Source organism: Kitasatospora sp. NPDC059722 (genome assembly GCF_042733235.1).
Classification (GTDB): Bacteria; Actinomycetota; Actinomycetes; order Streptomycetales; family Streptomycetaceae; genus Kitasatospora.
In genome coordinates, this window is sequence record NZ_JBHWGD010000026.1 from 38,040 (window position 1) to 83,209 (window position 45,170).

At 73.2% G+C, this 45,170-nt stretch carries 38 protein-coding genes, 1 pseudogene and 1 riboswitch; of the genes and pseudogenes, 31 read left to right on the forward strand and 8 right to left on the reverse strand.

The annotated features are described in order from the left end of the window. Window positions 1-92: 92 nt before the first annotated feature. Window positions 93-1,535 carry an SPFH domain-containing protein gene (locus ACFV4F_RS18630; protein WP_380439678.1) on the reverse strand — a complete coding sequence of 481 codons (1,443 nt, stop codon included), beginning with the start codon at window positions 1,533-1,535 and terminating at the stop codon, window positions 93-95. Between the two features lie 174 nt (window positions 1,536-1,709). Further along, window positions 1,710-1,910 (reverse strand): hypothetical protein, encoded by a 201-nt coding sequence (locus ACFV4F_RS18635; RefSeq protein WP_380503716.1) that lies wholly within the window; start codon window positions 1,908-1,910, stop codon window positions 1,710-1,712. A 97-nt stretch (window positions 1,911-2,007) separates the two neighbouring features. Continuing rightward, window positions 2,008-2,143: riboswitch (TPP riboswitch) on the forward strand. Between ACFV4F_RS18635 and thiC the strand changes: the two genes are divergently transcribed. Then, complete coding sequence (gene thiC / locus ACFV4F_RS18640) at window positions 2,138-3,952, forward strand: phosphomethylpyrimidine synthase ThiC (protein WP_380439674.1); 1,815 nt, start codon at window positions 2,138-2,140, stop codon at window positions 3,950-3,952. Its footprint overlaps the riboswitch before it by 6 nt. Window positions 3,953-4,118: 166 nt before the next feature. Continuing rightward, window positions 4,119-4,334 (forward strand): hypothetical protein, encoded by a 216-nt coding sequence (locus ACFV4F_RS18645; protein ID WP_359964259.1) that lies wholly within the window; start codon window positions 4,119-4,121, stop codon window positions 4,332-4,334. Between the two features lie 55 nt (window positions 4,335-4,389). Here the strand turns inward: ACFV4F_RS18645 and ACFV4F_RS18650 are convergent, their stop codons facing one another. The 3 genes from ACFV4F_RS18650 to ACFV4F_RS18660 all read right to left on the reverse strand — a co-directional run bounded on the left by ACFV4F_RS18650 (window position 4,390) and on the right by ACFV4F_RS18660 (window position 8,000). Next, on the reverse strand, window positions 4,390-5,211 hold the full coding sequence (locus ACFV4F_RS18650; protein ID WP_380503719.1) for a hypothetical protein: 822 nt from the start codon (window positions 5,209-5,211) through the stop codon (window positions 4,390-4,392). 242 nt (window positions 5,212-5,453) lie between these two features. Further along, window positions 5,454-6,728 (reverse strand): metallophosphoesterase, encoded by a 1,275-nt coding sequence (locus ACFV4F_RS18655; protein WP_380439670.1) that lies wholly within the window; start codon window positions 6,726-6,728, stop codon window positions 5,454-5,456. 114 nt (window positions 6,729-6,842) lie between these two features. Beyond that, window positions 6,843-8,000, reverse strand: coding sequence for a LacI family DNA-binding transcriptional regulator (locus ACFV4F_RS18660; protein WP_078859964.1), 1,158 nt, complete (start codon window positions 7,998-8,000; stop codon window positions 6,843-6,845). Between the two features lie 348 nt (window positions 8,001-8,348). Between ACFV4F_RS18660 and hisC the strand changes: the two genes are divergently transcribed. The 24 genes from hisC to ACFV4F_RS18780 all read left to right on the forward strand — a co-directional run bounded on the left by hisC (window position 8,349) and on the right by ACFV4F_RS18780 (window position 39,672). Next, window positions 8,349-9,425, forward strand: coding sequence for a histidinol-phosphate transaminase (gene hisC / locus ACFV4F_RS18665; protein ID WP_380439666.1), 1,077 nt, complete (start codon window positions 8,349-8,351; stop codon window positions 9,423-9,425). 326 nt (window positions 9,426-9,751) lie between these two features. After that, window positions 9,752-11,176: an efflux RND transporter periplasmic adaptor subunit gene (locus ACFV4F_RS18670; RefSeq protein WP_380503722.1), complete on the forward strand. Its 1,425-nt coding sequence runs from the start codon at window positions 9,752-9,754 to the stop codon at window positions 11,174-11,176. A 2-nt stretch (window positions 11,177-11,178) separates the two neighbouring features. Beyond that, window positions 11,179-11,997, forward strand: coding sequence for an ABC transporter ATP-binding protein (locus ACFV4F_RS18675; protein ID WP_380439662.1), 819 nt, complete (start codon window positions 11,179-11,181; stop codon window positions 11,995-11,997). After that, window positions 11,994-13,205 carry an ABC transporter permease gene (locus tag ACFV4F_RS18680; protein ID WP_380439660.1) on the forward strand — a complete coding sequence of 404 codons (1,212 nt, stop codon included), beginning with the start codon at window positions 11,994-11,996 and terminating at the stop codon, window positions 13,203-13,205. The genes ACFV4F_RS18675 and ACFV4F_RS18680 overlap by 4 nt, the downstream gene beginning before the upstream one ends. Before the next feature lie 9 nt (window positions 13,206-13,214). Continuing rightward, on the forward strand, window positions 13,215-13,841 hold the full coding sequence (locus ACFV4F_RS18685; protein WP_380503725.1) for a DUF5666 domain-containing protein: 627 nt from the start codon (window positions 13,215-13,217) through the stop codon (window positions 13,839-13,841). 227 nt (window positions 13,842-14,068) lie between these two features. Then, a complete protein-coding gene (locus tag ACFV4F_RS18690; RefSeq protein WP_380439654.1) occupies window positions 14,069-14,896 on the forward strand; it encodes a response regulator transcription factor in 828 nt (275 codons plus the stop codon). Window positions 14,897-14,912: 16 nt separating this feature from the next. Further along, the gene (locus ACFV4F_RS18695) at window positions 14,913-16,445 is read left to right on the forward strand and encodes a sensor histidine kinase (RefSeq protein WP_380497481.1); all 1,533 of its coding nucleotides are present in this window, start codon (window positions 14,913-14,915) and stop codon (window positions 16,443-16,445) included. A 66-nt stretch (window positions 16,446-16,511) separates the two neighbouring features. Further along, a complete protein-coding gene (locus ACFV4F_RS18700; protein WP_380439650.1) occupies window positions 16,512-16,784 on the forward strand; it encodes a hypothetical protein in 273 nt (90 codons plus the stop codon). Beyond that, window positions 16,777-18,138 carry an oxygenase MpaB family protein gene (locus tag ACFV4F_RS18705; protein ID WP_380503729.1) on the forward strand — a complete coding sequence of 454 codons (1,362 nt, stop codon included), beginning with the start codon at window positions 16,777-16,779 and terminating at the stop codon, window positions 18,136-18,138. Before ACFV4F_RS18700 ends, ACFV4F_RS18705 begins: the two co-directional genes overlap by 8 nt. A gap of 356 nt (window positions 18,139-18,494) precedes the next feature. Beyond that, a complete protein-coding gene (locus ACFV4F_RS18710) occupies window positions 18,495-20,057 on the forward strand; it encodes a cytochrome ubiquinol oxidase subunit I (RefSeq protein WP_380439646.1) in 1,563 nt (520 codons plus the stop codon). A 19-nt stretch (window positions 20,058-20,076) separates the two neighbouring features. Next, on the forward strand, window positions 20,077-21,078 hold the full coding sequence (gene cydB, locus ACFV4F_RS18715; RefSeq protein ID WP_380503732.1) for a cytochrome d ubiquinol oxidase subunit II: 1,002 nt from the start codon (window positions 20,077-20,079) through the stop codon (window positions 21,076-21,078). A 1-nt stretch (window position 21,079) separates the two neighbouring features. Continuing rightward, window positions 21,080-24,574 carry a thiol reductant ABC exporter subunit CydD gene (gene cydD, locus ACFV4F_RS18720; RefSeq protein ID WP_380503735.1) on the forward strand — a complete coding sequence of 1,165 codons (3,495 nt, stop codon included), beginning with the start codon at window positions 21,080-21,082 and terminating at the stop codon, window positions 24,572-24,574. 54 nt (window positions 24,575-24,628) lie between these two features. After that, the gene (locus ACFV4F_RS18725; protein ID WP_380439639.1) at window positions 24,629-26,437 is read left to right on the forward strand and encodes a GAF domain-containing protein; all 1,809 of its coding nucleotides are present in this window, start codon (window positions 24,629-24,631) and stop codon (window positions 26,435-26,437) included. Between the two features lie 191 nt (window positions 26,438-26,628). Continuing rightward, window positions 26,629-27,150, forward strand: coding sequence for a hypothetical protein (locus tag ACFV4F_RS18730; RefSeq protein ID WP_380503738.1), 522 nt, complete (start codon window positions 26,629-26,631; stop codon window positions 27,148-27,150). Next, the gene (locus ACFV4F_RS18735) at window positions 27,140-27,544 is read left to right on the forward strand and encodes a hypothetical protein (protein WP_380439635.1); all 405 of its coding nucleotides are present in this window, start codon (window positions 27,140-27,142) and stop codon (window positions 27,542-27,544) included. The genes ACFV4F_RS18730 and ACFV4F_RS18735 overlap by 11 nt, the downstream gene beginning before the upstream one ends. 320 nt (window positions 27,545-27,864) lie before the next feature. Continuing rightward, a complete protein-coding gene (locus ACFV4F_RS18740; protein ID WP_380439633.1) occupies window positions 27,865-28,917 on the forward strand; it encodes a PstS family phosphate ABC transporter substrate-binding protein in 1,053 nt (350 codons plus the stop codon). 72 nt (window positions 28,918-28,989) lie between these two features. Further along, window positions 28,990-30,024, forward strand: a complete 1,035-nt coding sequence (locus ACFV4F_RS18745) for a hypothetical protein (protein WP_380503741.1) — start codon at window positions 28,990-28,992, stop codon at window positions 30,022-30,024. Between the two features lie 49 nt (window positions 30,025-30,073). Next, complete coding sequence (locus ACFV4F_RS18750; RefSeq protein ID WP_380503744.1) at window positions 30,074-30,673, forward strand: hypothetical protein; 600 nt, start codon at window positions 30,074-30,076, stop codon at window positions 30,671-30,673. 241 nt (window positions 30,674-30,914) lie between these two features. After that, on the forward strand, window positions 30,915-33,527 hold the full coding sequence (locus ACFV4F_RS18755) for a hypothetical protein (RefSeq protein ID WP_380503747.1): 2,613 nt from the start codon (window positions 30,915-30,917) through the stop codon (window positions 33,525-33,527). A gap of 159 nt (window positions 33,528-33,686) precedes the next feature. Next, the gene (gene pstC / locus ACFV4F_RS18760) at window positions 33,687-34,718 is read left to right on the forward strand and encodes a phosphate ABC transporter permease subunit PstC (RefSeq protein WP_380498824.1); all 1,032 of its coding nucleotides are present in this window, start codon (window positions 33,687-33,689) and stop codon (window positions 34,716-34,718) included. Between the two features lie 28 nt (window positions 34,719-34,746). Beyond that, the gene (pstA, locus tag ACFV4F_RS18765; protein WP_380498823.1) at window positions 34,747-35,967 is read left to right on the forward strand and encodes a phosphate ABC transporter permease PstA; all 1,221 of its coding nucleotides are present in this window, start codon (window positions 34,747-34,749) and stop codon (window positions 35,965-35,967) included. A gap of 38 nt (window positions 35,968-36,005) precedes the next feature. Beyond that, on the forward strand, window positions 36,006-37,817 hold the full coding sequence (locus tag ACFV4F_RS18770; RefSeq protein WP_380503750.1) for a substrate-binding domain-containing protein: 1,812 nt from the start codon (window positions 36,006-36,008) through the stop codon (window positions 37,815-37,817). Continuing rightward, complete coding sequence (locus tag ACFV4F_RS18775; protein ID WP_380503753.1) at window positions 37,814-38,713, forward strand: sortase; 900 nt, start codon at window positions 37,814-37,816, stop codon at window positions 38,711-38,713. The genes ACFV4F_RS18770 and ACFV4F_RS18775 overlap by 4 nt, the downstream gene beginning before the upstream one ends. A 23-nt stretch (window positions 38,714-38,736) precedes the next feature. After that, window positions 38,737-39,672 (forward strand): phosphate ABC transporter ATP-binding protein, encoded by a 936-nt coding sequence (locus ACFV4F_RS18780; protein WP_380503756.1) that lies wholly within the window; start codon window positions 38,737-38,739, stop codon window positions 39,670-39,672. Here the strand turns inward: ACFV4F_RS18780 and ACFV4F_RS18785 are convergent. Beyond that, window positions 39,648-40,529, reverse strand: coding sequence for an HAD family hydrolase (locus ACFV4F_RS18785; RefSeq protein ID WP_380439616.1), 882 nt, complete (start codon window positions 40,527-40,529; stop codon window positions 39,648-39,650). The two genes, ACFV4F_RS18780 and ACFV4F_RS18785, sit on opposite strands and share 25 nt — an antisense overlap. A gap of 160 nt (window positions 40,530-40,689) precedes the next feature. Between ACFV4F_RS18785 and ACFV4F_RS18790 the strand changes: the two genes are divergently transcribed. Next, window positions 40,690-40,884: a hypothetical protein gene (locus ACFV4F_RS18790; protein ID WP_380503759.1), complete on the forward strand. Its 195-nt coding sequence runs from the start codon at window positions 40,690-40,692 to the stop codon at window positions 40,882-40,884. A 24-nt stretch (window positions 40,885-40,908) separates the two neighbouring features. Here ACFV4F_RS18790 and ACFV4F_RS18795 read toward each other — a convergent pair whose 3' ends face one another. After that, complete coding sequence (locus ACFV4F_RS18795) at window positions 40,909-41,802, reverse strand: LLM class flavin-dependent oxidoreductase (protein WP_380503762.1); 894 nt, start codon at window positions 41,800-41,802, stop codon at window positions 40,909-40,911. Window positions 41,803-41,963: 161 nt separating this feature from the next. Between ACFV4F_RS18795 and ACFV4F_RS18800 the strand changes: the two genes are divergently transcribed. Beyond that, a complete protein-coding gene (locus ACFV4F_RS18800) occupies window positions 41,964-42,572 on the forward strand; it encodes a hypothetical protein (protein WP_380503765.1) in 609 nt (202 codons plus the stop codon). A 162-nt stretch (window positions 42,573-42,734) separates the two neighbouring features. Here ACFV4F_RS18800 and ACFV4F_RS18805 read toward each other — a convergent pair whose 3' ends face one another. Next, window positions 42,735-43,007, reverse strand: coding sequence for a hypothetical protein (locus tag ACFV4F_RS18805; RefSeq protein WP_380503768.1), 273 nt, complete (start codon window positions 43,005-43,007; stop codon window positions 42,735-42,737). Between ACFV4F_RS18805 and ACFV4F_RS18810 the strand changes: the two genes are divergently transcribed. The 3 genes and pseudogenes from ACFV4F_RS18810 to ACFV4F_RS18820 form a co-directional block, all read left to right on the forward strand. Further along, window positions 42,974-43,828 carry a hypothetical protein gene (locus ACFV4F_RS18810; protein ID WP_380503770.1) on the forward strand — a complete coding sequence of 285 codons (855 nt, stop codon included), beginning with the start codon at window positions 42,974-42,976 and terminating at the stop codon, window positions 43,826-43,828. The genes ACFV4F_RS18805 and ACFV4F_RS18810 overlap by 34 nt on opposite strands. 52 nt (window positions 43,829-43,880) lie before the next feature. Then, window positions 43,881-44,777, forward strand: coding sequence for a hypothetical protein (locus ACFV4F_RS18815; protein WP_380503773.1), 897 nt, complete (start codon window positions 43,881-43,883; stop codon window positions 44,775-44,777). After that, window positions 44,774-45,170: pseudogene (locus ACFV4F_RS18820) on the forward strand (hypothetical protein); the annotation flags it as partial. The gene ACFV4F_RS18815 and the pseudogene ACFV4F_RS18820, both read left to right, overlap by 4 nt.

The following is a 45,170-nucleotide window of genomic DNA, read 5'->3' on the forward strand; positions in this document are numbered from 1 at the left end:
GGGCCCGCCCCCCCATGGGGGGGGGGCGGGGGCCCGCCCCCCGGTGGGGGGGGGGCGGGGCCTCGGCCGTCGCGGTGCGGGACCGCGCCGGGTCACTCCTCGATGCGGACCTGCTGCACCACCGGCGCCTTGGCGTCGGCCGGCGCGTCGGCCGGGGCCTCCTTCATGGTGCTCAGCAGCTGGCGGGCCAGGCCGAGGCCGGTGCCGCCCATGGTGAGCGCCTTCGCGAACATCTCGCCCATGCCGTCCGCGCCGTTGAGCAGCACCATGTGCTCGACGTTGCCGAAGGACTCGGCCGCGGCCCGGACGATCTCCGGCCACTTCTCCGCCAACTCCTGCGCCACGACGGCGTCCTGGTTCTCGGCGAGGGCCGCGGCGCGGGCCCGGATGCCCTCGGCGTTGGCCAGCCCGAGCGCCCGGGCCGCCTCGGCGTCCGCCAGACCGCGGGCCTCGACGGCCGCGGCCTCCGCCTGACCGGTGGCCCTGGTCGCCTCGGCGGCGGCCAGGCCGCGCAGCTTGGTGGCCTCCGCCTCGGCCGCCGCGGCGATCTTCACCTGGCTGGCGTCGGCCGCCGCCCGCAGCTCGGTCTCCCGGGCGTGCGCCTGGGCCGAGGAGATCCGGGCGTCGCGGTCGGCGTCGGCCTTGGTGCGGGTCTCGTACGCCTTGGCGTCGGCCGGCTTGCGGACGTCGATCTGGAGCTGCTGCTCCTTGCGCTGGGCCTCCAGCTCGGCGACCTTCGTCTCCTGGACGACGACCTCCTGGCGGGCGGCCGCCTCGGCGAGCGGTCCGGCCTGCCGGGCGCGGGCGCTCGCGGTGTCCATCTCGGCCTGGTAGGAGGCCTGCTGGATCTCGCTGTTGCGGGTGGCCTCGGCCTTGCGGGCGAACGCCTCCTGCTCCGCCTCGGTGGCCTCGCGGTCGGCGGCGGCGGCCGCGATGCGGGCGTCGCGCTGGACGGCCGCGGCGTGCGGGGCGGCGAGGTTGCGGATGTACCCGGTCGGGTCCAGGATCTCCTGGATCTGCAGCGAGTCGATGATCAGACCGAGCTTCTCCATCTCGGCGCCCGAGGCGGCCCGGGTCTCGCCGGTCAGCCGATCGCGGTCGCGGATCATGTCCTCGACCGTCAGCCCGCCGACGATGGAGCGCAGGTGACCGGCGAACACGTTGTGCACCCGCTGGCCCATCATCTTCTGCTGGTCCAGGAAACGCCGGGCGGCGTTGGCGATCGACACCGAGTCGTCGCCGACCTTGAAGATGACGACACCCTTGACGTGCACCGGGATGCCCTGCTGCGTCACGCACTCGACGTCCAGCTCGGCCTCGTTGAGGTCCAGCGACAGGCGGCGCACCGCCTGCATGCCCGGGACGACGAAGGTGCCCCGCCCGGTGACGATCCGGAAGCCCAGGCCGTCCCCGTGCTTCGACCCGGAGATGATCAGTGCCTCGTTCGGCTCGGCGACCCGCCACATGAGCTTGAACAGGATGATCACAACGATGATGGAGGCCACCACGGCCCCCGCGACGACGCCGATAACCATCGGCCGACTCCCCCTTCAAGGCACACCGCTCCGTGGCTGCGCGTGGTTGTGCAGGAGTGCGCGGACGCGGTGGCAGCGGAGATTCTGCGCCTGTTCGTGCGCGTGCGCCAGTAGGTGACGTCGTGACTTCGTCCCGGTCCTGTCACGGGCCCCGTGACGAGGGAGGATCGTCCGTCAGAGCGGCGACACGAACACCGTGCGCGGCGCCTGGTACTCGACCACGATCACCTGCGCGCCCGTCGGCAGCGGATCCCCCGGCACCGCCAGGTACGCCAGGAACGCCTCCGTCCCCTGCCGCTCGGGCACGTGCACCAGCACCTCCCCGACCAGGCCCGCGCCGACCTTCCCCGTGACCCGTCCCGTCAGTCCGATCATGGGCTTCAGTCTGCGCCCGCCGCCCGCCCACCGGAAGCCCTCTGGACCTGCGGCGATCCTCTCGCTACGGTGTTGGGCGTCATGTGCAGGCAACACCGCCTGCGGACGCGGGAGCTCGGAGCACCGGGCTGAGAGGGCGCTGAACGGTCCGTCGACGGACGGCCGGGACGCTGCGCCGACCGCAGGAACCTGGACCGGGTAATGCCGGCGTAGGGAGTGAAGGTCAGATGACCACGTTCGACGCACAGCCGCAGTCTGCCCAGAGCGCCCCCAGCAGCGAGCGCACCGGCTACCCGACCCCGGCCTGGCGCAAGGCCCACCGCGAGGGATCCCGCCCCGATCTGCGGGTCCCGTTCCGCGAGGTGGTGCTCACCAACGGCAAGACCGTTCCGCTGTACGACACCTCCGGCCCGTACACCGACCCCGCCTACGAGCCCGACGTGCGCCGCGGCCTGCCCGCCCTGCGCGACGCGTGGATCCGCCAGCGCGGCGACGTCGAGGAGTACGACGGCCGCGAGGCCCGCCCCGAGGACGACGGCATCAAGCACACCTCGCCGCGCGGCGGGAACCTGCGCAACCTCGACGCCGTCTTCCCCGGCCGCCCCCGCCGCCCGCTGCGCGGCCGCGGCGGCGCCGCCGTGACCCAACTCGCCTACGCCAAGCGCGGGATCGTCACGCCGGAGATGGAGTTCGTCGCCCTGCGCGAGGGCCTGGCCCCCGAGTTCGTGCGCGACGAGGTGGCCCGCGGCCGGGCCGTCATCCCGGTGAACGTGAACCACCCCGAGGTGGAGCCGGCGATCATCGGCACCAACTTCCTGGTGAAGATCAACGCCAACATCGGCAACTCCGCCGTCACCTCCTCGATCGAGGAGGAGGTGGAGAAGATGACCTGGGCCACCCGTTGGGGCGCCGACACCGTCATGGACCTCTCCACCGGCCGCAACATCCACACCACCCGCGAGTGGATCCTGCGCAACTCCCCCGTGCCGATCGGCACCGTGCCGCTGTACCAGGCCCTGGAGAAGGTCGACGGCAGGGCCGAGGAGCTGAGCTGGGAGGTCTACCGGGACACCATCATCGAGCAGTGCGAGCAGGGCGTCGACTACATGACCGTCCACGCCGGCGTGCTGCTGCGGTACGTCCCGCTGACCGCCCGCCGCAAGACCGGCATCGTCTCGCGCGGCGGATCGATCATGGCCGCGTGGTGCCTCGCGCACCACAAGGAGAACTTCCTCTACACGAACTTCGAGGAGCTCTGCGACATCCTCGCCGCCTACGACGTCACCTTCTCGCTCGGTGACGGCCTGCGGCCCGGCTCCATCGCCGACGCCAACGACGAGGCGCAGTTCGCCGAGTTGCAGACCCTCGGCGAGCTCGGCCGGATCGCCCGCGAGCGCGACGTCCAGGTGATGATCGAGGGCCCGGGCCACGTCCCGATGCACAAGATCAAGGAGAACATGGATCTCCAGAAGGAGATCTGCGACGAGGCGCCGTTCTACACGCTCGGCCCCCTCACCACGGACGTCGCCCCCGGCTACGACCACATCACCTCCGGCATCGGCGCCGCGATGATCGCCTGGTGGGGCACCGCGATGCTCTGCTACGTGACGCCCAAGGAGCACCTGGGCCTGCCCAACCGGGACGACGTCAAGACCGGCGTGATCACCTACAAGATCGCCGCCCACGCCGCCGACCTCGCCAAGGGCCACCCCGGCGCCCAGGCCTGGGACGACGCCCTCTCCGACGCCCGCTTCGAGTTCCGCTGGGAGGACCAGTTCAACCTGGCCCTCGACCCGGAGACCGCGCGCGACTTCCACGACGAGACCCTCCCCGCCGAGCCGGCCAAGACCGCGCACTTCTGCTCGATGTGCGGCCCGAAGTTCTGCTCGATGAAGATCTCGCAGAAGATCCGCGACGAGCACGGCGACGGCTCCACGGCCGTCGGCACCGAGTTCGACGCCGAGGCGCTGGCCGGCATGCAGGCCATGTCCGAGGAGTTCAAGGCCCACGGCAACAAGGTCTACCTGCCGATGGCGGACTGACCGCCGCCGCCCCAGAGCCGGCCCGCGTTCCTCCGGGGGGAGAGCGCGGGCCGTTTTCCTTTCCACCCGGCGGCCTCGGACGGGTTCCGGCCTTTGCCGCCACGCCGTCGTGCGTCCGGGGGAAATCGGAGGCACCCTGGGGGGAAGGCCGACCAAGGAGGCAGCGATGGGCAGCCCGATCAAGGGGACCGATCCGAGCGACGAGACGAACCGGGACGCCAAGGCGTCCCCGCGGCAGCTGTACAGCGGTGGCGAGCGGCCCTTCGACCCCGAGGACCTGGTCATGGCGTCCGGGCAGGACGTCACGCCCGAGCGCCTCGCGTGGGCCAGGCGGCAGATCGACGAGAAGGGCGCGGCGGCGCTCGAACGCTACCTGCCGTAGCAGCCGCTCCGGGGTCCTGCGCGCTGCCCCGGGCGTGGCCCGGGGCAGCGGTGCGTCAGCCGACCTCGTCGGGGCCGGTGAAGCCCGGCGGGGTGTAGCCGGGGGTGCTGAAGTCGGGCGGGGTGAAGGCGGCGGGGCGGGAGGCGCGGCCCTCGGGGTCGGTGAGGCCGTCGGGGCCCGGGCCGGTGAAGCCCGGCGGGGTGTAGCCGGGGCTGGTGAAGTCCGGGCGCTGGGCGGGGACGGCCGGGAGGCCGGCGTGCAGGTAGGGGAGGAGGCCGCGGTCGCGCAGGGCGGTGCGCCAGGCGCGGCGGGCGGCGGCGAGCTCGGCGGCGAGGTCGGGGTCGGTGCCCGCGGGGGCGCCGGAGCCGTCGCGTAACGCGGTGAGGACGAGCCCGACGAGGCCGACGGTCATCGCGACGATCCCGGCCGCGAGCGCGATCCAGCCCGCGGTGAGCAGGGAGCGGGCGAGGACGAGCCCGGGGTCGGCGGCGCGCAGGGCGTACCCGAGGAGCAGCAGGACCAGCGCCGCGGCCCAGGCCAGGATCGGGGTGAGCACGGTGAGGACCGGGAAGAGCCCGGCGCCGCCGTCGGCGGAGCGCAGCTGGGAGAGCAGGCCGGGGGCGGCCGGCTCGGCGCCCTCGGCGGGCGGGGGCGTGCTGCGCAGGCTCTCGCGCAGCCCGGTGTAGTGCTCGTACTCGGTGGCGGCCGCGGCGGCGATGGCGTCGGCGTCGCGCAGGGCGCGGGCGCGCAGCTGGTCGGCGGTGAGTGCGCCGGGCGCGCGGAGGGCGGTGCGGACGGTGCCGTCGCGGAGGGCTTCGGCGAGGAGGCGCTCGTACTCCGGGCGGTCCTCGGCGAGCAGCGGCGGGGGGTTGGTCATGGGGACCCCGTTCATGCGGACCCCGGTTCGCTCCGCCTCGCGGGCTGGGTGGGCCCGCAGGGGCGCCGAATCGGGCGCGGAGGCGGGCCGCCGGACGGGCGGCCGCTCGTGGTGTGCCTCATGGTAGGGGCGGGTGCGCCCGCGCTGACAGTCCGATTCCGGAATTTCGCGCCCCGGGCCGCGCGCGTGCGACGGCCCGGGCGCCGGGAACACCCGTGCGACGGGTGGGCCGGCGGGTGACGTCAGTTGACGGGCAGTCGGGCGATGAGCAGGCGCCCTTCCATGGTGACGCCGCCGTCCATGGCGACCGCGAGGTCGTCGGCGTACACGTACGGCCCGGGGATGTGCGGCGGGGCGCCGTCGTCGGCGTGCACAGCGCCGGTGAGGTACGGGATCGGGCTGTGGCCGTGCACGATCCGGCTGCCGCCGTAGGTGTCGAGGAGCTCGTGGACGGCCGTCGGGCCGGCGTCGCCGCGGAAGGCGAAGCGCTTGGTGAAGCGGCGGAAGCAGTCCCACCACTCGTCCACGCCCTCGTCGGCGAGCAGGCTGTGCACCGCGTCGTTGACGTCGGGGATGGACTCGCCGTACTCCAGGTAGGCGGTGGTGTCGGAGTGCAGCAGCAGGTGGCCGTCCTCGATGGCGATGGCGGGCAGCCGGGAGAGCCAGCTGATGTGGTGCGCCTGGAGCCGGTCGAGGTCGTGCTGCTGGCCGCCGTTGAGCCGCCAGGCGGCGAGGAAGGAGGCGGTGCCGGCGGTGGACTGGACGGGTTCGTCCCCGTACCTGGCGGCGCCGAGGAAGAGCAGTTCGTGATTGCCCATCAGGGCCCGGCAGTAGCCGCCCGCGGCGGCGGCCTCGGCGGCGAGCTGCATGACGAGGTCGATGACGCCGATGCCGTCGGGGCCGCGGTCGGTGAAGTCGCCGAGGAACCAGATCCGGGAGCGGCCGGCGCACCAGTGGCCGTCGGCGTCGATGATGCCCTGGTGGCGGAGTTCGGCGACGAGTTCTTCCAGGTAGCCGTGGACGTCACCGACGACGTAGAGCGGGCCGGGCGGCTCGTCCGGGCCGGGGGCCGGGTACGGGTAGCTGGGCACGGGCTCGGGCAGCGGCGGGCCGAGCTCGATGGTCGGCGGGTCGTCGCGGCCGGGGAACTGGTCGGCCGGCCGGTCGGGGTGTCCGTCGGCCAGGGGGTCGGGCACCGCGTCGGGGAACTGGAGGGCCGGCGAGGGCCGGTCGGGCAGGGTCGGCTCGTAGCCGGGGTGGTCCTGGTGGTTGAACGCCGGCGCCTGCCCGGGGGCGTGCATCGTGTGTCCGTGCGCCTGGCTGTCGGCGGGCCAGTGCTGTTCGAGGTAGCGGGCGCCGCCGTAGCCGCTGTAGGTCTCCGCTTCGTACGGCGTCCCGGCGTAGCCGGCGGGTTCGGGCTCGTAGTAGGTGCCGTACGGCAGCACGTCGAGGTCCGGCTGGTGGCGGGGGCCTGAGGAGGGGTGTTCAGGCCCGGGGAAGCGGTCCTCGGGTGTCATTCGCCCATCATAGGAAGACCACTCTCCCGGCGTCGTCACCTGGTGGGTATCCAATCCTCCGGAGCGTCAGCCGGGCCGTCCCGCAAGGTCCGTTTTGTCCCGGCTCGGTATGGTCTAGACCTCGCCCGGGGGTCGGGGAGGACTGACGGTGGTGCGCGGACTGCGGCGCTGCGAGGAGGCCCGGACGATCAGCTCGGTGGGCATCAGGGTGCCGGGCGGCGGGCCGGTTCCGGCGGTGCGGAAGCGGGGCGGGAAGAGCCGGGCGATGTCGACGCCCGTCCCGGAGTCGACGCCCTCGATGGCGTCGATGAGGAGGTTGACGACGGTCGTGCCGATCCGGCGGGGCTTCAGTGAGAGCGTGGTGATCGGGGGCTCGGTGGCGGCGTAGACGTCGCTCTCGCTGCAGCAGACCAGCAGGAGGTCGTCGGGCACCCGCAGCCCGTAGCGGCGGGCGGCGGCGAGCAGGTCGGTGCCGTTGGGGTCGAACAGGCCGTAGACGGCGTCGGGGCGGTCGGGGCGGGCGAGCAGCCGGTCGGCGGCGACGGCGCCGGCGGCCGGGTCGTGGGCGGGGTAGGCCTCGTACACCGGCTCCTGGCCGACCTTGGCGCACCAGCCGAGGTAGGCCTCGGTGGAGAGCCGGGTGTAGGTGTCGGTGCTGGTCCCGGTGAGCAGGCCGATCCGGCGGGCGCCGGCTTCGGAGAGGTGGTCGAGGATGCCGAGCACGGCGGCCTCGTGGTCGTTGTCGACCCAGGCGGTGACCGGGCAGTTGCCGGGCTTGCCGTCGCTGACCACCGGGACGCCGGACCGGTAGAGCTCGCTGACCAGCGGGTCCTGGTCGGGCGGGTCGATCACCACGGTGCCGTCCAGGGCGATGTTGCCCCAGACGTCGTGCCGGGAGGACGCGGGCAGCACCACCAGCGCGTAGCCGCGGCCGAGGGCGGCGCTGGTGGCGGCGCGGGCCATCTCGGCGAAGTACGCGAACTCCGTGAAGGTGAACGGCTCCTCGCCGTAGGTCGTGACGGTCAGCCCGATCAGGCCGGACCGTCCGGTGCGCAGGGTGCGGGCGGCCGCGGAGGGGCGGTAGCCGAGGCGCTCGGCGACCTCGCGCACCCGGCTGCGGGTCTCGTCGGGCAGGCGGCCCTTTCCGTTCAGCGCGTCGGAGACGGTGGTGATCGACACTCCGGCGGCTGCTGCCACATCCCGGATGCCGGCCCGCTCCAGACGCCGTGAGGTGGTGGGTCGCCGACCGCTCTGGTTGGCTGCTGCTGTCATGGCGGACCGATCGTATGGCTCCTGACAAGGTCCTGTGACCGGCGCATCGGGAGCCTTTGGAGATACGTTTCTCCACGAGTGAGCCGGGGCGCGCCCCTTCGATACCGGCCCAAAACCTGGCGTCTTACCTCTGACATGTGCCAAAGGAACCCGGCAGAATGGCTGATCTGCACCGGTGGGCCGACCGGCCAACTCACTCCTACGGGTGAGCGCGGTCGGTATGGTGCAAGGCACCCGACCGGGGTGGTCCGGGCGTGTGCACCGGAGGACCCGCACCGGAGGACGCACACCCGGACATCGCGCGTCCACCCGACGCGGAGATCGAGAAGATCGAGAAGGAGCAGGACCGTGAGCGACACGTCAGCGCAGGGCCCGCGGCTGCGGCCGACCCTGGACGGCATCCCCACCTACAAGCCCGGCAAGCCGGCCGGCGCCGACGCCTACAAGCTGTCCTCCAACGAGAACCCGTACGGGCCGCTGCCCGGCGTCCTGGCCGCGGCGGTCGAGGCGGCCGGGTCGTTCAACCGCTACCCGGACATGGCGGTCAACGAGCTCACCGAGGAGCTGGCCAAGCGCTTCGGCGTGCCGGCCGAGCACATCGCCACCGGCACCGGCTCGGTCGGCGTCGCCCAGTCGCTGATCCTCGCCACGGCGGGCCCGGGCGACGAGGTGATCTTCGCCTGGCGCTCCTTCGAGGCGTACCCGATCATCACCCAGGTCGCCGGCGCCACCCCCGTCCCGGTCCCGATCACCGCCGGCGGCGACCACGACCTGGACGCGATGCTCGCCGCGATCACGCCGAACACCCGGCTGATCTTCGTGTGCAACCCGAACAACCCGACCGGCAACGTGATCCACCGCGCCGAGCTGGAGCGCTTCATCGACGCGGTGCCCGGCGACGTGCTGGTCGTCGTCGACGAGGCCTACATCGAGTTCATCCGCGACCCCGAGGTGCCCAACGGCATCGACCTCTACCGGGACCGCCCGAACGTCTGCGTCCTGCGCACCTTCTCCAAGGCGTACGGCCTCGCGGGCCTGCGCGTCGGCTTCGCGATCGCCCACGAGCCGGTGGCGACCGCGCTGCGCAAGACCGCCGTCCCGTTCGGCGTGAACCAGCTCGCGCAGGACGCCGCCGTCGCCTCGCTGCACGCCGAGGACGCACTCAAGGTGCGGGTGGACGCGCTCGTGGAGGAGCGCGCCCGGGTGGTGGCCGGACTGCGCGCCCAGGGCTGGGACCTCCCGGACTCGCAGGCCAACTTCGTGTGGCTGCCGCTCGGCGCGCGCTCGGCGGACTTCGCCGCCGCGGCCGCCGCGGCCGGCGTGATCGTCCGGCCGTTCCCCGAGGGCGTGCGGGTGTCGATCGGCGAGGCCGAGGGCAACACGATCTTCCTCGCGGTGGCCGAGGAGTTCCGCAAGACGCTCTGACGTCCGCGTCCGTACGCAGGGGCGTTCCGCACGCGCGGTGCGCCCCTGCGGCGTTCGGGAGGCGTTCCGGAGGTGCTCACGACGTGCTCGCGGGGTGCTCCGGGCGCTTTCGGGAGGCCCGGATGCCGCCGGCGTGGTGCCGGGCGCTGCCGGATGCCTGGGGATCGCTGGGAGCGGGCTGGGAGTTCGGCCAACGGCCGGCCACGCGGCGGCCAAGCGGCCCGCGCGAACGGGCCGGTGCGAGCGGAATGTCCGGATCCACCCGTTCAGCCTTCTCCCAGCCCGCGCCCAGGCCGACGCAAGAGCGCCCGGCGAAGCTGTCCGCCATGAAGGTGCTCCCACGACGGCGAGGCGCCGTCCTCGTCAACTCCGCCCTGGGCGTGGCCCTGCTGGCCTGCGCCGCGCTGGCGTACACCACGGTGAACAGCGGGCCGAGCGCGGCCGCCGGACAGCCGAAGGCCCGGACCGCGACGGTGGCCAAGGGGACGGTCCTGGCCACCGTGTCCGGAACCGGCACGCTGGTGTCGCCCACCGACGCCGCCCAGGACTTCACCACCGGTGGCCGGCTCACGGCCGTCAAGGTCGCGGTCGGGGACACCGTGAAGAAGGGCCAGGTGCTGGCCACCGTCGACACCACCGCCGCCCAGCAGCAGGTGGACGCGGCCAACGCGGCGCTCACCACGGCCGACGCCAACCTCACCAAGGCCCAGGCCGGTGTCACCACCACGACCGTCGAGCCGCTGCCCCAGACCGGCGCTCCCGCCGCCCCGAGCCCCAGCCCCAGCGCCGGTGCCGGGGGCGGCGGCCGCGGAACGGGCGGGAACACCGCGCCCGTTCCGCAGACCACCACCGTCACCACCACCAAGGTGGACGACGCGGCCGTCGCCTCGGCCGAGCAGCAGGTCGCCACCGCGCAGACCAACGTGGCCAACGCCCAGGCGGCGCTGGCCGGCACGACCCTCACCGCGTCGGTGGACGGCACCGTCGCGTCCGTCTCCGCCAAGGTCGGCGACACCGTCGGCGGGGGATCGTCCGCCACCACCTCGGGATCGACCAAGTCGACCGGGACGAGCGCGAGTTCGGGCAGCGGCACGCCGAGCGGCTTCATCGTCCTGACCAACCCCACCGGGATGCAGGTCACCGCCAACTTCTCCGAGCTCGACTCGCTCAAGCTCAAGAAGGGCGAGGCGGCCACCGTCGCGCTGAACGCGCAGTCCGACACCAAGCTCAACGCAACCGTCCTGTCGGTCAGTTCGCTGCCCAGCAGCAGTGGCGGCGGCAGCGCGGGCTCGTCGGCCGTCCAGTACGCGGCGACGCTCCAGATCAGCGGCGACACCAGCACCCTGCGCACCGGCCTCAGTGCGACTGTCTCGGTGGTCACCGGTGAGGCCGACAACGCGCTCTCGCTGCCCACCTCCGCGCTCGCCGGCACCGGCAGCAGCCGGACGGCGAACGTGGTGCAGCCGGACGGCTCCACCCAGCGGATGAGCGTCACGGTCGGCGTCGAGGGCGACAGCACCGTGCAGGTACTCACCGGGCTCAAGGAGGGCGACAAGGTCGAACTCCCCACCACCAGCGCGGGGAACGGCTTCCCGAACGGCTCCTTCCCGGGGCAGGGCGGCCAGGGCGGTCGCGGCGGTGCGGCCGGCTTCGGTGGTGGTGGTGGCGGCTTCGGTGGCGGTGGCGGCGGCATCCCCGGCGGCGGCGGTGGCGGCAACGCCGGCGGCGCGGGCCGCGGCGGCAAGGGCTGAGCATGCGTCACGTCATCGACAAGCGGGTGCCCGCGGGCCCCCCGCCACCCGTCATCCGGATCCGCCGGCTCACCAAGGCCTACGGCCACGGCGACGCCACCGTGCACGCGCTGCGCGGCCCGGCCGACCCGGCCACCGGCACGCCGCTCGGCGTCGCGCTGGACATCGACCAGGGCGACTACGTCGCGGTCATGGGCAGTTCCGGCTCCGGCAAGTCGACCCTCATGAACATCCTCGGCTGCCTCGACGTCCCCACCGCCGGCAGCTACCAGCTGGACGGCATCGACGTCGGGCACCTCGACGAGGGGCAGCTCTCGCTCGTCCGCAACCGCAAGATCGGCTTCATCTTCCAGTCGTTCAACCTGGTGCCGCGCACCACCGCCCTCGCCCAGGTCGAGCTGCCGCTCGCCTACGCGGGCGTGCGCGCCGCCGAACGGCGCCGCCGGGCGATGGCCGCGCTGTCGCTGGTCGGGCTCGCCGAGCGGGCCGGCCACCGGCCCAACGAGCTCTCCGGCGGCCAGCAGCAGCGCGTCGCCGTGGCCCGGGCACTGGTCACCGCACCCGCGATGCTGCTCGCCGACGAACCGACCGGCAACCTGGACAGCCGTGCCACCGAGGACGTGCTGGCCATCATCGACCGGCTCAACGCCACCGGCCGCACCGTCGTCCTGATCACCCACGAGGACGAGGTCGCCCGGCACGCCAAGCGGGTGCTGCGGCTCGTCGACGGCCAGATCGTCAGCGACGTCCGGCAGGCCCGCGTGGACGGTCCGCCGCCGCTGTTCGACGGCCCTCCGCTCGTCGTGGGGGTGCCGGCGTGATCCTCTGGCAGATGCTCCGCTTCGCGGTCGGCGGCCTCGCCGCCAACAAGGTGCGCTCGGCGCTGACCATGCTCGGCGTGCTGATCGGCGTCGCCTCGGTGATCCTGCTGCTGGCCGTCGGCAACGGCTCGTCGGTCGCGGTCAAGGACTCGATCACCTCGCTCGGCACCAACTCCCTCACCGTCAGCTCCGGTTCGGCGAACGGCGGCTCGCGCGCCACCTCGTCGGTCAAGAAGCTGACCGTCGCCGACGCCAAGGCGCTCGCGACGGAGGCGGACCCGGCCGCGGTCAAGTCCGTCGCGCCCGTCGTCACCACCAGCGCCACCGCGCTGTACGGGAACGTCTCGTACAGCCCCGGCTCGGTCGTCGGCACCTACCCGGCGTACTTCGAGACCTCCAACCAGAAGGTCGCGCACGGCGAGTACTTCACCGACGACGACGTCCTCGGCTCGCGCAAGGTCGCGGTGCTCGGCGCCACCACCGCCAAGCAGCTCTTCGACACCGAGGACCCGGTCGGCAAGAAGATCACCGTCGGCGGCACGCCCTTCACGGTGGTCGGCGTGCTCCAGGCCAAGGGCGGCAGCGGCTTCACCGACCCGGACGACGTCCTGATCGCGCCGCTGCCCACCGTGCAGAACGCCTTCACCGGCTTCGGCCCGGTCAACCAGATCCTCGTCCAGGCCGCCTCGGCGGACAGCACGACGGCGGCCCAGTCCGAGATCACCCGGGTGCTGCTCGCCGCCCACGCGATCACCGACCCGGCCAAGGCCGACTTCCGGATCACCAACCAGGCCTCGCTGCTCACCGCCCGCGAGAGCACGACCAAGACGTTCACCGTGCTGCTCGGCGCGGTGGCCGCGATCTCGCTGCTGGTCGGCGGGATCGGGATCACCAACATCATGCTGGTGACGGTGACCGAGCGGACCAGGGAGATCGGCATCCGCAAGGCGCTCGGCGCCCCCCGCGCGGTGATCCTCGGGCAGTTCCTCACCGAGTCCACGCTGCTGTCGGTGATCGGCGCCGGGCTGGGGGTCGCGGCCGGGATCGCCGGCTCGCACTTCAGCATCGTCGGCATCAAGCCGGTGGTGATCCCCGAGTCGGTGCTCGGCGCGTTCGGCATCGCCGTCGCCATCGGGCTCTTCTTCGGCAGCTACCCCGCCAACCGGGCCGCCTCGCTGCGGCCGATCGACGCCCTCCGGCACGAGTAGGACACGACCATGACCGAGATCAACGACCCGGCCGAACAGGTCGCCCTCCTCGCCACCCCGCCGGACGCCCGGGACGTCGCCGGCGAGCTCGCGGCGCCGCCGCGCCGGCCGCTGCCCTGGCTCTCGCTGCTCCTCGCGGGCGGCGTGATCGCCACGGCCGCGTTCGCGGGCGGGGTCTGGTACCAGCAGAACAACGGGACGACCTCCGCCGCGCCCCGGGCCTCGGCCGCCGGCGCCTCGCAGCGTGCCGCGGCGGGCGGGCAGGGCGGCTACGGCGGCCAGGGCGGCACCGGCTCCCGCAGGGGCGGTGGCCAGGGCGGCCAGGGGCAGGGCGGACAGCCCGGCTTCACGCGCGGCACGGTGAAGGCGGTGGACGGCACGACCGTCTACCTGACCGACGCCAACGGCAACACCGTCAAGGTCACCACCGGCGACGCGACGAAGGTCCAGCTCAACAAGGACGGCAAGGTCGCGGACCTGCAGCCCGGCCAGAGCGTGACCGTCGTCGGCACCCCCGACGCCAACGGTGGCTACACCGCCAGCCAGCTCGTCGAAGGCGCCGCGGGCGCGGGCGGCGGCTTCGGCGGTGGCGGTTTCGGCGGCGGTGGCGGCAACCGCACCCCGTCCGGCGGCTGACCCCGCCCGCCGCGAGGCCCTCGCCCGTCATCGGGCGGGGGCCTTCGCGCGTTCCACCTCGGCTCGCGGTCGACGGCCGAGCGTCGCGTTCCCGGCCGGCGGCGTTTGCGTACTCGCCGGTACGCACACCACCCAGCCCTTCGTCGTAGGCCTGTCGGCCAAAAACCGACCGATAAGGTGTTAATCCAACATTCATCCATGCCGCATAGCCTCCGGGGGCTAGCCTCATGCTGAACGCCATCGTCCGACCGGGAGGCGAAACCCCCGTGCAAGGCACTGTGACCACGCCAGGCGGCTCCGCCGTGGCCGGCGGGCCGGGTGAGGCCTTCCTCCTCGTCGTCGACGACGAGCCCAACATCCGCGAACTGCTCTCCGCCTCCCTGCGGTTCTCCGGTTTTCGGGTCGCCTCCGCCGCGACCGGCACCGAGGCCCTGCGGCTGATCGCCCACGAGCGCCCCGACCTCGTCGTCCTCGACGTCATGCTCCCCGACCTCGACGGCTTCACCGTCGTCGAGAAGCTGCGCGAGCAGACCAGCCGCGGCCAGATCGCCGGGCCCGCCCACGGCCACCCCGGCGACCACCTCCCGGTGCTCTTCCTCACCGCCAAGGACGGCGTCGGCGACAAGGTCCAGGGCCTCGCCGCGGGCGCCGACGACTACGTCACCAAGCCGTTCAGCCTCGAAGAGCTGATCGCCCGGATCCGCGCCATCCTGCGCCGGGCCGGCGGCCCCGCCGAGGACGGCCGGCTGATCGTCGCCGACCTCAGCCTCGACCCCGTCGCCCACGAGGTCACCCGCGGCGGCATCCCGGTCTCGCTCTCCCCGACCGAGTTCAAGCTGCTGCACTACCTGATGGCCAACGTCGGCCGGGTCGTCTCCAAGGCCCAGATCCTCGACCACGTGTGGGCCTACGACTTCGGCGGCGACCTCTCCATCGTCGAGTCCTACATCTCCTACCTGCGCCGCAAGCTCGACTCCGGCCCCGCCCACGGCCCCAAGCTGATCCACACCGTGCGCGGCATCGGCTATGCCCTGCGCCGGCCCCCGCAGGGCTGACCGGACCCGCCCGACCGTGCCGATCCGTCCCGTGCTGCCCCGCTTCACCTCCCGGCTCTCGCTGCGTGCCCGGCTGCTCGTGCTCGTGCTCGCCCTCGTCACCACCGGTCTCGTGGTCAGCGACACCATCGTGCTCGGCACCGTCCGGGTGCAGCTGGTCGAGCAGCTCGACCAGCAGCTCCAGCGCTTCGGGCTGCCGATGTCCCACCGGTCGCCGGGCAAGCTCAGCCCGCCCGACGCCGGGGGGCGGCTGCCCGTCAACGGGCGGCGCGGGCAGGGCCTGCCCAGCCAGTACCTGGTGCAGTACCTCACCTCCGACGGCAAGGTGCAGGGCGTCATGCGCCAGCCGGTCTCCGACAGCGACCCGGCGCCCCAGTTGGCCGGCCTCGACCCGGCCGCCACCGCCCCCGACGTGCCCTTCGACCTGCCAGACCAGCGCGGTCACCGCAGCTGGCGGGTGCTCGTCCTGCCGCTCCAGCCGGCCAAGACGCCCGGCGCCGGGACGGTCGCCAGCCCCTACGCGTCGCCGCTCGTCACCCCGACCTACCTGATGGTGGCCGTCTCCCGCGAGGACATCGACGCGACCATCGGCAAGCTCCGCACCTCCTTCCTCGCCATCGGCGGCGCCGTGTTCGTCATCATCGCCGCCCTCGGCTTCTTCGCCGTCCGCACCGGGCTGCGCCCGTTGCGGCGCATCGAGGCCGGCGCGGCCCGGATCGCCGCCGGCGAGCTCTCCCACCGCATGCCCGGACCCTCCCGCCGCACCGAGGTCGGGCGGCTGTCCATCGCGCTCAACGGGATGCTCACCCAGATCGAGGCCGCGTTCGCCGCGCGCGCCGAATCCGAGGCCCGCATGCGGCGGTTCATCGCCGACGCCTCGCACGAACTGCGCACCCCGCTGGCCGGCATCCGCGGCTTCACCGAGCTGTACCGGATGGGCGCGCTGCCCACCGAGGAGGACGTGCGGCGCACCATGACCCGGATCGAGAGCGAGGCCGTGCGCATGGGCGCCCTCGTCGAGGACCTCCTGGTGCTCGCCCGGCTCGACGAGGAACGCCCGCTCGACCTCGCCCCGATGGACCTGCGCACCCTCGCCGCCGACGCCCTGCACGACCTCACCGCCCTCGACCCGACCCGCCCGGTCGCCCTCACCGGCCCGGCCGGGACGGGTGCCCCCGGCGCGGCCCCCGTCCTCGGCGACGAGGCGCGGCTGCGCCAGGTCGTCACCAACCTGGTCGGCAACGCCGTCAAGCACACGCCACCCGGCACCCCCGTCCGGATAGGCGTCGGCGGCGGCCCGGGCGGCGTCTGCCTCCTGGAGGTCGCCGACGCCGGCCCGGGCCTGACCGAGGACCAGGCCCTCCAGGTCTTCGAGCGCTTCTACCGCGTCGACGCCTCCCGCAGCCGCCACGACGGCGGCGGCGCCGGCCTCGGCCTCGCCATCGCCACCGCCCTCACCCACGCCCACGGCGGCACCCTGACCCTCGAAACCTCCCCGGGCGCCGGCGCCACCTTCCGCGTCGAACTCCCGACGACCACGGCCTCCTGACCCCGATCGGGTGAATACGACCCGATCACCCGATCGGCGGGCAGGATCCGTGCCACGGTTCGGACCATGAACCCCGAGGCCGAGGAAAGCGTGATGAGCCCCGAAGAACGGCTCTGGGACGTCTGGAAACGCTTCAGAGTCCCGGAGCACGTCAGGGCCGAGATCATCGACGATGACGACCACGGCGGCGCGGTGACGATCCTCACCGACCCGGATGTCGAACGCCGGGCCTACAACCGTTCCGCGCGGGTCCCGTACGGCAAGGAAGCCGTGATCGAGGAGGGCCCGGCCAAGGGGTTCGTCATCGGGCCGGAGATCACCGGGGAGCGGCGTGGCTGAGGCGGGGGTGTCGTTCCGGCGGGACTTGGCCGAGTGGCGGGTGGGGCTGGTCGCGTGGCGGCTGCTGGTGTTGCAGGCGGCGCATCCGGTGGTCGGGGCGGGGATGGACGAGCACTCGACGTACCACGCGCATCCGTGGCGGCGGGTGGAGCACACGCTGGGGAGCGGGCGGCGGCTGTTCTACCAGGACGCCGACGCGCTCCGGCGCGAGGTCGCGCGGCTGGAGCGGGCGCACAAGCGGATCCGCGGGACGGACGCGGACGGGCGTGCGTACGACGCGAAGGACGCGGCGACCAGGGCGTGGGTGCTGCTGACGCTCTTCGAATCGGTCGTCACCATGCGGGAGTTGGGCGGAGATCCGTACGACCGTGGCGAACTCGACCAGGTGTATCGCGAGTTCGTCGAAGTCGTTGCCGCCTTCGGGCTTCCGGCGGGTGAACTCCCGCAGTCGGCAGCCGACTTGCCCGGATACTTCGTCAAAGTCGCCAGAGAGCGGCTGGAGTTCACCGAGTCGGCGCGCTACCTGCTGTTCGACATCCTGCGCGAGGCGCCCCGGCCGCGCCGGCTCCGGTTCCTCGGGGACGCGGGCTGGCGTGCCGTGCGGGCGGTGGTGGCCCGGGTGGTGACGGCGCTGACGATCGCCGACCTGCCGCCCGTCGTCCGGGAGCGCTTCGGCCTGGTCCGCACCCGCCGTGCCGCCCTGCTGTCCCGGCTGCTGCACCACGGCGCCGGGGGCGTCCTGCGCCGGCTGCCGGACCACCTGCGCTACCGCTCGCCGGAGCAGCGCCCGCCGTCCCGCTGGCGCCCGACGCGGCGGGACACCCGTCGGCCCCGGCTGGACCGGTTCTTCCGCGAGGTGCTCGACCAGACCGGCGACGGCCGGCTCACGGTGCACGACCTGCGGGCGATGGCCCACAACGTGTGCTGGCAGCTGGAGCTCGACGACGCCGGCGAGGCCGCCGTCCACACGGCCTTCGAGGGCTGGTGGGAGCAGCTGCGCGAGAGCATGGACGCCGACGGCGACGGTGAGGTGAGCCGGGAGGAGTTCGTCGCCGCCACCATCGCCGGCTGCGACCGCGACCCGGCCTACCTGGAGGCCGGCCTGCTGCCCGCGCTGCGCGCCGTCTTCACCGCCGCCGACACCGACGGAAACGGTCACCTGGACGCCGACGAGTACCGCGCCGTCTTCGGCGGCCCGCGCGTCCACCCGGCCGAACTCTCCCACGGCTTCCGCCAGCTGGACACCGACGGGGACGGCCGGATCACCCTGGACGAGTTCCTGCGCGGCTTCACCGCCTTCTTCACGGCCCGCGCCCCCTCCACCCCCGGCACCTGGCTGCTCGGCCGTCCGTAGCGTCGGGAGGTAGGGCGCCCCGGAGTTCCGGGGCGCCCTTTCACGCTGTCCGCCCCGGGGCCGGTGGGGCGGCCGTGTCAAGTGCCGGGGCGTCCAAGACGATCACCGGATCCGCCCGGGCGTTCGTTGTCGCTGCCGCTCGGGGCTCCGCAGACTGTGCGCACCGCCTTGCAGGCCTTCGCCCTGGTCAAACCCAACCCCGCGTGAGGACCCCCCGTAAGGATGATGGATACTGGCCCTTGTGAACGTGTTCACGTTCACAAGCGGACAAGCTTGCGTGGTTAGGCAGCGGTCTACGGCTAAAGAAGAAGTTTGTCCTGAATGTGCCCGAAAGGGCAGGTTGGAGAGAGGGCGACGTGGAACTGGCAATCGCTCACGAAACCATCGCCAGATGGCAATTCGGCATCACCACCGTCTACCACTTCCTCTTCGTCCCGCTCACCATCAGCCTGGCCGCCGTCGTGGCCGGACTGGAGACCGCCTGGGTGCGGACGAACAAGGAGAAGTACTTCCACGCCACGAAGTTCTGGGGGAAGCTCTTCCTGATCAACATCGCGATGGGCGTGGTCACCGGCATCGTCCAGGAGTTCCAGTTCGGGATGAACTGGTCGGACTACTCCCGGTTCGTGGGCGACGTCTTCGGGGCCCCGCTCGCGATGGAGGCGCTGATCGCCTTCTTCTTCGAGTCCACGTTCATCGGCCTGTGGATCTTCGGCTGGGACAAGCTGCCGAAGAAGATCCACTGCGCGTGCATGTGGATGGTCGCCCTCGGCACCGTGCTCTCCGCCTACTTCATCCTCGCCGCCAACTCCTGGATGCAGCACCCGGTCGGCTACGCGATCGACCCGGTCACCGGCAAGGCGCAGCTCACCGACATCACCGAGGTGCTGTTCCAGAACACCACCCTCACCGTCGTCGCGCACACCCTGACCGCCGCCTTCCTCACCGGCGCGGCCTTCATGGTCGGCATCGCCTCCTTCCACCTCTGGAAGGCCAAGCGGCTGTTTGAGAAGAGTGGAGGGGCGGAGACCGCCGACCCCAAGAAGACCGCCGTGATGCGCACGTCGCTGCGGCTCGGCCTGGTGCTGGCCGTCGTCTTCGGCCTGGGCACCGCGATCAGCGGCGACTCGCTGGGCAAGGTGATGTTCGAGCAGCAGCCGATGAAGATGGCCGCCGCCGAGGCGCTGTGGGACACCCAGTCGCCGGCGCCGTTCTCGGTCTTCGCGATCGGTGACGTCAGCAAGGGCCACAACTCGGTCGAGCTGGAGATCCCGGGGATACTCTCCTTCCTCGCGCACAGCGACTTCAGCTCCTCCGTCCCCGGCATCAACGACACCGCGGCCGCCGAGGCCGCCAAGTACGGCGGCGATCCGAAGGACTACATCCCGAGCATCTTCATGACCTTCTGGGGCTTCCGCCTCATGATCGGCTTCGGGATGACCTCCTTCGCGGCCGGTCTGGTCGGACTCTGGACCACCCGGCGCAAGCTCTTCCTGCACCCCGAATTCCGCACCGGCGACACCGAGGTGCCGCGGCTGATGCTCACCCCGAAGCGCGAACTGGGCCCGCTGCTGACCAAGTGGAGCTGGCGGATCGGCATCCTGACCATGGGCTTCCCGCTGATCGCCAACAGCTTCGGCTGGATCTTCACCGAGATGGGCCGCCAGCCCTGGGCCGTGTTCGGCCTGATGACCACGGCCAGTGCGGTCTCCCCCAACGTGGGCGTCGGCACCCAGATCGGGGCCCTGGTCACCTTCACCACGCTGTACGCGATCCTTGCCGTCATCGAGGTCCGGCTGCTGGTCAAGTACGCCAAGGCCGGTCCGGTGGTGTCCGAGCAGCCGCCGACCGTGGACCCGTCCCTGCGCGGACCGTCCGCGGACGAGGACGCCGACAAGCCGCTCGCGTTCGCCTACTGAGCACCACAGGGGATCTGACATGCAACTCCACGACGTCTGGTTCGTCCTGATCGCCGTCCTGTGGATCGGCTACTTCTTCCTGGAGGGCTTCGACTTCGGGATCGGCGTGCTCACCAAGCCGCTGGCCAGGACCACCGCCGAGCGGCGGGTGCTGATCAACACGATCGGCCCGGTGTGGGACGGCAACGAGGTCTGGCTGCTGACCGCCGGCGGCGCGACCTTCGCGGCCTTCCCCGACTGGTACGCGACGCTGTTCAGCGGCTTCTACCTCCCGCTGCTGGCCATCCTGGTCTGCCTGATCGTGCGCGGCGTGGCCTTCGAGTACCGGGCCAAGCGCGACGGCGAGCGCTGGCAGCGGAACTGGGAGGAGGCCATCTTCTGGACCTCGCTGATCCCGGCCTTCCTGTGGGGCGTGGCCTTCGCCAACATCGTGCGCGGCGTGGACATCGACGCGCAGAAGAACTACGTCGGCACCCTCTGGGACCTCCTCAACCCGTACGCGCTGCTCGGCGGCCTGGTGACGCTCGGCCTCTTCACCTTCCACGGCGCGGTGTTCGCCGCGCTGAAGACGGTCGGCGAGATCCGGCTGCGGGCGCGCCGGGCCGCGCTCCTGGCCGGGACGGTGACGGCGGTGCTGGCCCTCGCCTTCCTTTCCTGGACCCAGGCCGACAGCGGCAACGGCCGGAGCCTGGTGGCCCTGGTGGTCGCCGTGGCGGCCCTGGCCGGCTCCCTGGTCGCCAACCAACGCGGCCGCGAGGGCTGGGCGTTCATCCTCTCGGGGGCGACGATCGTGGCGGCGGTGGCGATGCTGTTCCTGGCGCTCTTCCCGAACGTCATGCCGTCGACGCTGCACCCCGAGTGGAGCCTGACCGTCACCAACGCCGCGTCCTCGCCGTACACGCTGAAGCTGATGACGATCGTCGCGGCCGTGTTCACCCCGCTCGTGCTGCTCTACCAGGGCTGGACGTACTGGGTGTTCCGCAAGCGCATCGGCGTCCAGCACATCCCGGCCGGGCACTGACATGAAGCCGGTCGACCCGCGACTGCTCGGGCACGCCCGCACCACCCGGGCCTTCCTCGCCGGATCCGTGCTCCTCGGCGCGGCGGGCGCCGTCCTGGTGGTCGCGCAGGCGAGCCTGCTCGCCGAGATCGTCGTGCGCGGCTTCCGGCACGGGGCGGCGCCCGGCGAGCTCACCACCCCGCTGGTGCTGCTCGCGCTGACCGCCGTCGGGCGGGGGCTGGTCGGCTGGCTCACCGAGCTCACCGCGCACCGGTCCGTCGCCCGGGTGAAGTCCACCCTGCGGCGCCGGCTGCTCGACCACGCCACCGCGCTCGGTCCGGCCTACCTGGCGGGCCGCCGCACCGGCGAGCTCACCACCCTCGCGACCCGCGGCGTCGACGCCCTCGACGACTACTTCGCGCGCTACCTCCCGCAGTTGGCGCTCGCGGTGGCCGTGCCGGCGATCGTGCTGCTGCGGATCGCGGGGGCCGACCTCACCTCGGCCGCGATCATCGCCGGGACGCTGCCGCTGATCCCGCTGTTCATGGTGCTGATCGGGATGGCCACCCAGTCCCGGATGGACCGGCAGTGGCAGACCCTGGCCCGGCTCTCGCACCACTTCCTCGACGTGGTGGCCGGCCTGCCCACCCTCAAGGTGTTCAACCGGGCGCGGGCACAGGCCGCCACGATCGCCCGCATCACCGCCGACTACCGCCGGGCGACCCTGCGCACCCTGCGGATCGCGTTCATCTCCTCGTTCGCGCTGGAACTGCTCTCCACGCTGTCGGTCGCGCTGGTCGCGGTGTCCATCGGGTTCCGGCTGGTGGACGGCACGCTCGACCTGGAGACCGGGCTGCTGGTCCTCATCCTCGCCCCCGAGGTGTACTTCCCGATCCGCCAGGTCGGCGCGCTCTACCACTCCAGCGTGGAGGGGCTGACGGCGGCGGACGAGATCTTCGAGGTGCTGGAGACGCCGCTGCCCGCCGCCGGGGTCGTCCCGGCCCCCGCGCTCGCCGGCGCGACGGTGACGGCGGACGGCCTGGTCGTGCGGCACCCCGGGCGGACGGAGCCCGCGCTGGACGGCGCCGGGCTGACGCTGCGTCCGGGCGCCACCGTCGCCCTGACCGGACCGAGCGGGGCCGGCAAGTCCACCCTGGTGTCCGTCCTGCTCGGCCTGACCGCGCCGGACGCCGGCACCGTCCGGATCACCGCCGCCGACGGCCGCGCGTACGACCTGGCCGAGCTCGACCCGGCCACCTGGCGGCGGCAGATCGCCTGGGTGCCGCAGCACCCGCACCTGTTCGCCGGGACGGTCGCCGAGAACCTGCGCCTGCACCGGCCGCAGGCGAGCGACGACGAGCTGTGGACGGCGCTGCGCTCCGCCCACGCGCTGGACTTCGTGACGGACCTGGACGCCGTCCTCGGCGAGGACGGCGCCGGGCTCTCCGCCGGGCAGCGGCAGCGGATCGCGCTCGCCCGCGTGCTGCTCGCCGACGACCGCCCGCTGGTGCTGCTCGACGAGCCGACCGCCAACCTGGACGGCGCCTCCGAGGCGGCCGTCGTGGAGGCCGTCCGGGCGCTCGCCGAGGACCCGGCGCGCACGGTCCTGGTGGTCGCCCACCGGCCGGCGCTGCTGGCCGTCGCGGACGAGCGGGTGCGGCTGGCGGGCGCCGCCGCTCCGGCCGCCGCCGCGGTCGAGCTCCTGCCCCACAGCGGACGCCCGGTGGCCGCGACCGCCGTCGAGGACGAGACCCCGGCCGGCACCGCCGCGCCCCGGCTCGCGCTGTCGATCCTGCTCGGCGCGCTCGCCCTCGGCTGCGCCGTCGCCCTCATGGCCACGTCGGGCTACCTCATCTCGTACGCCTCCGAGATGCCGCCGGTGCTCTACCTGATGATGGCCGTCACCTCCGTCCGCGCGTTCGGCATCGGCCGCAGCGTCTTCCGGTACGCCGAACGGCTCGTCTCGCACGACGCCGTGCTGCGCACCCTCGGCACGCTGCGCGCCGCCGTCTACCGGCGGCTCACCGCGCTCGCCCCGGCCGCACTGCCCGCGTTCCGGCGCGGCGACCTGCTCTCCCGGCTGGTCGCCGACGTCGACGCGATCCAGGACCACTACCTGCGCTGGCGGCTGCCGGCCGCCGTCGCCGGCGTCGTGTCGCTCGCCGCGGCCGTCGCGATGGGCGCCTTCCTGCCCGCCGCCGGTGTCGTCCTCGGCGTCGGGCTGCTGCTCGCGGGCGCCGTGGTGCCCGCGCTGGCCGCCCGCTGGTCGGCCGGTGCCGAGCGGCGGCAGGCCCCGGCGCGGGGACGGCTCACCACCGCCGTCGTCGACGCCTTCTCCGGCACCGCCGAACTCACCGTCGCCGGTGCGCTGCCCGGCCGGCTCGCCGCCGTCCGCAGCGCCGACGCGGCGCTGACCGGGCTGGCCGCCCGCTCGGCCGCCACCACCGCGCTCGGCACCGGGCTGATCACGCTGCTCGCCGGGCTGACGGTGACCGCCGCCGCGGCCGTCGGCCTGCGCGGTGTGCACACCGGGGCGCTGGCGCCGGTCTGCCTGGCCGTCGTCGTGCTCACCCCGCTCGCCGCGTTCGAGGCCGTCACCGGGATGCCGCTCGCCGTCCAGGCCCGCCAGCGCAGCCGCGCCGCGCGGGCCCGGCTGGACGAAGTGCTGGACGCGGAGCCCGCGGTCACCGAGCCGGTCGAGGCGGCGGCGCTGCCCGCGCAGCCGCTGCCGATCGCCGTGCGCGGCCTGGCGGTCCGCTACCCCGGACGGGCCGAGGACGCCCTGTCCGGGGTGGACCTCGATCTCGCGCCCGGGCGCCGGATCGCCGTCGTCGGCCCGTCCGGCTCCGGCAAGACCACGCTCGCCCAGGCGCTGCTGCGCTTCCTGGAGCCGGCTGCGGGCGGCGTCACCTTCGCCGCCGGCCGTCCACAGGCTGTGGACAGCCGTGCGCTCCCGGGCGACGACGTCCGCCGGGTGATCGGCCTCTGCGCGCAGGACGCCCACGTCTTCGACAGCTCGCTCCGGGAGAACCTGCGCCTCGCCCGGCCGGGCGCCGACGAGGACGAACTGCGCGCCGCCCTGGCCGGCGCCCGGCTGCTCGACTGGACGGACGGCCTGCCGGACGGCCTCGACACCATGGTCGGCGAGCACGGCGCCCGCCTCTCCGGCGGCCAGCGCCGGCGCCTCGCGCTCGCCCGGGCCCTGCTCGCCGACTTCCCGGTGCTCGTCCTCGACGAGCCCGCCGAACACCTCGACCTGCCCACCGCCGACGCGCTCACCGCCGACCTGCTCGCCGCCACCGCCGGCCGCACCACCGTCCTGATCACCCACCGGCTGGCCGGGCTGGACGACGACACCGTGGACGAGGTGCTGGTGCTGGACGGCGGCCGGGTGGCCGAGCGGGGCCGCTGGTCGGAGCTGCTCGCGGACGGCGACGGGCGGCTGCACGCGATGTGGCGGCGGGAGCGGGAGGCGGACGGCCTGCTGGAGGCGGACGGCCCGCTGGTGGCCCGGTAGCCGCTCCGTCGCGCCGTCCTTCGGATGAAAACCGTACAAACTAGGCTCATCTTCATGGACCCCACGCCAGACCTCCCCGCCGCCGCCCCGGAGCCCACCCCCCACCGGGTGCCCGAGATCGCCTCGCTCGGCCTGGACACCCTGGTCACCGAGGTCGCGGAACGCCTCCAGTCGGCCGCCGCCGTCACCGACCGGATGCAGCGGCTGCTGGAGGCCGTCGTCTCCATCGGCGCCGGACTCGACCTGCACGCCACCCTGCACCGCATCGCCACCGGCGCCGCCGAACTCGTCGACGCCCGGTACGCGGCCCTCGGCGTGATCGCCCCCGGCGGGCACGGCCTGGCCGACTTCATCCACGTCGGCATCGACGACGCGACCGCCGCCGAGATCGGCGAACTGCCCGCCGGGCGCGGCATCCTCGGCGCGCTCATCGACCGCCCCGAACCGCTGCGCCTGGCCGACCTCGGCAGCGACCCGCGCTCCTCCGGGTTCCCGCCGCACCACCCGCAGATGAAGACCTTCCTCGGCGAGCCGATCCGGGTCCGCGACGAGGTGTTCGGCAACCTCTACCTGACGGAGAAGAAGGGCGGCGGCGCCTTCACCCCCGAGGACGAGCAGGTGGTGAACGCGCTCGCCGCCGCGGCCGGCGTCGCCATCGAGAACTCCCGCCTGTACGAGGAGGGCCGGCGCCGCGAGCGCTGGATCGCCGGCGCCGCCGCCGTCACCACGGCGCTGCTCTCCACCGACGAGGCCGAGGTCGCGCTGACCGTCGCCGCCGAGCAGGTGCGGGAGCTGGCGGACGCCTCGCTCGGCATGATCCTGCTGCCGACCGCCGCCGACGGCGAGGACGTCTCCCAGATGCGCGTCGCCCACGCGTCCGGCGAGGCGGCCGAGTTCGTCCGCGGCGAGCTGCTGCCCAAGGACAGCTTCGCCACCCGGCTGCTCGCCGGCGAGAGCGTGTACCTCGACGACATGTCGAGCGACCCGACCGTGGTCATCCGGCTCGCCCGCAGCTTCGGCCCGTCCATGGCCGTCCCGATGGTCGCCGCCGGCCGGGTCCTCGGCGGGCTCTGCGTCTGGCGTGCGCGCGGCGCGCTGCCCTTCACCGACAGCGAGAAGCAGCTCGCCGAGACCTTCGCCTCGCAGGCCGCGCTCGCCCTGCGGCTCGCCGAGGGTCAGCGCGACCAGCAGCGCCTCGCCGTCTTCCAGGACCGCGACCGGATCGCCCGCGACCTGCACGACCTGGTGATCCAGCGGCTGTTCGCCACCGGGATGATCCTGGAGAGCGCCGCCCGCCGCTCCGTCGTGCCCGAGGTGAAGGTCGGCATCGGCAAGGCCGTCGACGAACTCGACGCCACCATCCAGGAGGTCCGCACCACCATCTACGCGCTCCAGCACGACAACCACGGCGACGTCCCCGACACCCTGCGCACCCGGGTCCTGCGCGAGGCCAGCCAGGCCGCGGCGGCGCTCGGCTTCAAGCCCGCGGTGAGCTTCGTCGGGCCGGTGGAGAGCCTCGTCGGCGACAAGACCGGGCGTCAACTGCTGGCCGCACTGCGGGAGATGCTCTCCAACACGGCCCGCCACGCCCGGGCCTCCCGGGTCGGCGTGGAGATCGACGCCACCGTCCACCTCGACGACGCCGGGCACCCGGTCGGCGGCGACCCGGAGTCGCTCGACCGCGGCGGCCGGCCCGGCGTGCTGCTCACCGTCACCGACGACGGCGTCGGCATCCCCGCGGGCGGCCGGCGCAGCGGCCTGCTCAACCTCACCCGCCGCGCCGAGGCCCTCGGTGGCGACGCGTGGCACGAGGGCGGCCCGTACGGGAAGGGCACGAGGGTCTGCTGGACGTCCCGGCTCTGAGCGTCGAAGCGGGCCCGGAACACGAACGGTTCGGGGACGACGGGGGGAGGCCCGGTGGTGGATTGGTGAAAGCTGAACAAGGGAGAACTTCCCGACCAACGGCGTAAGTTGTCGGCGTCCGCCCCTTCCGGCGTGTCCGTGTGCACACATAGCTTTGCTCCGTCTCGGAGGGGAACCGGACGGGGGGAGCAGTGGACGCGTCGGGCCGTGGTCACGCCGCAGCAGGACCAGCGAGCCGAGGGGGGTTCCGCACCGAGCGGGCGCCGGACGGGCGCTACCGCTGGCAGCTCAAGGCGCCGAACGGGCGGGTGGTCGCCATCACCCCGGCCGCGTTCGAGACGGTCGGCGAGGCCGAGCGCGGCTTCGACGGGCTGCGCGCCGGCGCCGCCGAACTCACCGCGCGCATCACCCACGTCCGGGACGGCATCGGATGGATCTGGGTCGTCCCCGGCTCCCGCAGCCTCCCCGAGGTGCGCTCCAGCCGGGCCTACGAGCGGTACGCCACCTGCCAGAACGCGTTCCGCCGCTTCGTCGTGCTGCTCACCAAGCAGCCGGCGCGCGAGTTTTCGGCGCGCGAGCTGTCGGCGCGCGAGCTGTCGGCGCGCGAGTTGCCCGGGCGTGAGCCGCCCACAGGGGAACTGCCTGGGCGTGAACTGCCTGGGCGTGAACTGCCGGGGCGGACCGCGTCGCTGAGACGCACCGATGGCCGCTGAGCGGCGCGGTCCCCGGCTGCTCGTCGTGCCGGCGGCCGACCGCTGCGTCGGCTGGGCGCTGCGCGCGGCCAACGGGCGGCCGCTCGGCGTGGGCGTCCGGACGTACCGCAACGAGGACGAACTCGCCGACGCCGTAAGAGAACTGCTGATCGAGAGAGCGGTGCTGCGGTGCTCCGTCGGACAGTCCGAGGGGCGCCAGTGGGTCTGGGCCGCCTACCTGCCGGTGCGCACCACCCGGCCGGGGGCGGCCGATTCCGTTCCGGTGGCGCGCAGCGCGCGCGGGTACCTGCGGCGCGACCAGTGCCAGGCGGGGATCGACGGGTTCCTGGCCGGACTCCACCGGCTGGGGCAGGAGGTGCGGCGGTCGGGGCCGGACGGCATCTGGTCGCTGTAGCGCGCCGTCCGTCCGTGCTGTTCCGGTGAAGCGCAGGTATCCGGCAACCCCCCGAGCCGCCACCTGGAGAAGAACGTCCAGGCCCGCTGAGCTGCTTGTTTCCGCACTGTTGCGGACCGGCTGACCAGTCGCTAAACCTCGCCGAACCGACGAATCGACATTCCGGGGCCGGTCTCGACCACCCTTCCGGCGCAACCGCCCCGGCGGACAGGATCTGCACTGCCGGACGGGCCGCAGCGGAGGCGGCCACCGGCCCCGAACTCCCCCCGGGAGTGCGGGATTCACGCGATGGACGTCTCTCCCACCGGAGGAAGAGGAACATGCGTAAGACCGCTGCCAAGCTGCTCACCGCCGCCGCCCTGGCGACCTCGGTCGCCACCGTCTTCAGCGGCACCGCGGTGGCCGACCCGGCCGCCGGTGTCACCCCGGCCGCCCAGGACATCGTGGGTGCCGGCTCGGACACCACCCAGGCCGTGCTGAACCAGCTCTCCACCGCCTACAACGCGACGCTGACGGACCCGAACGCGCCGCGGCTGTACAGCTGGGACGCGATCGGCTCCTCGCCGATCACCCCCAAGACCGGTGCCGGCACGATCACCCGCCCGAACGGCTCCGGCGCCGGCATCAACGCGCTGAACGCCAACACCAGCACGACCCTCGACTTCGCCCGCTCCTCGCGCGGCCCGGTCAGCGGCTCGACCGGCGACCCGGCCACCGACGACTTCGTCGCGATGGCCAAGGACGCGGTGGCCTGGGCGGCCCCGAACAACGGCCACGCCCCGGCGAACCTGACCACGCAGAACCTCAAGGACATCTACACCTGCAACGTCACCAACTGGACCCAGATCGACCCCACGCTGACCAACGCGACCATCAAGCCGTTCCTGCCGCAGAAGGACTCCGGCACCCGGGCCTTCTTCCTGAAGGCGATCGGCAGCGGCACCTCGGTCACCCCGGGCAGCTGCGTCATCCAGGGCACCCAGGAGAACCAGGGCAGCGACCCGGCCCTCGCCGACCTCGACGCCGTGGTCCCCTACTCCGTGGCCCACTACATCGGCCAGGTCTACTTCAACCAGGGCAGCGGCGCCGACGTCCAGGGCCCGCTGACCATCCGTTCGGTCGACGGCACCGCGCCGGTCGACGTCCCGAACCAGAAGATCAGCGACGCCTTCGCCGCCTCCTCCTACGCGCGCGTGGTCTACAACGTCATCCGTGACGCCGAGTGGACCGGCTCGGACGCGCACGCCACCGCGCTGCAGAACATCTTCGGCAACGGCGGCTTCATCTGCAGCAGCGCCGGTGCGACCGTCCTGCAGAGCTACGGCTTCCTGCCGCTGCAGGGCTTCGACTGCGGCAGCTCCATCCACTCCTGACCAACCCCGCACCATCCGGCGGCCACGGGCTTCGCGCCCGTGGCCGCCGCCCCTGATGAGAGGGACGGGACCATGCGCAGGACTCCGGCTCCGCTGTTCACGGCGGCCGTCGTCGCGGCACTCGCCGCGGGCGTCAGCGCCCCGGCCGCCGCCGATCCAGCGCCCGGGGTGATCCCGGGCGCCCAGGACATCGTGTGTACGGCGCCGCAGGGCGCGTCCGACGTGCTGAACCAGCTCAGCGGCGACTACAACGCCTCGCTGACCGACCCCGGCGCTCCACGCTGGTACGTCTGGGGCCCGCAGGGACCGTCGCCGATCACGGCGAAGGCGGGAGCGAACCCGATCACCCGGCCGAGCAACACCACCGGGGGACTGAGAGCTCTCGACTTGCCGGGCAGCGGCGTCGACTGCGCCGGCGCCGCCCGCGACCCGCAGAGCGGCGACCAGGTGAGCGACGACTTCGTGACTTTCGCCAAGGAAGCGGTCGCGGTGGCGGGCGGTTCCCGGGTGCCGGCGAACCTGACGACGCAGAACCTCAGGGACCTCTACACCTGCAACGTCACCAACTGGCATCAGATCGACCCGGCGTACTCCGACTCCATGGCCAAGCCCTTCCTCCCGGCGTACGACTCCAACGTCAGGGCCTTCTTCCTGAAGACCATCGGTGGCGGCAGCCCGGTCATCCCGGGCAGCTGCGTCATCCAGGGCACCCAGGAGAACCAGGGATCCGACCCGGCGCTGAGCGATCCCGACGCGATCGTCCCGTACTCGGTCAGCCACTACATCTGGCAAGTGCTCTACGGCCGCGGCGGCGGCTCGGACGTTCCCGGCCCGTTGACCCTGCGCAGCATCGACGGTGTCGCGCCCGTCGACACGGCGAACCGGAGGATCGGCGACGCGTTCGCCGGGACCGTCTACAGCCACATCCTCTACAACGTCGTCCGGGACGCCGACTGGACCGCGACCGACGCGCACGCCACCGCGCTGCAGAACATCTTCGGCCCCACCGGCTGGATCTGCACCAGCCCGACGGCGGCCGGCGACCTGCAGAGCTTCGGCCTCCTGCCGCTGCAGGGCTTCGACTGCGGCGCTGTCATCCACTCCTGACCGGCTCCTCTCCGCACCAGTGGAACCCACCTCTCCCAAGGAGTTCACCATGTCAAGAACCCGTGTCCGGCTCGCCGCCACCGGTGCCGCCGTCGTCCTCGCCGTGACCGGCCTGAGCGGCGCCGCCGCGGCCGACACCACCGTCACGACCACGCCGCCCACCGGGCAGGCCGTCATCACCTCGGACCTGACGTTCCTCCAGAGCGCGGTGACCAACGGCATCGTGATCGTCCCGCTCCCGCCGGCGACCCCGGCCTACGCCGACACCACCGGCCTCACCACGACCCTCCCGGTCTCGGGCGGCGTCGCGAACATCCCGGCGTTCAACGGTGACATCCAGTTCGGCGGCGACCTGCTGTTCGTCAACATCGCCACGGGCAAGACCGTGATCTTCAAGCAGCTCGACCTCGTGATCAACAAGGGCAAGTTCTTCGCCGTGCCGGACGGCGCGACGGCCCCGGTGGCCCTGCTGGACCCGGCGGGCCGGGTCTCGGTCGGCCGCAACGGCACCGCCCAGACGCTCGACACCACCGGTCTGAAGGTGGACGCGGCCGCCGCGCAGTACCTCGACACCAACCTCGGCACGACCTTCTTCACGGCCGGCCAGTCGATCGGTTCGCTCGCGGTGACCTACACGCCCGGCAGCTGACGTCTCGGCCCGGTGGACGCCACCGGGGCAGCTCGGCGGGTCCGCGCTCCGGCGCGGGCCCGCCCGCCTTGGGGGCGGCCAACTCCGTTACGGGGGAGTCGCGTTGTGGCCTCGTACATCTGGCCGACCGGATCCGGCCATGTCCGGCTGGCCGAATGGTACGCACCGGAGCCATCCGGCCCAGCGCCATCGACGCCCCGCGCCGCCCACCGGCGGCTCGCACCCACCGGAGGTCCCCGCCATGAGAATCCGCGAACCCGACCCGGGAGACCGAGGGTGGTGGCGCCGGCGACTGCCGGCCCTGGCGCTCGTCTGGGCCGTGGTGGCGGCACTCGCGGTGGTCCCGGTGGGCCTGGGGGCGGTGCCCGAGGCGCGGGCGGACTCCGCGAAGACGGTGCAGGGACCGAAGGTCTGGATCCCGGAGAAGAAGGGGTACGGGCCCGAGGGGAGCGTGACGGTCTCCCAGACGGAGAACCTGACCAACCAGGTGCTACAGGTCTCCTGGAGCGGGTTCACGCCGACCCGGTCCGTCACCGGCAAGCCGGTGATCAAGGCGATCAAGGATTCCGAGGACATCGCCTACGCGGTGCGGATCTACGAGTGCAAGGGCGAGAACCCCCTCATCACGGACTGCTACGGAAGCACGCTCTACGGAGGGGAGGCTTCGCTCGGCTTCGAGCAGAAGGCGCGTCCTTCGGGTCTGGAAGCGCCCGAACTCCGGTCCAACATGGTGATCGCCGCGACCGGCCAGGACGGCTCCGGCGCGGCCTCCATCGAGGTCTGGAACAAGCAGCAGAGCGTCGGACTCGGGTGTGACGCGGCGAACCCCTGCTCCCTCGTGGTCGAGCCGAACTACGGCGGCGACCCGATCGACTACTACAAGCTCCGCAAGGGCCAGGCCGACTGCGAAGACCACCGGATGGACGTCGGCTCGCAGATCTTCAAGGCCGCGACGGACTCCACCCTGCGCCCCGGCATGGAGAACTGGAAGACCAGGAACCGCAGCAGCGAGCAGTGCGCCTGGGGCCATCACGTGGTCGTCCCCCTGCACTTCGCCCCCACCCCGGACGACTGCGCGGCGGCCGCCGCCGACCTCCGGGCCCAGGGCCTGGAGATGGCGAACCGCGCCATGCAGCAGTGGCGGTCCGGTCTGTGCCTCGGCAGCTCCCCGCTGACCGTCCAGTACGCCTCGGCCGGCGGTGAACCGCAGGCGCGGACGGCGTTCTTCGGCGGGACCACCGACGTCGCGCTCACGGCCAGGCCGGACCAGTCGCCGCCGGCCCGGCCGTACGTCTACGCGCCCCTGACCACGACCGGCATCTCCGTGGTGTTCGCGATCGACGACAGGACGACCGGGCGCCAGATCCGCGACCTGCGGCTGAACGCCCGGCTGCTGGCCAAGCTCCTGACCCAGTCCTACGACTCGCCGGGCGATCCGATCAAGTCGGTGGCGGGCAACCCGACGTGCCTGTTCACGGACCCGGAGTTCATCAAGCTGAACCCGCAGACGGAAGCGAACGGAATCCACTGGCCGACCAGCTGCGGCGGGATCCTGACCGTCTTCCCGTCCGTCGCCGGCGGTACCACCGACCTCACCTACCAGGTGACCGCGTGGATCGCGAGCGACCCCGAGGCGGCCCGTTTCCTCGACGGCGAGCCCGATCCGTGGGGCATGCGGATCGACACCTTCTACCTGCGGCCGCAGTTCCCCGGGTACCCCGTCGAGGCCTTCCAGCCGCAGGACTTCACCGGCCCGGGCGTGTCGACCACCACCGTGGACCTCGCCCACTGGAAGCAGTACGAGTGGAACCCCTCCCTGCTCGGCCTGAGCCGGGTGGCCCGCAACATCCTGGAGGGCAAGCCGACCTGCCAGCAGCCGAACTCCGAATCGGACGGCCGGCACCTGGACTGCCCCGTCCAGGCCCCGGGTGAACGGGCCCTGCTCGCCATCATGGACGCAGGCCAGGCCAAGGCGTTCTCGATGCCCGAGGCGGCCCTGCTCAACCCGGCGGGCGCCTTCGTCGCCCCCGAGCGGTCCGGCTTCCAGGCCGCCGTCGCCGGCATGACGGTCGATGCCGCCACCGGCGTGCAGCAGCTGCCCTACGGCGCCGCGGACACCGCGTACTCGCGGGACCAGAAGGCCTACCCGCTGACCACCGTGCAGTACGCGATGGTCCCGACGAGCGGCGTGCCGGAGGCCAAGGCCGGTGCGATCGCGAACTTCCTCAAGTCGGTCACCAACGGCGGCCAGGTGTACGGCATCGAGCCCGGCCAGCTCGCCCCGGGCTTCCTCGCCCTGACCGCCGCCCAGCGCGCCCAGGCCCAGGACGCGGCCGCGCACGTGGCCGCGCAGGACGGCAAGCTGCCCGGGAACCAGGCCGCCCCGCCGAACCCGCCGGCCGGCGCGGGCGGCACCTCCGGGGGCGGCGCCACCTCCGCCCCGGCGGGCGGCAGCGGAGGCTCCACCCCGGTGAGCGACAACGGCTCGGCGGGCGGCACCGCCCCCGACGGCACCGGGACGGGCTCCGGCCGGAACGGCACCGCCACCGACGGGTCCACCGCGGCCGGTACGGGCGCCGGTGCGCCCGCTGCCGCGGCACCGCCGGCCGCGGGTGCCAAGCCCACTGGGACGCCGACCGCCAAGGGCCCGCTGTCCGCCGCCCCGGTGGCGGCCGGCACCCCGCTGGCCGACCGATCGGGCCTGGCGCGGCTGCTGCTGCCCGTCGCCCTGATCGCCGGCCTGGTGCTGGTGGTCGGCGGGCCGGCCGCGCTGCTCCTCGGCGGCACCCCGGCCGGCGACAAGGCGGTGGCCGCAGTGCGCCGGGGCTGGTCGCGGCTGCGCCGCAGGCCCTGACGCCGACGCGGCGAACGACTCGGCGGGGCCGCCGTCCCGGCCCCGCCGAGCCCCTTCCGGCGGGCGCACGCTCCCTGCCCGTTCCCCCACAGCCGTTCCATGCAGCCGTCCCCACACAGCCGTTCCCCCGCAGCCGCCCCCGAGCACGGAGAGCAGACCATGACAGCCGCCGCCGAGCCCGCGGCACCGTACGCCGGGGCACCGGGCCAGCCCGACCGCGGGCCGGACGAGGACGTCCCGCGCATCATCACCGCCCCCGCGACCGCCGGCGACCGGGTGTTCCGCGGCGTGCTGCGGCTCGCCGGGCTCTCGGTCTTCGCGATCATGGGGCTGATCGCCTTCTTCCTCGTGCTGCGCGGCGCCGACGCGCTGCGCATCGTCGGCTGGTCCTTCCTGACCGAGCGGAAGTGGCAGACCGGCGCGCACAGCTTCGGCATCGCGGCGGTGCTCCCGGACGGTCTGCTGATCGCCGTCATCGCGCTGACGATCGCCGTCCCGGTGGCGCTCGGCACCGCGATCTTCATCTCCGAGTACGCGCCCCTGCGGCTGCGCGCACTGCTGATCACCCTGGTCGACCTGATGGCGGCCATCCCCAGCATCGTCTACGGCCTCTGGGGGCTGTTCTTCCTCCAGCCGCGCATCCTCGGCCTGGTGCGCTGGATGGCCAACCACCTCGGTGACGTGCTCCCGTTCCTGAAGGTGCGCACCGGCGACGTCGGACCGTCCTACACCTCCTCGACCTTCATCGCGGGCGTGGTGGTGTCGCTGATGATCATTCCGATCGTCACCTCGCTCTCCCGCGAGGTGTTCTCCCAGGCACCGCAGGGCGAGCGGGAGGGCGCCTACGCGCTGGGCTCGACGCGCTGGGGGATGGTCCGGACCGTGGTGCTGCCGTTCGGACGCGGCGGTGTGATCGGCGCGGTGATGCTGGGCTTCGGCCGCGCGATGGGCGAGACGATCGCCGTCGCGCTGATCATCTCGCCGAGCTTCCAGACCATCACGCACGTCCTGGAGAACGGCGCCAACTCGATCCCGGCGCTGATCGCACTGCGGTTCGGCGAGTCGGACTCGCTGTCGCTCTCCGCGCTGATGGCGGCCGGTCTGGTGCTGTTCGCGCTCACCCTGCTGGTCAACGTGGCGGCCGGCTTCGTGATCAACCGGTCCCGTTCCGGCTCCGCGACGGCGGACTGACCATGACGAACCCCGAAGGGACGATCCGATGACCACGCTCGACCTGCCGCCGGTCGCGGCGTCCGGGCCCGCAGCCGCTCCCGCGCCCGACGGACGGCCGCGACCCGAGAAGCGGGTGAAGCTCGGCGGCATCACCCGGGACGACGTCTTCACCCTGGCCGGCGCGTCGGCCGGCTCGCTGGGCCTGGACTGGATGCTGTACGAGCGGGTCCTGCCGTTCAGCGGCGTGCTCGGCTTCCTGATCTGCTGGTACGTGCTCTTCCTGGCCGGCTACTACGCGCTCGGCCGTCTCCAGTGGGGTCCGATGATGGTGCGCGACCGCTTGGTGGCGGTGGTCGCCTGGAGCGCCGGGCTGCTCATCGTCGGACTGATCGCCGACCAGATCGGCTACGTGACGAGCCGTGGGATGGACGCGGCGCAGCACCTCAACTTCTTCACCGAGTCGATGGAGAGCACCGGCCCGCTCAGCCCGATCACCTCCGGCGGTGCGCTCAACGCGATCGTCGGATCGCTCGAACAGCTGGGCCTGGCGACGTTGTTCGCGGTGCCGCTGGGGATCGGCGCGGCCGTCTTCATGTCCGAGGTCGGCGGCCGGATGGCCCGGCCCGTACGGACGCTGGTCGAGGCGATGACGGCGCTGCCGTCGATCGTCGCCGGCCTGTTCGTCTTCGGCGTCGTGATCCTCACCTTCGGGTTCGAGAAGAGTGGCTTCGCCGCCTCCCTGGCGCTGACCGTGATGATGATGCCGATCGTCACCCGGGCCGCCGAAGTGGTCATCCGGCTGGTGCCGGGCACCCTGCGCGAGGCCTCGTACGCGCTCGGCGGCAGCCAGTGGCGGACGGTGTGGAACGTCGTGCTGCCCACCGCCCGCCCAGGACTGGTGACGGCCGTCGTGCTCGGGATGGCGCGCGGCGTCGGTGAGACCTCGCCGGTGCTGCTGACCGCCGGCTTCACCGCACAGTTCAACGGCAACCCGTTCGAAGGGCACCAGGTGTCGCTGCCGCTGTACATCTGGAACTACGTCAAACAGCCCTACGACCCCATGATCGCGCGGGGCTTCGCCGCCGGTCTGACCCTGATGGGCGTGGTGCTGGTCCTGTTCGTCACCGCGCGTCTGCTCGGTGGCCGCCGGCCCGGTCAGCTGACCGGGGCCCAGAAGCGCCGGATCAGCCGGGACGCGCGCCGCGCCGAGGCCGCCGCGCTGGCCGCCGTCTCCCGTCCGGTCGTCGCCGTGCCGAGGAGTCGCTGATGTCGCACTCAACCAACCGCAGTACCAGAGGAGTTCTCATGTCGTGGGAGGCCGCAAGGCGCCCCGTGGCCCGCACGGTGGCCGTACTGCTGTCCCTCCTGCTCGCCTCGGGGACCATGCTGGCGCGCAGCACTCCGGCGCACGCGGGCGTGGTGCTGAGCGGCGAGGGTTCCAGCTGGGCCGCACCGGCCCTGGACCAGTGGCGCCAGGACGTCCGGACGCAGGGCATCGGCATCGACTTCGCCGCGACCGGCTCGGCGAACGGCCGCGCCTCGTGGCGCAACAACCAGACCGACTTCACCGCCTCGGACGTGCCGTTCCGCTCCAAGGAGGACACCGGCCTGAACGAGGCGGGCCGGCGCGGCGGCGGCGGTGGCGCCGAACAACCGACGTACGGCTACTCGTACGTGCCGATCACCGCGGGCGGCACCACCTTCATGTACAACCTGCAGATCAGCGGGAAGCAGGTCCGTGACCTGCGGCTCTCCCCGCAGACCATCGTGGACATCTTCACCAACAAGATCACCAACTGGAACGATCCGAAGATCACCCAGGACTACGGCAGGCAACTGCCCAGCCTGAAGATCTTCCCGGTCGTCCGCTCCGACGGCTCGGGCGCCACCGCGCAGTTCACCCGCTGGATGTCGCACACCTACGGCGCCCAGTGGGACGACTACTGCAAGGCGGTCAACTCCGTCAGCTGCGGTGAGTACACCGAGTTCTTCCCGGCGTCCAGCCCGATGGTCGCGCAGAGCAGCTCCGACACCGTCGCCAGCTACATCATGGCGCCCACCAACCAGGGCACCATCGGCTACGACGAGTACGCGTTCGCCAAGAAGGCCAACTGGCCCGTGGTGAAGGTGCTCAACAAGGCCGGCTACTTCTCGCTGCCGACCGCCTCCAACGTGGCGGTGTCGCTCACCGCGGCGAAGATCCGGGGTGTCGACGACGACACCCCGGAGTCCGACCCCAATTACCTCCAGCAGAACCTCGACGGCGTCTACACCATGGACGACCCGCGCGCGTACCCGATCTCCAGCTACAGCTACCTGATCGTGCCGCGCTCCGACTTCCTCAAGCCGCTGCCCCGGTTCAACGACGACAAGGGCGCCGCCCTCAGCCGGTTCCTCGACTACGTGCTGTGCGAGGGACAGGGCGAAGCCGATCAGCTCGGCTACTCGCCGATCCCGTACGGCCTGGTCAAGGGCGGGCTGAAGCAGAGCAAGCACATCCCGGGCAACGCCAGCAAGGTCAACGCGGACAGCCTGGCGGGCTGCGCCAACCCGACCATCAACCAGGCCGGCGAGCTGACGCTCCTCAAGAACGCCCCGATGCCCAGCCCCTGCGACAAGCAGGGCCAGGCGCTCGACTGCACCGTGCAGAACGGCCAGGCGGTCAGCAGCGGTTCGGGCCCGGGCAGCGGCCCGGGCGGCAGCGGCGGCGGCGCGGCCGGCGGCACCGGCGGTACGGGCAGCGGCGGCGGCACCGGCAAGGCCGGAAACAAGGGCACGGGCGGTGGTGGCACCGCGGGCGGCGCCGGCGGTGCGGCGGCGGCCGGCGGCACCGGCGACCCGAACGCGCAGGGGGCGGCCGCCGACCCGAACGCGGCCGCCGGCACCCCCGGCGACCAGCCCGTCGACGACGTCGTCGACCCGCAGACCGGCCAGGTGGTGGCCCGCGGCCGCGGCGGTGCCGGGGAGGTCGCGGCGAACGTGGTCGACGTGGCCGGAAAGCCGGACGACTGGATGCTCAGCACGCTCACCGCGATCGAGCTGATCGCCGTCGTCCTCGTCCCGCCGCTGCTCGGCCGCCGGCTGCTGCGCCGCCGCACGTCGGGCGGCGCGTCGTGACGGCCCCCGTGCTGGAGAAGCCGGCCGCCCCCGCCCCTGGCGTTCCGGAGCCGGCCGGTCCGGCCGGGCGGCCCGCGGTGACGCCGGGGCGGCGATGGTTCCTCCAGGCGGCCTGGGCGGTCAGCCTGCTGGCCGCGCTGGTCCTGGGCTTCGTCGGCTTCCTGTTCACGCTCTCGGACATCCAGGAGCGGCACTACCAGTCCACCGCGCACAAGACCTTCCGGGACCAGCTCGCCCGCGCGGTCGCCCCGACCGGCTCCGCGCCGGACGGCGAACCGGTGGCGCTGCTGGACATCCCGGCGATCGGCCTGCACCAGGCCGTCGTCGTCGAGGGCACCACCGGCCGGGACCTCATGCGCGGGCCCGGCCACCGGCGGGACACCGCGCTGCCCGGCCAGAGCGGGGTGGCGGTGGTCTTCGGCCGCGGGGCCACCTTCGGGGCGCCGTTCGCCGAACTGTCCAAGCTGCGGGTCGGCGACCGGATCGAGACGACCACCGGGCAGGGCACGGCCAGCTACACCGTCAACGCGTACGGCGACGGCGACGCCCCGATCACCGACCCGGCCCGCGACCGGCTCGTCCTGGTCACCGGGGACTCCGACTGGATCCCCGGCTCCACCGTGATGATCGGCGCCCGGCTGGACGGCGACCCCCAGCAGAACCCGGGCGGCCGGCCCGCCACCGTCCCGTACGACAAGGCGCTGGCCGCGGACAAGGGCGCGCTGGCCACGCTGCAGCTGTGGTCGCTCGGCCTGCTCGGCGCGGTGGTCGCCGCCCTGCTGCTGGCCCGGTACTGGCGCCGCTCGACCGCCTACCTGAGCCTCGCACCGGTGGTCGGCGCGGCGCTCTGGGCGGTCTACGAGAACGCCGCCGCCCTGCTGCCCAACCTCTACTGACGCGCGCCCGGAGGACCGTACCGATGACGGATGCACCGATGACCGACCACCCGCCGACCCCGGCCCGGCCGGCCGACGCGCCGCACCCGGCGCCGCACCCGGCGGCGGACCCGGCCGCCGACACGCTCACCCTGCCGCCCGTCCAGCCGGTGCCGCGGTACGGCACCGGGGCCGGCGGCGGGGCGCTCGCCGCCCTGGAGACCCGGGACGTCTCCGCCTGGTTCGGCTCGCGCAAGGTGCTGGAGCGGGTCTCGCTGGCGATGCCGGCCGGCGAGGTCACCGCGCTGATCGGCCCGTCGGGCTGCGGCAAGTCCACCTACCTGCGGATCCTCAACCGGATGCACGAGATGGTGCGCGGCGCCGCGCTGGCCGGCGAGGTCCTGCTGGACGGCGAGGACGTCTACCACCTCGACCGACGCCCGGCCGAGGTGCGCCGCCGGATCGGCATGGTGTTCCAGCGGCCCAACCCGTTCCCGGCGATGTCCGTCCAGGACAACGTCGCGAGCGGGCTCAAGCTGGCCGGGATCAAGGTGTCCAAGGAGGAGCGCCGGCACCTCGTGGAGACCAGCCTGCGCCGGGCCGGGCTCTGGGACGAGGTGGCCACCCGGCTGCACACGCCCGGCGGCGCGCTCTCCGGCGGTCAGCAGCAACGCCTGTGCATCGCACGGTCGTTGGCCGTCTCGCCGGACATCCTGCTGATGGACGAGCCGTGCTCGGCGCTCGACCCGACCTCCACCCGGCGGGTCGAGGAGACCATCGCCGAACTGCGCGGGCGGCTCACCATCGTGATCGTCACCCACAACATGCAGCAGGCCCAGCGGGTCTCGCAGACCTGCGCGTTCTTCCTGGCCACCCACGACACCCCGGGCCGGATCGTCGAGGCCGGGCCGACCGAGCAGGTCTTCGGCAGCCCGCGCGACCGGCGCACCTCGGACTACGTCAACGGCCGCTTCGGCTGAGGGAGCCCGAGGATCCGCTCCAGCACCGCCGCGACGCCGTCCTGCTCGTTGCTCACGGTGTGCAGCGCCACCGCCGCCAGCACCTGCGGGTGCGCGTTGGCGACGGCGTACGCGGTGCCGGCCCAGTCCAGCATCTCCAGGTCGTTCGGCATGTCGCCGAAGGCGACCACCTCGGTGCGGTCGATGCCGTGCCCGGCGCACCAGCGGGCCAGCGTGCTGGCCTTGGTGACGCCGGGCGCGCTGATCTCCAGCAGCGGGATCGGCGCGGAGCGGGTGATCTCGGCCAGGTGCCCGGCGGCCTCGCGGGCCTCGCCCAGCAGCTTGTCCGGGTCGAGGTCCGGGTGCTTGGCCAGCAGCTTGAACAGGCCGCGCACCGGCCCGTCCGGCCCCAGCAGCAGCTCGGCCGGGCCGATCGGGTGGTCCACGTCCTCGCCCCACATCGGCACCTCGTACCCGGGCTCGCGGGCGAACCCGGCCGGGTACTCGAAGGCGAAGGACGTGCCGGGCAGCTTGGCGCGCAGGATCTCGACCACGGCCAGCGCGGTCTCCTCCGGCAGCGGGAAGGACTCCAGCAGCTCGCCGCGCCGCACGTCGACGACCGCGCCGCCGTTGGAGCAGATCGCCACCCCGTGCCCGCCGATGTGCGGGCTGACCTGCTGCATCCAGCGCGGCGGGCGCCCGGTCACGAACACCACCCGCACCCCGGCCGCCTCGGCCGCGGCGAGGGCGGCGGCGGTGCGGTCGGTGACGGTGCCGCCGCTGCACAGCAGGGTGCCGTCCAGGTCGGTGGCGATCAGGCGGGGGGCGCGGGGTTCGGTCACCGGTCCATCTTCGCCCATCGGCGGGGTACCGGTCATCGGCGGGACCGCCACCCGTCCTCCGACCCCGGTCGGCCTTCTTTCGGCCCCGGAAGCGCCGTTTCCGGCCGATTCGCCCGGGGCGGGGGTGTCCGGCTTCCGCCCTCCGGGCAGGACCCGCATGGCCGAGCAGACCGCCTCCCCGTCGGCAGGAAGAGCCATGCCCACTCGCCAGCTCCGGGACGAGACGCTCCCGACCGCCCCTCCCGCGGCCCGCGCCGCCCCGCGCGAGCCCGTCCTCCTCGGCGACGTGCTGTTCCACGCCCTCGCCGAGATCGCCCGCCGGGGAGCCTCGGACGGGCCCGCCGGGCCGGAGCCGAAGCTCCCCGCCCAGCGCACCCGTCCGCACCCGTGATCCGGCCGTCGGTCCCCTGAGCCGCTAGCCCTCGCCGAGCTGGGCGAGGCCCTCGGCGGCGATCTCCTCGAAGACGGCGAGGTCGTTCTCGAAGATCGAGCCCGGCACCGGCCAGTGGATCACCAGCTCGGTGATGCCCAGCTCGCGGTAGGTGCCCGCCCAGTCGACGAAGGCGCCCAGCGACTGCAGGGGCTTCTCCGCCGTCGAGCCCTGGAGCAGCACCTTCTCCAACGTCGCGACGTCCCGGCCGACGGCCTCGCAGGCCGTGGTGAGCTTCGCGATCTGCCGCGCGATGACCTCGGGCGCCTGCTCCACCGGCACGTCCGCCGGCCCGCGCGGGTCGCCGTACGTGACCCAGCCCTGCCCGTGCTCGGCGGCCAGCCTCAGCCCGCGGGGGCCGGTCGCGGCCACGTAGAACGGGACGCGCGGCGTCTGCACGCAGCCGGGGATGTTCCGCGCCTCGACCGCCGAGTAGTACGTGCCGGCCTCGGTCGTGGCGTCCTCGCGCAGCAGCTTGTCCAGCAGCGGCAGGAACTCGCCGAAGCGGTCCGCCCGCTCCTTCGGCGACCACGCCTCCTGGCCCATCGCCGTCGCGTCGTAGCCGACGCCGCCGGCGCCGATGCCGAGCGTCAGCCGCCCGCCGGACACGTCGTCCAGCGTGATCAGCTCCTTGGCCAGCGTCACCGGGTGCCGGAAGTTCGGCGAGGTGACGAGGGTGCCGAGGCGCAGCCGCTCGGTGGCCGTCGCGGCCGCGGTCAGGGTCGGGACGGACCCGAACCACGGCTCGTCCCGGAACGACCGCCAGGAGAGGTGGTCGTACGTGTACGCGGCGTGGAAACCGAGCTCCTCGGCCCGCCGCCAGATCTTCTGCCCCTCGCCCCACCGGTGGATGGGGAGGATCACGGTGCTCAGTCGCATGGGTCCGACCCTACGTCGCCCGTGCGCCGGTGTCCGGTGGCGCAGGGGGCGCCCAGGGGCGCGGGGGTGCAGGTGCGGGTGTGCGTGGAGCGACGGTGGGAGGCGCTAGTCTGTCGGCCGCACCGATAACCTGATCATGCGTCACACGGGGGTTAGTCGTCATGCTCGTTTCCAGGAAACTGCTCTCCGCCGCCCTGGTCGCCACGGCCGCGTTCGGCCTGGCCGCCTGCGGCCCGGACAACTCGTCCGACCAGGCCGGCGGCGGCTCCAGCACCGCCGCCGCCGCGCCCACCGGTGCGCCCGCCGCCGCCGCGCCCACCGGTGCGGCCACCGGCGCCGCCTCGCCGACCGGGAAGGCCAAGCCCACCGGCAAGCCGTCCGCCGGCGCCACCGACGCAGGCCCGGAGGGCATCTGCACCCACGACCCGCTGCCGGCCGGGCAGAAGTGGATCGTCCCGGTGAAGGGCACCAACGGGACCACCCTGGTCTACAAGGACACCAAGGACGCCTGCGGGGTCGACGACGTCGCCCTCGAACCGACCGGGCCCGACAAGACCGCGCAGTTCGCGCCCGCCTTCAAGGCCCAGCTGCGGTCGGTGGTGAAGCCGCCGATGGACGCCAACGCGGAGACCCTCGCCAAGCACGTCAACGAGTGCATCGCGACGCCGGGCAGCGACAAGGGCGTCTACCCCTGCCAGAACAACGTCTTCAAGGTGACGCTCGACGCCTCCGGCAAGGTCGTCGAGATGTGGGAGAAGGCGGTTTCCTGAGGCGCGGCCGCCCGCGCCGGTAGCGGGTGGCGCAGGGCGAACGGGGCGGATCGGCGGTCGACGCCGGTCCGCCCATTGCGTTTGGATCACGGCGTGCCCGATTCATCGGGAATTGGGAGGGAACGTGGTGATGATTTTGTTGGCGGATTTCTCACCGGCCTCTCATACTTCCTGCTGAGACGCGTGCCGGACGGTCCGGAGAGCCGCTGGGGGGCGGTGTGCGAGGGGCCCGCGCGCGACATTCCACGTTTCCCTGGGGGAGTTCCTTGTCCGCGCCCGAAAACGAGCACCCCGCGGAGCAGCCGGTAGCTGCTCAACCCGCTGTTCCCGGTGCCGAGTTGCCCGCCGCGCCGATGGCCGAGCTGACGGCCGAGCCGATGGCCGCACCGATGGCCGCACCGATGGCCGAGCTGACGGCCGAGCCGATGGCCGCACCGATGGCCGAGCTGACGGCCGAGCCGATGGCCGAGCCCGTCGTCGGGGCGCCCGCCGAGGCGCCCGCGCGCCGACTGCCGCGCGCCGTCGGCATCGCGCTCGCCACCGCCGGGCTGCTCGCCGTCACGGCGACCAGCGCCGCCGTGACCGTCGCCGTCGGCAAGCCGGACGCCCGCCCGGCCGCCGCCGCACCCGCACCGACGGCCGCCGCGTCCGCGTCCGGGACGGCCTCCGCGAGTCCGACGCCCACCGCCGTGCCGCTCCCGACGCCGACCGCCGTCCCGACCACGCCCAAGCCGGCCAGCACCGTCAAGGGCACCGTCAGCGGCGGCAAGCACGACGGCGACCTGCGCTACTTCCTGCTCCCGATCCCCGACGGCGGCGAGTCGTACGGGCCCGTGGACGGGGCGAAGCTGAGCGACGACGACGTCGCCGAACTGTTCGGCAAGCAGGACGGGATCATGGGCATCCTCGGCTCGTACGGGTACAAGGAGGGCGCCACCCGGATGTACCGCACCGCCGACGGCAAGGCCGAAGTCACCGTCACCCTCCTGCACTTCGGCTCCACCGCGATGGCGACCGAGTTCGTCAAGGGCTACACCGTCAAGTCGCAGGACCCGATCGACATCGACGGCGACCCGAACGCCCACGGCTACGTCCACAAGCCCAAGCAGCAGGCCTACACCGGCTCGATGACCGGCATCTCCAGCCAGGGCGACGTCCAGTACACGATCGACGTCGAGGTGAAGGGGACGCCGGACAAGGCGCTGCTCAGCGAGCTGATGAAGCGGCAGCGCGAGTGGCTCGCCTCCGGCGGCTGAGCCCGTACCGCCGCCCGCCCGCCGTCGTCCTTCCTTCTCCTGGAGCCACTTCGTGACCACCGAACCCGTGGAGCCGTCGCCCGGCGACGCTCCTCCGCAGCCCGCGGCCCCCGCCGCGCCGCCTGCCCCGCCGGTGCCGCCGCAGCCCGTCGCCGCGTCCGACGCCATCGCTCCCGAGGCCGTCGCTCCCGACGCCGTCGTGACCGGGCCGCCCGGTGCCTTCGCGCCCGACCTCCTGGCCGTCGGTCCCGAGCCCGCGCCGCGCGTCCCGCGCCGGCCCCGGCCGGTGCTGCTGGCCGTGTGCGGCCTGGTGCTCGGCGTCCTCGGCGGTGGCGGCGTGGGCTACGCCATCCAGGCGCAGCGCCCGCCGACGCCGCTCCCGCCGCTGCAGGTCGCACTGCCGTCCTACCCGGCCGCGACGGTCGACCCGACCGCCTTCGCCGCCGAGCAGCCGCAGCCGCTCGCCATCGACGGCGACCTGCGCAAGCTCCTCCTCACCGCGCCGGAGGGCAGCAAGCCCTGGGGCGAGAACCCGGACAAGCCCTCCTGGGTGTCGACCGGCGACCTCGCCGAGCACACCGGCGACGCGGTCCGCGAGTTCAAGGACCTGAACTCGCGCGGCTTCCGGCGCGCGGTGGAGGTCGACTGGCAGAAGGACGACGTCAAGTACCGCGTGTCGTTGATCCAGTACGCGCCCGAGCACGCCGGCGAGGCGAAGTCGCGCGCCACCGTCTTCCGCACGCAGCCCTTCGAGAAGGGCGCCAACGGCGGTTACAAGGTGTTCGACCAGCCCAATTACTGGTCGGACAGCAAGGATCCGTACTACTACGGCCACGCCGTGGCCCAGCGCGGCACCGTCGTGATGGAGGTCGAGATCTTCGGTGCCAAGCCGGTGACGTCGAACGCCGTGGAGGACCTCGCCAAGCAGCAGTGGGAGCGGCTGATATGAGCGACAGCACCGTGACCGGGGCCGAGACCCCCGAGCAGCCGCACACCACCCCCGTGCAGCCCGCCGCCGAGCAACTCGCCCCGGAACAGCAGCCCGCCGCCGGGCGGTTCGCGCCCGGGCCGTTCACGCCCGAGCAGCCGGCCCCCGTCGCCCCGCGCCCCCGCCCGGCCTCCGGCCGCCTGTTGCGCGCGGGTGCCGCCACGGTCGCCGCGGCGCTGGTCGGCGTGGTCATCGGCATCGGCATCATCAAGACGCAGTACGACGACCCCGCCCCGGGGGCGCCCCCCCCCCCCCCCCCCGCCGCGGCCGAGCTGAGCCTGGGGAGGAGAGGCGAGGGGGAGCCGCCGCAGCCCCACGGCGAGTTCGAGGCCCTCGTAGACTCGCAGCACGCGC

Excerpts from the sequence above, each read along its gene's own strand:
- ACFV4F_RS18630 (WP_380439678.1), bottom strand. The coding sequence starts at position 1,535 with ATGGTTATCGGCGTCGTCGCGGGGGCCGTGGTGGCCTCCATCATCGTT.
- ACFV4F_RS18635 (WP_380503716.1), bottom strand. The coding sequence starts at position 1,910 with ATGATCGGACTGACGGGACGGGTCACGGGGAAGGTCGGCGCGGGCCTG.
- thiC (WP_380439674.1), top strand. The coding sequence starts at position 2,138 with ATGACCACGTTCGACGCACAGCCGCAGTCTGCCCAGAGCGCCCCCAGC.
- ACFV4F_RS18645 (WP_359964259.1), top strand. The coding sequence starts at position 4,119 with ATGGGCAGCCCGATCAAGGGGACCGATCCGAGCGACGAGACGAACCGG.
- ACFV4F_RS18650 (WP_380503719.1), bottom strand. The coding sequence starts at position 5,211 with ATGACCAACCCCCCGCCGCTGCTCGCCGAGGACCGCCCGGAGTACGAG.
- ACFV4F_RS18655 (WP_380439670.1), bottom strand. The coding sequence starts at position 6,728 with ATGACACCCGAGGACCGCTTCCCCGGGCCTGAACACCCCTCCTCAGGC.
- ACFV4F_RS18660 (WP_078859964.1), bottom strand. The coding sequence starts at position 8,000 with ATGACAGCAGCAGCCAACCAGAGCGGTCGGCGACCCACCACCTCACGG.
- ACFV4F_RS18670 (WP_380503722.1), top strand. The coding sequence starts at position 9,752 with ATGAAGGTGCTCCCACGACGGCGAGGCGCCGTCCTCGTCAACTCCGCC.
- ACFV4F_RS18675 (WP_380439662.1), top strand. The coding sequence starts at position 11,179 with ATGCGTCACGTCATCGACAAGCGGGTGCCCGCGGGCCCCCCGCCACCC.
- ACFV4F_RS18685 (WP_380503725.1), top strand. The coding sequence starts at position 13,215 with ATGACCGAGATCAACGACCCGGCCGAACAGGTCGCCCTCCTCGCCACC.
- ACFV4F_RS18690 (WP_380439654.1), top strand. The coding sequence starts at position 14,069 with ATGCTGAACGCCATCGTCCGACCGGGAGGCGAAACCCCCGTGCAAGGC.
- ACFV4F_RS18700 (WP_380439650.1), top strand. The coding sequence starts at position 16,512 with ATGAACCCCGAGGCCGAGGAAAGCGTGATGAGCCCCGAAGAACGGCTC.
- cydB (WP_380503732.1), top strand. The coding sequence starts at position 20,077 with ATGCAACTCCACGACGTCTGGTTCGTCCTGATCGCCGTCCTGTGGATC.
- cydD (WP_380503735.1), top strand. The coding sequence starts at position 21,080 with ATGAAGCCGGTCGACCCGCGACTGCTCGGGCACGCCCGCACCACCCGG.
- ACFV4F_RS18725 (WP_380439639.1), top strand. The coding sequence starts at position 24,629 with ATGGACCCCACGCCAGACCTCCCCGCCGCCGCCCCGGAGCCCACCCCC.
- ACFV4F_RS18735 (WP_380439635.1), top strand. The coding sequence starts at position 27,140 with ATGGCCGCTGAGCGGCGCGGTCCCCGGCTGCTCGTCGTGCCGGCGGCC.
- ACFV4F_RS18740 (WP_380439633.1), top strand. The coding sequence starts at position 27,865 with ATGCGTAAGACCGCTGCCAAGCTGCTCACCGCCGCCGCCCTGGCGACC.
- ACFV4F_RS18745 (WP_380503741.1), top strand. The coding sequence starts at position 28,990 with ATGCGCAGGACTCCGGCTCCGCTGTTCACGGCGGCCGTCGTCGCGGCA.
- ACFV4F_RS18750 (WP_380503744.1), top strand. The coding sequence starts at position 30,074 with ATGTCAAGAACCCGTGTCCGGCTCGCCGCCACCGGTGCCGCCGTCGTC.
- ACFV4F_RS18755 (WP_380503747.1), top strand. The coding sequence starts at position 30,915 with ATGAGAATCCGCGAACCCGACCCGGGAGACCGAGGGTGGTGGCGCCGG.
- pstC (WP_380498824.1), top strand. The coding sequence starts at position 33,687 with ATGACAGCCGCCGCCGAGCCCGCGGCACCGTACGCCGGGGCACCGGGC.
- pstA (WP_380498823.1), top strand. The coding sequence starts at position 34,747 with ATGACCACGCTCGACCTGCCGCCGGTCGCGGCGTCCGGGCCCGCAGCC.
- ACFV4F_RS18770 (WP_380503750.1), top strand. The coding sequence starts at position 36,006 with ATGTCGTGGGAGGCCGCAAGGCGCCCCGTGGCCCGCACGGTGGCCGTA.
- ACFV4F_RS18780 (WP_380503756.1), top strand. The coding sequence starts at position 38,737 with ATGACGGATGCACCGATGACCGACCACCCGCCGACCCCGGCCCGGCCG.
- ACFV4F_RS18785 (WP_380439616.1), bottom strand. The coding sequence starts at position 40,529 with ATGACCGGTACCCCGCCGATGGGCGAAGATGGACCGGTGACCGAACCC.
- ACFV4F_RS18790 (WP_380503759.1), top strand. The coding sequence starts at position 40,690 with ATGCCCACTCGCCAGCTCCGGGACGAGACGCTCCCGACCGCCCCTCCC.
- ACFV4F_RS18795 (WP_380503762.1), bottom strand. The coding sequence starts at position 41,802 with ATGCGACTGAGCACCGTGATCCTCCCCATCCACCGGTGGGGCGAGGGG.
- ACFV4F_RS18800 (WP_380503765.1), top strand. The coding sequence starts at position 41,964 with ATGCTCGTTTCCAGGAAACTGCTCTCCGCCGCCCTGGTCGCCACGGCC.
- ACFV4F_RS18810 (WP_380503770.1), top strand. The coding sequence starts at position 42,974 with ATGGCCGAGCTGACGGCCGAGCCGATGGCCGCACCGATGGCCGAGCTG.